The organism is Streptomyces sp. ISL-1, from assembly GCF_018614585.1.
GTDB lineage: Bacteria > Actinomycetota > Actinomycetes > Streptomycetales > Streptomycetaceae > Streptomyces > Streptomyces maoxianensis.
Genome location: NZ_JAGGOI010000040.1, coordinates 113265 through 169458, shown reverse-complemented (window position 1 = coordinate 169458; position 56194 = coordinate 113265). Strand labels below are relative to the sequence as shown.

Genomic DNA, 56194 nt, shown 5'->3' with positions numbered 1-56194 from the left:
ATGTATGCCAGCTGGTCGAGCATTTCATTGCGCGTGGTGGAGTACCTGTCCTCGTCCGGCAGGACCATGGTGTAACCGAGCGCCCGGCCACGGGACAGGATCGTGATCTTGTGGACCGGGTCGGAGTTCGGCGAGGCCGCCGCGACCAGGGCGTGACCGCCCTCGTGATACGCGGTGATCTTCTTTTCCTTCTCCGACATGATCCGGGTCCGCTTCTGCGGGCCCGCCACGACGCGGTCGATCGCCTCGTCCAGGGAGTGGTTGTCGACCAGCTTCTTGTTGCTGCGCGCCGTCAGGAGCGCCGCTTCGTTCAGCACGTTCGACAGGTCCGCGCCGGTGAAGCCGGGCGTACGCCGGGCGACAGCGCCCAGGTCGACGTCCGGGGCGACCGGCTTGCCCTTCTGGTGGACCTTGAGGATCTCCAGTCGGCCCTGCATGTCCGGGCGGTCGACGGCGATCTGCCGGTCGAACCGGCCCGGGCGCAGCAGCGCCGGGTCGAGGATGTCCGGCCGGTTGGTGGCGGCGATCAGGATGACGCCGCCCTTCACGTCGAAGCCGTCCATCTCGACGAGCAGCTGGTTCAGCGTCTGCTCACGCTCGTCGTGGCCGCCGCCGAGACCCGCACCGCGGTGCCGGCCGACAGCGTCGATCTCGTCGACGAAGACGATCGCCGGGGCGTTCGCCTTGGCCTGCTCGAAGAGGTCGCGCACTCGGGAGGCACCGACGCCGACGAACATCTCGACGAAGTCGGAGCCGGAGATCGAGTAGAACGGGACGCCCGCCTCGCCCGCGACGGCGCGTGCGAGCAACGTCTTGCCCGTACCGGGCGGGCCGTACAGCAGCACACCCTTCGGAATCTTGGCGCCGACCGCCTGGAACTTGGCCGGCTCCTGCAGGAACTCCTTGATCTCATGGAGTTCCTCGACAGCCTCGTCGGCCCCCGCCACATCGGAGAAGGTCGTCTTCGGAGTGTCCTTGGTGATCAGCTTGGCCTTGGACTTCCCGAAGTTCATGACTCGGGAGCCGCCGCCCTGCATCTGGTTCATCAGGAAGAGGAAGACCACCACGATCAGAACGAAGGGCAGCAGCGAGAGCAGCACCGAAAGGAACGGGCTCTGCTTCGACGGCGAGACGGTGTAACCCTTCTCGATGTCGCCGGCCTCGTACTTCGTCTGCAGCTTCTCGGCCAGATCGGCACCCTGGGCGCCGATGTAGCTGGCCTGAATCTTGTCGCTGCCCTTGACCTTCTGGCCGTCCCTCAGATCAACCTTGATGATCTGTTCGTCGCCTGTGGTCAGTTTGACCTGGTCGACCTGGTTCTTGTCGATCGCCTGGACGACCTCGCCGGTGTCCACCGTCTTGTAGCCGCCGGACGAGCCGACGACCTGCATCAACACGACCACGGCGAGGACGGCCAGCACAATCCACATGACCGGCCCACGGAAGTATCGCTTCACGTCCATCCATACGGAGCGAATTCGCCCCGTCCCTCCTGCCCGTAGGTAAATGCTGCTGTGAGAAAAGACTGTTCTTCGGACGGTACCCCAGCATTGTCACCGGCGACCGCCTTCCCTTGCTCCAACGGCGGGGAGGAGGCCAGGGTTCCCGTGCCTGTGCGGGGCTTCAGCCGCCGTAAACGTGTGGTGCGAGCGTGCCGACGAACGGCAGATTGCGGTACTTCTCGGCGTAATCCAGGCCATAACCGACGACGAACTCATTCGGAATGTCGAAGCCGATCCACTTCACATCGATCGCGACCTTCGCGGCATCCGGCTTACGCAGCAGGGTGCAGACCTCGAGGGACGCCGGCTCGCGCGAGCCGAGGTTCGACAGCAGCCAGGAGAGCGTGAGGCCGGAGTCGATGATGTCCTCGACGATCAGGACGTGCTTGCCCTTGATGTCGGTGTCCAGGTCCTTGAGGATCCGGACCACGCCCGACGACTGGGTGCCCGCGCCGTAGGACGACACCGCCATCCAGTCCATGGTGACGGGAGTGGCCAGCGAACGCGCCAGGTCGGCCATCACCATCACGGCGCCCTTGAGGACACCGACAAGGAGCAGGTCCTTGCCCGCGTACTCCGCGTCGATCTTCGCGGCCAGTTCGCCCAGCTTCGCGTCGATCTCTTCCTTGGTGATGAGCACCGACTGGAGGTCGGTGCCCATGTCCTTCTCGTTCACCCGGGCCACTTTCGTCGTGCTGCGTCAGCCTTGCCGAATGACCAGTCTGCCACCCTGCCGTCGCGCCTCGACGCGGCCGGGCAGATTGATGGCTCCCTGGCCGCGCCAGCTCGTGATAAGACGGTCGACTTCCTCGACGTGCCGGGCGAAGAGTGAACCGGCGGGCGCACCGGCCTCGATGATGGCCCGGCGCAGCACCCGGCGGCGCACGGCGGGCGGCAGCGCGTACAGCTTCACGCACTGAAGCTGACCCGCGTCGTCCCGTACGGCGGCGTCCGCGTCGGCGGCCCAGGTGTCCAGGGCGTCGGCATCGTCGCGGGAGAGCTGCGCGGTACGGGCCAGCGCCTCGACGACGCCTTTGCCGAGCGCCTTCTCCAGGGCGGGCAGGCCTTCGTGGCGCAGCCGGGAGCGGGTGTAGGCCGGGTCGGCGTTGTGCGGGTCGTCCCAGACGGGCAGCGACTGGACCATACAGGCCTTGCGGGCGGTCTGCCGGTCGAGCTGGAGGAAGGGGCGGCGGTAGCGGCCGGACGCCCCGGAGATGGCCGCCATGCCGGACAGCGAGCGGATGCCGGAGCCGCGGGCGAGGCCCAGCAGGACGGTTTCAGCTTGGTCGTCGCGGGTGTGGCCGAGCAGCACGGCCGCGGCGCCGTAGCGCTCCGCGGCGTCGTCGAGGGCGGCGTAGCGGGCGTCACGGGCCGCAGCCTCGGGTCCGCCGCCGCGACCGACCCGCACGGCGATGGCTTCGACGGGGTCGAGCTGCAGCGCGGTGAGCCGGGCGGCGACCTCGGCGGCGCGAAGGTCGGAGCCGTCCTGAAGGCCGTGGTCGACGGTGATGCCGCCGGCCCGGACGGAGAGTTTGCGGGCTTCGAAAGCGAGGGCGGAGGCGAGGGCCATCGAGTCGGCGCCGCCGGAGCACGCCACGAGGACGAGCGGCTGCTCGCCTGCGGAGACGGGGTTCGCGGGACTCGTCGCGGTCGCGGAGGACGCGGAGGACGCCGAGCGCGAGGGGGACGCGGAGTAGGCGGAGTACGAAGAGGTCGCGTGCGTCACGGAGCGCGCGACGCGGTCGGAGTGTTCGGTGAGTACGTCGTGGAGTACGCGGCGGACCGCCAGGCGTATCGCCGCGACCGCAGGATGGGGACCCATGTCTGGTGCCCTTCGTGAAAAGTTGGGGGGTGCCTCGGTCGGAGTCGGAGGGGAGATCAGTCACTCAGAGTGCGTCGATGGTGACAGAACCGAGCCGATACCCGAGCATTGCACGCCTACCCATTGCCTACGGTCCCTCGGATGGGTGATTACGGGGGCGTTCTTCTGCCGTCGGACGCCGCCCGCTCACGACTCTGCTTTACGGTGCACTCTCGCGACCCAGTCCGCCGGTTTGGCGATCTCCGCCTTAGTGGGGAGGGTGTTCGGAGAGGTCCAGACCCGGTTGAATCCATCCATACCGACCTCCTCGACGACGGAACGCACGAAGCGCTCGCCGTCGCGGTACTGACGCAGCTTGGCGTCGAGCCCGAGCAGCTTGCGCAGCGCCTGGTCGAGACGGCTCGCGCCACGTGCCCTGCGCTGCTGGAACTTCTCCCGGATCTCGGCGACGGAGGGCACGACATCGGGCCCGACGCCGTCCATCACAAAGTCCGCGTGGCCCTCGAGCAGCGACATGACTGCGGTCAGCCGGCTGAGGATCTCGCGCTGGGCGGGGGTCTGCACCAGCTCGACGATGGACCGGCCGCTCTCGTCCTCCTCGCCCTCGGGGCGCGCGCCGGACAGCGACTGGGCGGCCTCCCTGAAGCGCTCCAGGACGGTCATCGGGTCGACCTCGGTCTCGGCGAGAAATGACTGGATCTCGCCCTCGAGGTGGTCGCGCAGCCACGGCACGCCGGTGAACTGCGTGCGGTGGGTCTCCTCATGGAGGCAGACCCAGAGCCTGAAGTCGTGCGGGTCGACTTCGAGTTCGCGCTCCACGTGCACGATGTTCGGGGCGACGAGCAGCAGCCGCCCCCCGCCGCTCTCGCCGGCCGGCAGCTCACGGGTGGGCGGCGCGAAGGTCTCGTACTGCCCGAGGACCCGCGAGGCCAGGAACGACAGCAGCATCCCCAGCTCCACGCCGGTGACCTTGCCGCCGACCGCGCCGAGCACCGCGCCGCCGGGGCCGCCGGGGCGGCGTTCCTGCATCTTGTCCAGCAGCGGCTTGAGCAGCTCGCGGAAGCCCGCGACGTTCGCCTTGACCCACCCGGCCCGGTCCACGACGAGGACGGGAGTGTCCTGTGGTTCGTGGCCTTCAGGGATCAGCCGGGTGAAGCCCCGCACATGTTCCTCGGACGCCTTGGCATGCCGTCGCAGCTCGGCGACGACGGCGCGCGCCTCGTCCCTGCTCACGTCGGGCCCGGGCCGCACAAATCGGGTCGCGGTCGCCACAGCGAGATTCCAGTCGACCATCTCGGCACCACCGATGCTCGTCATGCGTCAACCGTACGTTGTCGGCTCGTGCGTCGGTGAGTCGTTGGAACCGGACGCCGCGCCGGGAATGTCAGGACGCCAGCGCGGCGGCCAGCCGGTCCAGGGCGGGCTGGGCGCCCTCCCTGGAGGGGGTGTTCCCGGCCAGGAAAGCGAAGGCGAGGAGACGGCCGTCCGGGGCCACCACCGTGCCTGCCAGGGTGTTCACACCGGTCAGCGTGCCGGTCTTGGCTCGCACCAGTCCGGTGCCCGGCGAGGTCTCGGTGTAGCGGGCCTGAAGGGTCCCGCTGAAGCCCGCGACCGGGAGGCCGGTGAGGACCGGGCGCAGCTCGGGGTGGGCGGGGTCGGCGGCGCGGGCCAGCAGCGCGGTCAGCAGGCCGGCGGAGAGTCTGTCCTCGCGGCTGAGTCCGCTGCCGTCGGCGAAGCGGGCGCCCGTCAACGGGAGCTTCAACCCGGTCAGTTGCCTGGTGACGGCGCGCTCCGCGCCCGCGAAGCTCGCCTCCTCGCCGGTCGCCAGGGCGGTCTGGCGGGCGAGGGCCTCGGCGATGTCGTTGTCACTGTCCGTCAGGGCCCGCTCGACCAGGGCGGACAGGGGTGCGGAGAGCACCTTGGCGACGGGCTTGGCTCCGGCGGCGGGCCGGCCGGGGGCGGGCGCGCCCGCGCTGTTGATACCCCGCTCGTCCAGCAGCCGCCCGAAGGCGCGGGCGGCGTCGCCCGCCGGGTCGCCGCTGCGGTCCGCGGCGCCGGTGGTCCGCTCGTCGAGCCGCCCTTCGCCGACCATCAGCGCGCTGACGGGGGCGATGTTCCTGTTGGGGCCTATGGGGTGCAGCCCGGGGCCCTTGTAGAGCGAGGTGTCGTACGCCAGGCGAACCGTTGTCACCCCACGCTCGCGCAGGGCGCGCGCCGTACGGTCGGCGAGGGTGCGCAGACCGGCGGTTTCGAGGGTCGCGTCGCCGCCGCCGACCAGCGTGAGCTCCTGTCCGTCCTTGGACGCGACGACCGTGGTGGGGATGCGGTGGTCCGGACCGAGCGCCGACAGGGCCGCCGTCGAGGTGGCGATCTTGGTGGTGGACGCCGGTGTCATCGGGTCCGCGGCCCCCTTCCCATACAGCTGCTTCCCGGTCGCGACATCGATCACCGAGGCAGTGCGGGCCGTGCCGAGTCCGGGGTCGCCGAGCAGCGGGGCGAGCACCCTGGCGAGGTCGGCCGGGGTGGTCTGCCCGGCCGCCGCCTTGGTCGTGGGGGCGCCCAGGGAGGCGAGCACGCCGGGCGCACTCGGCGCGGGCGCCGGGCGCTTCGGCCCGGGGTCCTCGTGATGTGCGCCACCTGCGATGCTCCGGGCAGCCGCCCACTCCCTCTCGGCCTTACGCTGACCGGTGTCCCACGGACCGGCCGCGGCCACAGCCCCGGCGGCGAGGGCGAGGCCGGCCACGGCGGCGCCCGCGGTGAGCTGCCACGTCCTGACCTCTGGCACCTCGCACCAGCCCCTTTCGCGATCACGCATCTGCGTGAGGGACACTTAACCACCAGACGTATGTGTTGATCATGGAGGAGCCACCCGTGGAGTTCGACGTAACCATCGAGATCCCGAAGGGTTCGCGGAACAAGTACGAGGTGGACCACGAGACCGGTCGGATCCGCCTGGACCGTCGACTCTTCACCTCGACCAGCTACCCGGCCGACTACGGCTTCGTCGAGAACACCCTTGGCGAGGACGGGGACCCGCTGGACGCGCTGGTCATCCTCGACGAGCCGACGTTCCCCGGTTGCCTGATCAAGTGTCGCGCCATCGGCATGTTCCGGATGACGGACGAGGCGGGCGGCGACGACAAGCTGCTCTGCGTGCCGGCCTCCGACCCGCGGGTGGAGCACCTGCGGGACATCCACCACGTGTCGGAGTTCGACCGTCTGGAGATCCAGCACTTCTTCGAGGTCTACAAGGACCTGGAGCCCGGCAAGTCGGTCGAGGGCGCGAACTGGGTCGGCCGCACCGAGGCGGAAGCGGAGATCGAGGCGTCCTACAAGCGTCTGGAGTCGCAGGGCGGCGCGCACTGACCCCGCGCTGAGCTGCTCGTACTGGCGGCGCACCCCCATCGGGTGCGCCGCCTGTCGTGTGTCCTGGGCCGCTGCCGGACGGCCGGGGTGCGAGTGGTCGCATGGGCATGCCCATACTGATCTGACACGACGACACGATTGGGAGCGAGGGCAGCACGTGGTGGCGGAACCCGAGGGTCCGGAAGACCGGAAGCCTCAGTCCGACGAGGCGCGCAGCGCCTTCACCCCACCGTCCGGGGTGGGGCAGCCGGAGGCGTCCGAGGAGGACCATCCGTCATCGGAGTTCGCGGTTCCGGCCGGGCTCGCCCCCGAAGCGCCCGCCGAGCAGGAAGGTTCGGCGTTCGCACCGCCCAGCACCTACAGCGCCCGGAAGTCGCCGCCCGCCTTCACCCCCGCGCACGGCATGCCGATGGTCCGGCTGACCAAGCACGCGCCCTGGCAGGACCGGATGCGGGCGATGCTGCGCATCCCGGTCAGCGAGCGGCCTCTGTCGGAGCCCGCGCAGCGGCAGGACGAGGCCGGTCCCGCCGTGCCGCGTGTGCTGGACCTGACGCTGCGTATCGGCGAGCTGCTGCTCGCGGGCGGCGAGGGCGCGGAGGACGTCGAGGCGGCCATGTTCGCCATCTCGGTTTCGTACGGCCTCGACCGCTGCGAGCCGACCGTCACCTTCACCCTGCTGTCGATCACCTATCAGCCGTCGCTGGTCGACGACCCGGTTACGGCGAACCGGACGGTACGGCGCCGGGGCACCGACTACACCCGGCTGGCCGCCGTCTACCGCCTCGTCCACGACATCAGCTCCGAGGACGTCGATGTCTCGTTGGAGGAGGCCTACCGGCGCCTCGCCGAGATCCGCCGTAACCGCCACCCCTACCCCGGCTGGGCGCTCACCGCGGCCAGCGGCCTGCTCGCGGGCGCGGCGTCCGTGCTGGTCGGCGGTGGAGTGCTGGTGTTCCTGGCGGCGGCGATCAGCGCGATGCTCGGCGACCGGCTGGCCTGGCTGTGCGCCGGCCGCGGGCTGCCGGAGTTCTACCAGTTCGTCGCGGCGGCCATGCCGTCAGCCGCCATGGGCGTCGCGCTGACGCTGTCGCCGCTGGACACGCGCGCCTCCGCGGTGATCACCGGTGGCCTGTTCGCGCTGATCCCGGGGCGGGCCCTGGTCGCCGGCGTTCAGGACGGTCTGACCGGCTTCTACATCACCGCTGCCGCCCGCCTGCTCGAAGTCGGCTATCTCGTCGTCGGCATCGTCATCGGCGTACTGAGCGTGCTCTATATGGGCATCGCGCTGGGCGCGAGCCTCAACCCCGAGACGGCCATCCACAGCACCGAGCGGCCGATCGTCCAGACGCTGGCGGCCATCGCGCTGTCGCTGTGCTTCGCCATACTGCTGCAGCAGGAGCGCAACACCGTGCTGCTGGTGACGCTCAATGGCGGGGTGGCCTGGGTGGTGTACGGCGCGCTCGCGGACACCGCCGGAATCCACCCGGTCGCGGCCACGGCCGCGGCGGCCGGTCTGGTGGGCCTGTTCGGGCAGCTGCTCTCGCGCTACCGCTTCGCCTCCGCGCTGCCGTACGTCACCGCGGCCATCGGGCCACTGCTGCCCGGTAGCGCGACGTACTTCGGACTGCTGGAGATCGCCAGGAACGACCTGAACGCGGGGCTCGCCTCACTGTCCAAGGCCGCCGCCCTGGCGCTGGCCATCGCGATCGGGGTGAATCTGGGAGGCGAGATCTCCCGGCTGTTCCTGCGGGTGCCGGCGGGCGAGGGGCGGGCCGAACGCCGCGCGGCCAAGCGGACGCGCGGCTTCTAGCCCTCGTACGCACGGATCCAGGTACGTACGGATCCAGCCCTTTCGCGTACGTACGGATCCAGCGCATCCGCGTACCTACGGCTCCAGCGCCCGGCGTGGCGGCGGATTCAGCGCTTGGCGTGGCGGCCGCGCTGCCCCGGCGGCATCTCGTCGGCCGGTCCCGCCGCGGCGGCTTCCTTCTTGCCACGGGAGCGGGCCCGCAGATATTCGATCGCGATCGGCACCACCGATATCAGCACGATGAGGATCAGGATCGCTTCGACGTTCTTGTGGACGAACTCGACCTTGCCGAGGGCGGCGCCGAGCAGGGTGACGCCGGCGCCCCACAGCGTGCCGCCGATGATGTTGAAGGTGACGAACGAGCGGTAGTTCATCCCGCTCACACCGGCGATGATCGGCGTGAACGTACGCACGATGGGCACGAAACGGGCGAGCACCAGCGACTTGGGGCCGTACTTCTCGAAGAACTCGTGCGCCTTCTCGACGTTCTCCTGCTTGAAGAGCCTGGAGTCGGGGCGCTTGAAGAGCGACGGGCCGACCTTGCGGCCGAAGAGATAGCCGACCTGGTCGCCGATGACGGCGGCGAGGACGACCAAGGCGCACACGCCCCACAGCGGGAAGTCCAGCGCCCCGGTGGTCACCAGCAGGCCGGTGGTGAACAGCAGGGAGTCACCCGGCAGGAAGAAGCCGATGAGCAGGCCGGATTCGGCGAAGACGATGACCAGGACCCCGATCAGACCGAAGGTCGAGATCAGATAGTCCGGGTCCAGCCAGCTCGGTCCGAGCGCAAGGGTAGTCACGAGGTCCGGGCTCCTGAGTCGATAGTCGGTCGATCGTCGATTCGGCCGTCGATCGGCGTGGTCGGCAACCCAAAGCTATCAACGCATCGCCACCGCTCCGCGTTCCACCGGCCCGCCCGGGATGCACTGTGCTCGGACTGGGACAAAGCTGTGCGCACAAACCTCAGAGAGCTTTATGGGAGCCGTACGGAAGGTGGACGCAGATGGGCATCGAGGATTTCGGCGGCGGACAGGGCCCGCAGTCCGACGTACTGGTCGTCACCACGAACGACGTTCCCGGATTTCAGGTGCAGGAGGTCATCGGAGAGGTCTTCGGGCTCACCGTGCGCTCACGGCATCTGGGCAGCCAGATCGGCGCGGGCCTCAAGTCGATGATCGGCGGCGAGCTGAAGGGGCTGACCAAGACCCTGGTCCAGACCCGCAACCAGGCGATGGAGCGCCTGGTCGAGCAGGCGCGCTCGCGCGGAGCCAACGCCGTGCTGATGTTCCGCTTCGACGTGTCGGAGGCTGCGGACGTGGGCACGGAGGTCTGCGCGTACGGCACGGCGGTGGTCGTGGCCCGGAGCTAGTCGCACAGCGACCGCTCCGGGCACCTGCAGCAGCTGCAGCACCGCGGCTCCCGCAGCCCCCGCAGCCCCCGGCAACGGTGGCTCCGGGCCAGGACGCGATCAGCTGCGCCGCGCCGCGTTCGCGAGGATCGCGGCACGCAGATAGCCGGCCAGACCGGGCCTGATCTGCTCGAACGTCGAGCTGAAGCGCTCGTCCGCGACGTACATCTCGGCGAGCCCGGTGTGGATCTTGTACGTGCAGTCGTAGAAGTTCCGGCTGATCTGCTCCCGGTGCTGCTCGGCCAGGTCCATCGCCGACTCCGAGTCCGGGGCGACCGCGGCCTCCATGAGGGCGGCGAAGGCATTGGTGTTCCCGGCACCCTCGGCCTTGATCCGCAGCCAGTCCTCCTTGGTGTAGGTGGCGACCCGGCGCTGCGACTCCCGGTACGGCTCCGAGTCGCCCCAGCGCCGGCGCGACTCCTCCTCGTACCGCTCCGGGTCGCACTCCCCGAAAACCTCGAACTTTTCCTCGGGCGTGAGGTTGATGCCCATCTTCCGTGCCTCCATGGCGTGTTCGACGGCCTCGGCCATCTTCTGCAGCTTCTCGATCCGGACCGTCAGCAGTTCGTGCTGCCTGCGCAGGTGCGCCTGCGGGTCCGCGTCCGGGTCGTCGAGAAGTGCCGCGACCTCGTCGAGCGGAAAGCCGAGCTCCCGGTAGAACAGGATCTGCTGCAGCCGGTCGAGGTCGGCGTCGTCGTAACGCCGGTGGCCCGCGTGACTGCGGCCGCCCGGCGAGAGCAGCCCGATCTCGTCGTAGTGGTGCAGCGTGCGCACCGTCACAGAGGCGAATGACGCGACCTCTCCCACGGAGTAGCTCATCGCTTTCCGCTCCTTCGTTTCTCGTTACGCGACTCAGCCTGCTGCCTCACGTTGCGTGAGGTGCAAGCCCGTACGAGCCTGAGAGCTGAACGCTTACACCACGGGCGAGGGAAGGCGGCGGACGATGCCACTCCACAAGGGCGCGGGCGGCGGTGCCCGCGAGGAGGAGCGGGAAGCGCGCATGCTCTCCCTCAATCCTTTCTACGGCCCGGCCGACCCGGTCAGCGGAATGACCTCGGCCCCGCCCACCCACCGGCTCCCCGACGGCCCGCTGCCGCCCTCGACGGCGTACGGCCTGGTCCATGACGAGCTCATGCTCGACGGCAACTCCCGGCTCAACCTCGCCACCTTCGTCACCACCTGGATGGAGCCACAGGCGGGGGTACTGATGGCGGAATGCCGGGACAAGAACATGATCGACAAGGACGAGTACCCTCGCACCGCCGAGCTGGAGCGGCGCTGTGTGGCCATGCTCGCCGACCTGTGGAACGTCCCGGACCCGGCCGCCGCGGTCGGCTGCTCGACCACCGGCTCCAGCGAGGCCTGCATGCTCGCCGGCCTGGCGCTCAAGCGCCGCTGGACACTGCGCAACGCCGACCGCTATCCCGCGACCGCCCGCCCGAATCTCGTGATGGGTATCAACGTCCAGGTCTGCTGGGACAAGTTCTGCACGTTCTGGGAGGTCGAGCCGCGGCTCGTGCCCATGGAGGGCGACCGCTTCCATCTCGATCCGCAGGCGGCGGCCGATCTCTGCGACGAGAACACCATCGGCGTAGTGGCCGTGCTCGGCTCGACCTTCGACGGGTCCTACGAGCCGGTCGCCGAGATCTGCGCCGCCCTGGACGACCTCCAGGAGCGCACCGGCCTGGACATCCCCGTCCATGTCGACGGGGCGTCCGGCGCGATGGTCGCTCCCTTCGTCGACGAGGACCTCGTCTGGGACTTCCGGCTGCCGCGGGTCTCCTCGATCAACACCTCCGGGCACAAGTACGGCCTGGTCTATCCGGGTGTCGGCTGGGCGCTGTGGCGCTCGGCCGCCGAGCTGCCCGAGGAACTGATTTTCCGGGTCAACTATCTGGGCGGCGACATGCCGACCTTCGCCCTGAACTTCTCGCGCCCCGGCGCCCAGGTCGTCGCGCAGTACTACACCTTTGTGCGGCTGGGCCGGGAGGGCTACCGGGCCGTCCAGCAGGCCTCCCGGGACGTCGCCCGCCGGCTCGCCAACCGGTTCGAGGCCCTCGACGACTTCCAACTCCTCACCCGCGGCGACGAGTTGCCCGTGTTCGCCGTCACCACCGGGCCCGGCGTGGAGAACTTCGACGTCTTCGACGTCTCCCGGCGGCTGCGCGAGCACGGCTGGCTGGTGCCCGCGTACACCTTCCCGGCCAACCGAGAGGATCTCTCCGTACTGCGCGTGGTCTGCCGCAATGGCTTCTCGTCAGATCTCGCGGAGCTGTTGATGGAGGATCTGGACCGGCTGCTGCCCGAACTGCGCCGCCAGCCCTACCCGTTGAGCAAGGACACGGCGGCGGCGACCGCCTTCCACCATTGACGGCCGCCTGTCCGAGCAGCCCGATCCGCCGTCGCACCTCGGCCGCCTCGGTCCGTACGTCGTGGCCCGCCACCCGCACCACGCCCTCGTCGTGCCGCAGCAGCGTCGTCATGATGCGTACGGCGGTGGTCTTGCCCGCGCCGTTGGGCCCGAGCACGCCGTGCACCGTGCCGCGGGCCACCGTCAGATCCAGTCCGTCCAGAGCCCGTTTCTCCCCGTACCGCTTCCGCGCGCCCTCGACGACGATCGCGTCCGTCATGCATCCCCTCCAGCACCTCAAGCACCCGCAAAGCATGTAGTCAAACTTGACTACGGCCTCGAAGGTAGACCCAGATTCACGATTGGTCAAACTTGATTAGCCCTGATCTCCCTCATGCGGCGCTCCCGTCGCATAGGGGTTCTCCTCGCCCTCGGCGAGCACCCCCACAAAGGGATCGCCCTCCCCCGAGAAGGTGTACGCCCCCTCCTCGATCCGCCGGATCAGGCCCCGCGTCCACTCGGCTCCGAAGTCCGCGGAGCCGACCCACAGGTTCATGATCTCGCCGATGTGCCCGAGCGACTGGGGGCCGTCCTCGGGGGTGTAGTACTCCGTCACCGCGGCCCGCCACTCCTCCAGGCCACGCACCCGCTCCTTCAGCAGCGCCACGGCCTCGTCCCGCTTCAGCTCGACGATGAAGCCGACCCCCGCCGAGAGCACGTCCATCTTCTGGTCATAGACCGTCAGGGACTCCCGCAACAGCCGGAAGAACTCCTCGGTGCCCTTCCCTGTCATCTCGTACTCGGTGCGCGGCGGACCGCCTGCCGTCGACGGCGCGATCTCATGGGCGTGCAGCAGGCCTTGCTTCGCCATCTGCTTCAGCGCGTGGTAGATCGAGCCGGGCTTGGCGTTGGACCACTCGTGGGCGCCCCAGTATTCGAGGTCGTTGCGGACCTGATAGCCGTGCGCCCGCCCGTGCTGGCGCACCGCCCCGAGCACCAGAAGCCGGATCGCTGACATCCCGTACCCTCCTATTCAACTTTGACTAGGGTACGCGCAACACCCCTGCCCGTAGGCCATCGGGAAGGTCGGTCGCCTGGCCGCCTCCTGCTCAGGGGACCCACTTGTACTGGCCTCCACCGACCCATCTCACCTGAGCGGGATCGTCGAAATCGATATGGGTCAGCCCCGCCCGGCGCGCCAGCATGATCAAATCCAGCATGTCGTGGGCGGTCCCGGCCACCTCCCCCTTGATCTCCACCACGCGGAACGGCGGGTCATCCGCCACCACGGGGAAAACGACCACGGGAGTGGGGTGGAACGCCTCTTCGGCATCGTTGGTCATGCTTACAGCGTGTGGCAGCTACGCGGCGCGCACACGTCGAGTGGCCCCGCGGAGGCTATCGGCCCCAGTCCCGGCCGCTCTCCATGGCCACCAGTTCGAACGCGCTCTTGCCGTCCAGCGACTCGCGGATGATGTCCGCGTGGCCCGCGTGCCGGCCGACCTCCTCCACCAGATGCAGCAGCATCCAGCGCATCGAGACCGCGCCGTCCTTGGGGAACCAGGGCGCGTCGGGCAGCGGGAAGGTGTCATCCAGGCTCGGCACCGAGTGGATGAACTCGTCGGTCTCCCTGGCCACCGAGTCCCAGAAGGCCAGCATCCCCGGGATCGTCTCGTCACCGACAAGCCGGAAGCTGTCGCCCCAGGTCTCCTCGTTGCGCGCCTTCTCTCCCCCAGAGCTGTCTCCGGGAGGTGCCCCCTGCTTCTGCTGCGCCATCCGCAGCCAGTTCAGCTCCGTCTTCGCGACATGCTTGATCAGCCCGGACAATGAGAGCTCGCTGGCGCTCGGGCGGCTCGCCGCCTGCTCCCCGGTCAGTCCGAGAACCGAGCGGCGGATCGCGCCGCGCTGCGCCTCAACGAAGGACAGGAGCGCGCCGCGCTCGTCACCGGGGGCCGCTGCGGGAACGTGAGTGACCATGATGTCCGCCCTTCCGAGCCTGGCTGTGCCGTCCTGACAACAACCAAGCTACGGACCCTTGCGGTCAGTCTCTGTCCGCAAGGGTCCTGCGTCGCGGAGATCCCGGGCGCGGCGATCCCGGGCGCCGAGATCCCGAGCGCGGAGATCCCGAGCGCGGCGATCCGAGGTCACCGAGAGCTCAGAAGGGGAACTGCGAGCGGCCGTGCTGCACCGAGATCCACTTCTGCGTGGTGAACGCCTCGATCATCGACTCGCCGTTCAGCCGCCCGCTGCCGGAGTGCTTCTCGCCGCCGAAGGGGACGATCGGCTCGTCGTGGACGGTGCTGTCGTTGATGTGGATCATCCCGGTGTTGATCCGCTTGGCGATCCGTACACCTCGCTCGATGTCACCGGTGTGCACCGCGCCGCTGAGCCCGTACGGGGTGTCATTGGCGATCCTGACCGCCTCGTCCTCCCCGTCGAACGGCACGATCAGCGCCACGGGGCCGAAGATCTCCTGCTGCAGGACCGGCGAGTCGGCCTCGAGTCCGGTCAGCACCGACGGGCCCACCAGATTGCCCTCGGACGTCCCGTGCAGCAGCGCGATCGCGCCGGCCTCGACGGTCTGGTCGACCAGTGCCGTGACCGCGTCGGCCTGCGAGGAGTTGATGAGCGGGCCGATGTGGGTCTGCGGGTCCGCCGGGTCGCCGACCTTCAGGGTCTTGACCTTGGCGACGAACTTCTCGGTGAACTCCTTCTCCACGCTCCGGTCGACCAGGACGCGGTTGGCGGCCATGCAGACCTGGCCCTGGTGCACGTAACGGCTGAAGACCGCCGCGTCCACCGCGTAGTCGATGTCCGCGTCGTCCAGCACGATCAGCGCGCTGTTGCCGCCCAGTTCGAGGATGGCGCGCTTGAAGTTGGCCGCGCAGACGGTGGCGACATGCTTGCCCACGCTGTCGGAGCCGGTGAAGGAGATCGCCTTGGGCACCGGGTGCTCCAGCAGCGCGTCGCCGATCTCGGCTATGTCGGTGATGACGACGTTCAGCAGTCCGGCCGGCAGGCCCGCGTCCTCGAAGACCTTGGCCACCAGGGATCCGCCGCAGATCGGGGTGTTCTGGTGCGGCTTGAGGACCACCGCGTTCCCCAGTGCCAGAGCCGGCGCCACCGACTTGATCGACAGCAGGAAGGGGAAGTTGAAGGGGCTGATGACGCCCACGACGCCGACCGGCAGGCGGTAGACGCGGTTCTCCTTGCCGTCGACCGGCGAGGGGAGGATCCGGCCCTCGGGCCGCAGGGCGAGCTGCACCGCTTCGCGCAGGAACTCCTTGGCGAGGTGCAGCTCGAAGGCCGCCTTGAGATGCGTCCCGCCCAGCTCGGCGATGATCGTCTCGGTGATCTCCTGCTCGCGGTCCTCGATGATCCGCAGGGCGCGCTCGAAGACCAGCCGGCGGGCATAGGGATTGGTCGCGCCCCAGGCTTCCTGCGCGCGCTCCGCGGCGCGGTAGGCCTGGTCCACCTCCGCGGCGGTGGCGACCGGGATCGAGGCCAGCTTCTCCCCGTCGTACGGGTTGAAATCGATGATGTCCCAGGAGCCGCTGCCCGGCCTCCACTCGCCATCGATGTACTGGTGGGCCAGCTCGGTGAAGAAGGACATGTGATCCGATTCCTTACTGCAGAAGCAGATGCCTGATGTCACGTCATCGTACTTGTGTTTCAGATGAGTTGGAGGAGCCCACGGAGGAGATCCCGGCTCTCGGCCGGATCCGGACTGTCCTGCTGGAGACGCTCCATCACTCGTTCGTACTGAGCGACCTCCTCGCGCTTGTCCAGATAGAGGGCGCTGGTGAGCTGCTCCAGATAGACGACGTCGGAGAGGTCGGACTCGGGAAAGCGCAGCATGGTGAAGGAGCCGCTCTCGCCCGCGTGCCCGCCGAAGCTGAAGGGCATCACCTGCAGGATGATGTTCGACTGCTCGGAGATGTCGATCAGATGCCTCAACTGCCCCTGCATCACGGCCCGGTCGCCGTACGGGCGGCGCAGGGCCGCCTCGTCGATGATCGCGTGGAAGCGGGGCGCACGCTCGGAGACGAGGACCTTCTGGCGCTCCAGGCGGAGCGCGACCCGGCGGTCGATCTCGGCGCGCGGGGCGTCGGGGATGCCGCGGGTGACGACTGCGTGCGCGTACGACTCGGTCTGCAGCAGACCGTGCACGAACTGCACTTCGTAGATGCGGATGAGCGAGGCGGCGCCCTCCAGGCCGACATATGTCTGGAACCAGCCAGGCAGCACGTCGCCGAAGCTGTGCCACCACCCGGCGACATTGGCCTCCTTGGCGAGGCCGAGGAGGGATCCGCGCTCGGATTCGTCGGCGACTCCGTAGAGCGTCAGCAGATCCTCGACGTCCCTCGCCTTGAAGCTCACCCGTCCCAACTCCATGCGGCTGATCTTGGATTCGGATGCGCGGATGGAATATCCGGCCGCCTCGCGGGTGATGCCGCGCGACTCGCGCAGCCGCCTCAGCTGGGAGCCCAACAGGATGCGCCGCACCACGGAACCGGAAGACTCGCTTGCGGTCACGACTCCAACCCTCCCCATCGCTAGGTCTCGCTACGTCGATGTGTGTGTCGTTGCTTGTCGATGTGCGTCGTTGCCTGTCTCGCGGAGCGCCCCCGAACCCCGAGACCGGGATTCTGCCACCAAAAGCTTCAGCCCGTACTCATTCGATTACGGAAATGAGACAGCTTCGGGAAGAGGGGTGAAACAGATCAGCGGAAGAAATGAGCAAGAACCGGCACCGGGGTGGACAGTTCGGGCAGCTGCACGTGCATCTGCCCTTGCATCTGCCCTGAGCATTGGCAACCATGGTCCTCGCGCACCTGCGTGCTCGTTCGTGTTGTAGCGTCACAGCCGCGATTCCTGGGAGTGCCTCGCATGGGACCGAATGGATCGACCATGCTCGAGCCGTTACGGCAGGGGCTTCCCCCCATCGATCCCGCGGCGGTCTCCAGCTCGGCCTCGTGCGCCCTGCCCGCCCGCTACGAAGCGGTGCGCGGGGCACGGCAGTTCACCAAGTCGACGCTCGGGCAGTGGGATCTGAGCGACCGTTTCGACGATGTCGCGCTGGTCGTCTCCGAACTTGTCACCAACGCACTGCGGCACGCGCTGCCCGCCGACACCCCGCGGGAGACCCGCCAGTCCCAGGATCCGCCAGTGCGCCTGCATTTGATGCGCTGGACCAGCCGGCTGGTGTGCGCGGTGCGCGATCCCAGTCACGACAGTCCAGGGGCGTCCGGCGACAGCGAGGACGCCTCTTTTCCGGACCCGAGCGGGGGCGCCGAGTCGGGCCGCGGCCTGTTCCTGGTGGACTCCTTCAGCGACAGCTGGGGCTGGCACCCGCTGGCCGGGTCGCTGCAGGGCAAGGTCGTCTGGGCGCTGTTCCGGCTGGGCTAGACCTCGCCCGGGCCGAGCGGCCCCCGCGGCGCCTCGCTCGCGAAGCCACCCAGCCACGCCCCCGGACCACCGCGGCCACGGACTCGCACGACTAGACCAGGTGATCGAACTCCCCGTCCTTGATGCCGAGCAGCAGCGCTTCTATCTCTGCGGGCGTATAGACCAGGGCGGGGCCGTCGGGGTGCCGTGAATTGCGCATCGCCACGTCTCCGCCGGGCAGCTTGGCGAACTCGACGCATGACCCTTGGGAGTTGCTGTGTCTGCTCTTCTGCCAGACGACCCCTTGAAGCTCCGTGGCCGCCATGCCGTTGTACGCGTGGTGCACGAGAACGCTCCCGGGGTACAAGGTGCAGGTCAACTGTCCCGGATCATAGCCGTGTTCCATATGCCAATGCATGAGCGGCTGCACGGGCAGATGCACGTGCACGCCGGGTGTTGCCTTGGTTACAGCTCCTCCAGCGTCTCGCGCAGGGCCTGCAGGACCTGCGACCGCCAGCCGCCGCCCATCAGCTTGTGCGCCATGACCTGAGCCGGGTCGTCCGGGTCGAATCCCTCGTGTACAAGGAAGAGACGTGTCCCGCGCCCTTCCGGCTCCAAGGTCCAGGTGATCGTCCAGTCGGCGGGGTTCCGGGCGCCCATGGCGTCGGTCCAGCGGACCCGCTCGGTTTCGTACGCCAGGACCTCGGCCCGGACGGTGCCGGAGAAGTTGGTGTTGGGCCGTGTACCGGTGGCCCACTTCGAGGCGGAAGTCACCCGGCATCAGCCACTCGGCGATGAGCTCGGGCTCGGTCAGCGCGCGCCAGACTTTGGCGGGCGGATGGGCCAGGAACTGGTCGACGCGGATGGTGGTGAGGTCTTCGTCACGCTCGCCACCGCGCCGGCCGTCACGTTCGTACGGGGAGGTCATGGCTCATCGTCGGGCATACGGTCGAGCAGCTCGCCGAGCCCCTTGAGCCTGTCGCGCCAGAATCGCTCGTAGGGATGGAGCCAGTCCTGCACCTCCGCGAGCGGGGCGGCCTCCAGACGGTAGATCCGCTGTCGCCCCGCGCGCTCCTCGGAGACCAGACCGGCCTCCCGGAGCACCTTGAGATGCTCCGAGAGGCTCGGGCGGCGCATGTCGAAGTGGTCGGCGATGGCCTGGACCGGCTGTGGACCGGTGTCGCGCAGCAGCCGCAGCACCTCGCGGCGGGTGGCGTTCGCGAGCGCGGCGAAGAGCCGGTCCTCACTCGCTTCGCGCGCACCGGTGGCACTCATGGCGGATCTACACGCCTTCCTTCTCCGTCAGCAGCATCAGACCGTTGCCGTCGAGGTCCCGGAAGGCGGCCATCCGACCCCAGGGGAGGTCGCTCGGCCCGTCCACGGTCACCCCGGCCGCGGCGAGCTTCGCACAGTCGGCGTCGACATCGGTCGTGACCAACATGATCCCCTGCGCGGAGCCGGGAGTGAACCCGCCCATGCCGGGACCCGAGAGCGTGAAGACGGTCTGTGCCCCCTCCGGCGCGACCTGGAGCCAGCGGCCGGGCGGCATCTCCCGGTCGGCGGTGACCTCGAAGCCGAGGACGCCGTTGTAGAAGGCCTTGGCCCGGTCCTGGTCGGTGACGGGCAGCGTGACGAATGAGGCGTGGGTGATGTTCATGCGAACAAGATAGGTAGGAGATTCCCTACGGGTCAAGCGTAGGGAATCTCCTACTCATCACTTGCCGGAGGAGTACGGCAGCAGCGCCATCTCTCGGGCGTTCTTGATCGCACGAGCCAGCAGACGCTGCTGCTGGGCGCTCACCCGGGTCACCCGGCGGCTGCGGATCTTGCCGCGGTCCGAGACGAACTTCCGCAGCAGGTCCGTGTCCTTGTAGTCGATGTACGAGACCTTCGCCCGGCCCAGCGGGTTGGGGCGGGACTTGACCGGCTTGCGCGGGTCGGTGCGGCGGGGGGACATCAGACCTCCAGGAGGGAGTCGAAGGCGGGCGGCAGCCGCTTCCAGGCCTCGCGGCCCGCGGCGTACTCGGCATCGGTCAACAGGCAGGATTCGAGGAGCTGTTCCAGGCCGTCGCGGTCCAGGCCCGGCGAGGTGAAGACCAGGTGCTGGCAGCAGTCCCCGTGCTCGGGGTGCCAGTCCAGCGCGGCCGCGGCCCGGCGCACCGGCGCAACCAGGTCCCAGGCGGCGTCCGGCAGCGAGGCGAGCCAGGGGCCCGCGTTCTCCACACAGAGCGCGCCGCCCGCCGCGTCCCAGGCCAGCAGGGTGTCCGGGCGGTCGGCCAGCCAGAAGCGGCCTCGGCTGCGGGCCGCTGCGCAGGTCAGGTCCTCCAGCGCCTGATAGAGCCGCTCCGGGTGGAAGGGGCGGCTGCGGTGCCAGACGTACGTACCGACCCCGCAGTCGTCCGCCTCCTGTGGCAGCAGGGCACAGGCCGGGTGCTGGGCGGCCGCGGCGGCCTCCACGTCGAAGCCGGCCAGCGCCGCGGCGGCCAAGTCGGCTCCGCCGACGGCCACTTGGCGGGCGGTGGGGTGCAGCTGGGCGAGCAGCGCGCGGTCCTCGTCGGAAGCACCCTGAGGTCCTTCGCTGTCGACGACGGCGAGCACCGGCGCGTACTCCAGCTGGCGCGCCCAGGTGTCGGCGACCGTACGCTGGTCGCTGGTGGCGGCCGCGAGCCCCGCGTCGATCAGATCGTCGCTGTTGGCGAGGTAGGGCAGCAGCAGGGCCGCGTCGACGGCGGTCATCACCGAGGTGACGGTGAGGCGTTCGCCGCCGTGCGCCGCGACGACCTCGGCCATCGCCTTCGGCTCGACGGAGTCCCACAGCTCGACGATCGCGAGCCGGGTGGTGCCGCCGTCCGCGAGCCGTTCCAGTTCGGGCACCAGGTCCTCGCGCAGCGCACAGCAGGCGCAGTCGTTGACCAGCGGCGTCTCGCCGGTGCTCTGCACGCCGTGCGCGTCGCGGACGCTGCGTACGACCGTCCCCCGCGCGGCGGTCGACAGGTCATGGTGGAGCGCGACGCTGCCGGGCACCGTGGCCAGCAGCCGCTCCACGGCGGCTTTGCGGGCGTCGGAGTGCAGCCCGGCGACGAGCGCGACAGGGAGCCTCACGCTCGTCCTCCGTACCGCCGCTCGAAGCGCTCCACCCGCCCGGCCGTGTCGAGCACCCGCGCGGTCCCCGTATAGAAGGGGTGGCTCGCGGAGGAGATCTCGACGTCGATGACGGGATAGGTGTTGCCGTCCTCCCACTCGACCGTCTTCTCGCTGGTCGCGGTTGAGCGGGTGAGGATGGCGAAATCGGCGACCTTGTCGCGGAAGACGACGGGGCCGTACGGGGGATGGATACCGGGCTTCATCGCGCTGCTCAGCGCTCCTCTCGGAATTCGACGTGCTTGCCGACCATCGGGTCGTACTTGCGCAGCGTCATGCGGTCGGGGTTGTTACGGCGGTTCTTGCGGGTCACGTAGGTGTAGCCGGTGCCTGCGGTGGAGCGGAGCTTGATGATCGGGCGGAGTTCGTTGCGGGCCATGGGGTTAGTATATGGAAATGGTTTCCATTACCAAATGGGTTCCCGTCGACGAGAGGTGAATCACCTGTGTCCGCCCACTGCCAGCTGACCGGCGCCCAGCCGGGCTTCGGCAACAACATCTCCCACTCACACCGGCGCACGTCGCGCCGCTTCGACCCCAACATCCAGCGCAAGCGCTACTGGCTGCCGAGCGAGGGCCGCAATGTCCGGCTCACGCTGAGCGCCCGCGCGATCAAAGCCGTCGACACGATCGGGATCGAGGCCGCCGTGGCCCGCATCCGCGCCCGCGGGGTGAAGGTCTGATGGCAAAGAAGAGCAAGATCGCCCGCAATGAGCGGCGCAAGGAAGTCGTCGAGCGATACGCCGAGCGGCGTGCGGAGCTGAAGGAGATCATCCGCCGCGGGGACACGAGCGCGGACGAACGGGCCGCCGCGCAGGCAGAACTGCGTCGCCAGCCGCGGGACGCGAGCGCGACGCGGGTGCGCAACCGGGACAGCGTGGACGGCCGGCCGCGCGGGCATCTGCGGAAGTTCGGCCTTTCGCGGGTGCGGCTGCGTGAGCAGGCACACGCCGGATTCCTCCCGGGAGTTCGCAAGTCCTCCTGGTAGCTTGGCGCGGTCTTGAAACCGGCCTTGAAACCGACAACGGGGGACCGACAAGTGCACAAGCGGGTACGTACTTCAGTCGCCGCGGCGGCTCTCGTCGCAGCTCTGGCGCTGACCGGCTGCGGCAGCGACGAAAGCGACGACGCGGGAAAGGACGCCAAGGCGCCTGCCGCGCCCACTGATGCGGGTGGCGGCGGCGCGGGCAGCGGGAACATGGAGGGCGCCTGGTCCGGCAAGACCGACGGCAAGTCCGTCGACCTCGCCGTCACCGGGACCAAGGCCGTGCTCATCGCCGACGGGCATGCCTGCACCGGCGAGGTGGCGGAGATGGGCAAGCCGATGCTGTCGCTGAAGTGCGCGGACGGGAACACCGACCGCACGATGGGCACGATCGAGTCCAACGACGGCAAGACCCTCGTCATCTCCTGGGACGCGGGCGCCAAGGACACGCTCACCAAGTCCGCGACGGGCAAGCTGCCGGAGGGCCTGCCGACCGGTATGCCGACGGGCATCCCGACTCCCTGACGTACGGCGTCGGTTACGGGCCTCGGACCCTCACGGGTCCGAGGCCCGTCGTCGTTGAGGTCGTTGTTGACGTCGTTGTTGATGTCGTTGTTGAGGTCGTTGTTGAGGCGCGGGGACGTGAGCGGGCCGGCCTCCGCAGTCGGCGGTTTCACCCTCAACTACAACTTTGCGCTTTCTTGGTGTGGCTGCAGGGGCTGTTGGGACAGCCTCACAGGCAGGCGGTGACCGCCGACGTGGCATCGCGAGGCCTCAAGTCCCGTACCGCGTCGTTACGTTCACCGACTCCCCACTGCACAACGCGAAAGGCACCAGGATGAAGATGAACAGCGCCATGCGGCACGGCGGCCGGTTACTGGCCATGACGGTGGCGGCATGCGGAATCGCGGCGGCGACCACCCTGCCCGCGGCCGCCGAAGAGCAGCCGACCCGGGAGCAGCTCATGGCCGACTGCGGCTCGGGCGAGGGCAAGTGCACCTTCAACTCCCCCAAGCTCGGCGACGCGTACCTCGGCGAGTTCCGACAGGTCTCCGACTCCCTCTTCAACTGCAGTACCTCGGACGCCACTCAGTCCATGACCTGGAATGACACCGTGGGCTCGACCGACTCGGTCGGCGTCTCGGTCACGGCGGGCGGCAAGATCGCGGGCATCGTGGACCTGAGTGTGACGGCGAGCTACAGCCACAGCTGGTCGAGCACCCACTCGGAGAGCAGCTCCCTGAACATGACGGTGAAGCCGGGTGAAGTGGGCTGGATATCCCGCGCCCAGGTGATGCAGCAGGTCTCCGGCACCTGGCAGACCCACTACGACAGCCCCAAGTGGGACCACTACTACTGGTTCTTCGAGGACACCATCACCGGCCCGGCCAAGAACGGCACGGACGGCACGAGCAACGCGGTGGTCGTCAAGAGCCGCAAGATAACGGCTCAGGAGAAGAAGTCCTGCGCCGCCGACGCCCACACCGGCAGGGCGTTCGTCCAGCAGCGCTGATCCACGGGTCCCTGCCCGGCCTCCGGGTGGGGCAGGGGCCCTCTCAGGGCGTGATGCGCGGGTGAGTCTTCGACACCTGTGCGCTGTCCGCCGCCGCCGTGCCGTGGGTCCAGCCCGCCTCGTCCGTCACGCCGCGGACCCGCGTGGTGGTCGTCTGCGGGAACATCTCCTCCGCGCGGTCCGTGACCGCCACATCCCGCGATGCCAGCACCGGCAGCAGGTCCGCGGTCACCACTTCTTCCGCCACCGCCGCGAGCCGTTCGCCGAGCCGGTGGGCGTACGCCATCAGGAACGACTGCCGGAAGGTCTTCGTACGCTTGCGGCCGCCGGCACGCTGGACCGCCTCCGCGCGGGTCATCGCCGCCGTCCCCTGCACCAGCAGCGAGGTGTACAGCAGCTCGACGCCATCCAGATCGGCCTCGAAGCCGACGACCGTCGAGAAGCCGAAGGCGCTGTTCCACACCGCGCGGCAGCGGTTCGCGGAGGCGACCGCGTCGAGAAGGATCGCCTTCGCCGTCTCGTACGGGGCATCCACGCCGATTCTGCAGGCCGCGGGGGCGTCGGGACGGTGTGTCCGGGCGGCGAGCAGGGCCTCGTCGACGCTGTAGCGGGCCATCAGCTCCTGGGCCTTTGCGGTGAGCGCCTCCGCCTCCTCGGGATAGCCGGTCGCTTCGGCCTTGGCGAGCAGGGCGCGGATGCGGGTCAGCATGCGCGGCTCGTGCGCGGAGGGCTCCGCGGTGAACGGTGCGCCGGGGACGGGCCCCACCGGTTCGATCGAGGGCAGCCGGACCAGCAGCCGGTAGAGCTCCAGCACGGCGCCGGCGTACGAGAAGCGGTCCGCGGTGTGAGGGGCCTGCTTCAGCTCGTCGAGCTGGGCCCGCCAGCGTGGGGCGAGATGTGCGTAGCGCCCGCTCTCCCCCGCGATCAGCCCGGCGACCAGCCGCTCATGCGCCTCACCGAGGTCACGCCGGATGATCCGTACGACATCGGCGGGCTGCCAGCCCCGCTCCCAGGCCCGGCGTACGAACTCCTCGCCGCGCAGCCTCAGTTCCGCGTCGGCGGACGGATCGGCGGCCAGCAGGGAGGCGCCGGTGTCGAGCCCTTCGTGGCCATCTGCGTACAGCGCAGCCGCGAACGCCTTCTCGACCGTACCGACTGTGCTCACGCCTCCGATGATCCCATGGGCCGGGGCAGGCTCCGAGGACGCCGCCGGCGGCCGGACTTTCAGCCCGTCCGGCGATTGAGGACGAACCGGCCGCCGGACGGCCCGGGCTAGCTGTCGCCGCCCTCGTCGATCAGACGGCGCACCTCGCGGTCGATCAGCCCCAGGCGCGCCTCCGCCACCAGCGGCACCGCCCGCCGCTGCCGACGCGCCTCATGAGCGTCGATGTCCACGGTGACGAGCCCCGGCTCCCACTTGGGAGCCTGGGCGACCACCGCCCCACGCGGGTCGACCACCCGTGATCCACCCCAGAACGACGCCCCGTTCTCGCTCCCCACCCGGTTCACGAAGACGACCCAGCACTGCATCATCCGAGCCGTGTAGGCGAGCAGACTGTCCCAGTACAGGCCCGTGTCCATCGCCTCCGGATCGAGGCTCGCGGCGCTGTTCGCCGTTACGAACAGGACCTCGGCCCCGTCCTGCACGGCGAGCCACGGCAGCACCGGCTGCCAGGCGTCGTTGCAGATCAGCGTGGCCGCGCGACCGGCACCGCGCGGCAGGTCGTACGCCCGCAGCAACTGGCCGGGGCTGACGTGCTTGCGCTCCTCCCAGGCCAGATAGTTGGGCAAATACAACTTCCGATGGGTGTGCACGAGTTCACCGCCGCTGTAGTACGCGCAGGCGTTGAACGCCCGCATCGCGGTGTGCTCGTGGAATCCGGCCATCACGTCCGCGCCGTACGTCCCCAGCTTCAGCAGCCGCGGATCGCGTGCCTCCACCGAGGTGTCGCGCGTCAGCGCGCCCAGGTGATAGCCGTGCAGACTCAGCTCGGGGAAGACGACGAGGTCGGAGCCCTGGGCGACGGCCTGCTCTATCTGCTCACGGGCCGTCTTGAGATTCGCATCCACATCGCCCAGTACGCAGTCGGTCTGGGCCAGTGCCACTCGCATGCAACGAGCCTCGCAGCGCCGCGGCGATCGGGCACCTCGGGCGGCCCGTACGGAGGCGGACCCGCCGGCGAGCACGCTCCGCGCCGCCCGGCACCGAGCACGCTCCGGGCCGTCAGGCGCCGCGCACGCTCTTCTTCGCCAGCTCGTACGCCGGGAGCATCCCCTCGTGCTCCTCGTTGTCCAGTCCGCCGAGATGCACGACGACCACGCCCTTGGGGGTGGTGAAGGCGAAAGCCCGCTCCTTCTTGGGCGCATCCAGGAACTCGTTGGTGTTGAGGTAGGTCACCTCGGTGGCGGCGTACTCGCCCGCCTTGGTCCCGGCGTACGCCACCTTGTCCCGGTCCTTTGCCTCCTCCGCGACGAACGCTTCGAGAGCCTTGCGTGGATCGTCACCGCTGCGGCCACCGGTCCATATGCGCAGGAAGCCGATGTTTCCGGTGGGCTTGGCGTCGATCTCGCAGACGAGGGTCACGGGACCCTGCCGGGTCAGCCCGAACTCGGTGTCGTCCTTGACGGCCTGCGGCTTCCATCCCGCCGCGAGGTCGAACGAGACGGGCAGTGCGCACGGCGAACCCGCGCCCCCGACCGTGCCCCCCTTGGCCGCGGCCGGCGTCCCGGTCTTCGCGGCGCTCTTCGCCCCGTCCTTGGCCTGGCTCTTCGCGGCACCCGTCGGCCGGTCCGGCTCCGGGTCCGACGAACAGCCGCTCAGCACCCCCATCACGAGCACCGCCGGGACCAGCCCCGCGCCCACGCCGCGTCTGAGACCTCGACCTCGTACCACGATTCCCCACCCCTGCCTCAGCTCGAACAAACTTGCTCGATCCTAGAGAGGCCGACGGAGGTGGAAGGACGTGGGACCGGTGGTCACCGAGGTCGCCCGCTACGGAGTGACCACAAGCTTTCCCCCTGCATGACCCGTCTCGCTCAGCGCCTGTGCCTTGGCCGCCTCCGCCAGCGGGAAGACCCCCACGACCGGGATCCGGAGCCTGCCGTCCGCCGCCAGCCCTACATGCTCGGCGAGGGCGATCTCCGGGTTCTCGACCATGCCCGCCGAGAACGTCACTCCGTGCGCGGCCGCCTCCGGATCCGCGATCGTGATGATCCGGTCGGTCGTGCCGCCGCGCAGCTCGATCGAGTCCGGCAGCGCGCCCTTGCCCGCCGTGTCGAAAACCGCGTCCACACCCTCGGGTGCGACGTCGCGAACCCTGGCGACCAGCCCTTCGCCGTACGCCACCGGAGTCGCGCCCAGCTCGCGCAGGTAGTCGTGGCGGGCCGGGGACGCAGTGCCGATGACCTTGGCACCGGCCGCCACGGCGAGCTGTGTGGCCGCCGTGCCGACCGCGCCCGCGGCCCCGTGCACCAGCAGCGTCTCGCCGGCCCGCACACCGAGCAGGTCGAGCACCCGCTGGGCGGTCTCGGTCGCGACCGGCAGCGCGGCTGCGTCGGCCCAGTCGAGGCCGGCCGGCTTGGGCACGAAGGACTCGGCCAGGGCGTACTGCGCATACGCGCCGGTGGTGGTCCACCCCACGACCTCGTCGCCGACCGCCGCCGTCACGCCCTCGCCGACCTCGTCGACGATCCCGGCGAACTCCACGCCGGGAATCGCGGGCAGCGGGGTCGGGACGACCTCCTGCATCCAGCCGTGACGGATCTTGTAGTCGACCGGGTTGACGCCCGCGGTCTTGACCCTGACGCGCACCTGGCCGTGTCCGGCGTGCGGCTCCTCGGCCTCGGCGAGGTGCAGCACCTCTGGTCCGCCGAACTCTTCGAAAACGATCGCTTCCATGTCTGGCTCCTTCCGCCGGAATCAACCTTCCATCGCCGACGGGCCAGGACCGGCCCGTCTTTCGGACGGTTCGACCTGGCCGAAGGAACAGCCGCTCGCACCGGTCCGAGTCGTACGCTGGCCGCTATGGAACTCACCGGATCCGTGCCCGCCGCGTCCGCCCTGGCCGCCGCCCACGAAGTGATCCGTCAGCCGCTCGGCCAGATCCTGCCGCGGCTGTCCGCGACCCTGGACCGGCTCATTCCGCATCTGGCCGCGGCCGAACTGTCCACGCACTGCGCGCACTCCCCGTTCAAGACGTACGGCGAGGGCTCTCTGGCCGGGCGGATCACCACGGCCGACCTGCACCCGCTGGTCGCCTCGGTGCCGGCCGGGCAGCCCTGGCAGGGCACGGCCAGGATCGGCGGGGACGAGCACCCGGTGCTCGCGGTGGCCAGCGACGCGACGCCGCGCGGGGCGCTGCTGGTGCTCGTACGCAGCGAGAACGTCGCGATCGCCGGGCCGGACACCGCCGTCGTCCAGGCCATGTGGGATCTGGTGACCAGTCACTTCGACCGGCTCGCCACCGAGGCCGTGCCGGGCACGCTGGCCCAGTCGCGGGCCGCCGCCGGGGAGCGCGCGAGGGTGATCGCCGAGCTGACCGAGACGCATGCCACCGCGCTGTCCGGGCTGCTCGGCGTACTGCGCGGCCGGGGCCTCGACGACGCGGCCGCCCGCGCGGCCGCCGTCGACCTTGCCGTCAATGCGCTGGTCGAACTGCGGGCCGAGACGGAGAGGGACCAGGCGGTCGCCGAGGAGCCCGCCGGGCAGGCCTTCGCCCGGCTCGCGGACTCGCTGCGGCCGCTGGTGCGCTACAGCCCGGTCCGTCTCGAGCTGGGCGCGCCCGACTCCGCGCGGCCGCTGGCCGCCGATGTGGCGCACGCGGCGCGCGCGATCGTACGGGCGGTACTGCTGACCGCTCTCGAACAGGACGCGGTGGGCCGGATCCATGTCGGCTGGCACCTCACCAACGGCGAACTGCGCGCGACGGTACGGGACGACGGCCCGGGTGAACTGTCCACCTGCACGTTCGGCCCGAGCCGGGTCGGCGAGCGCCTCGAAGCGCTGGGCGGGCGGCTGGATATCGACGCGGTGCCCGGCTGGGGCACGACGGTCACGGCGACGATCCCGCTGGGGGCACCGGACACCTCGCCCGCCGATCCGCTCCGCTCGCTGGGGGCGCGGGAGCTGGAGGTGCTCAGGCATCTGGCCCGGGGGCACCGCAACCGGGTGATCGCGCAGGAGCTGCACATCAGCGAGTCGACGGTGAAGTTCCATGTCGCGAACATCCTGACCAAGCTGGGGGTCGCCTCTCGGGGCGAGGCGTCGGCGCTCTTCCACTCGGTGGCCTGACACCCATCGCCACGCGGGGCCGTTGTCAGACCCGGCTGCCACACTCGCACCCATGAGCGATCGATGGGCTCTGGCGGCGGCGGAGGGCGACGGGGCGCGGCTCGTCCCCCTCGGCCCCGACGGCCTGCCCACCGGGCCCGTGCGGGCGGAGCCCGATCTGGTCGAGGCCGTCCGGTCCCGGCCGGAGGTCGGCCGGTGGGTCTGGCGCTCCACCGCCGAGATCTATCCTCGCCTGCTGGCGGCCGGGGTGCGCGTCGAGCGGTGTTACGACATCGAGGACGCGGAGCTGCTGCTGCTCGGCCACCAGGGCCGGCTCGGCGAACCTCGGTCGGCGGCAGCCGCCCTGGCCCGGCTGCGGAACGCCCCCGTACCACCCGATCCGCCGCAGCGCGCGGCCGAACCGGGTTCGCAGTCCTCGCTGTTCGAACCGCAGCCCGTGCCCGTACCGCTCGAGGCGCTGCTCGAGGTCTATGCCGACCAGTTGCGAAGACACGAGGCCGCCGAGCACCCCGGACGGATGCGGCTGCTGACGGCCGCCGAGTCGGCGGGGATGCTGGTGGCCGCGGAGATGAACCGGGCGGGGCTGCCGTGGCGGGCGGACGTCCACCGGGACGTCCTGCACGAGCTGCTGGGCGAGCGGTACCCGGGCGGGGGCGAGCCGCGCCGGCTCGCGGAGCTGGCCGAAGAGGTGTCGGCAGCGTTCGGGCGCCGTGTGCGCCCCGATCTGCCCGCGGACGTGGTGAAGGCCTTCGCGCAGGCCGGGATCAAGGTGAGGTCGACGCGCCGCTGGGAGTTGGAGGAGCTCGACCATCCGGCCGTGAAGCCGCTGATCCAGTACAAGAAGCTGTACCGCATCTGGACGGCGCACGGCTGGAGCTGGCTGAAGGACTGGGTGCGCGACGGGCGGTTCCGGCCGGAGTATCTGCCCGGCGGCACGGTGTCCGGCCGCTGGACGACCAATGGGGGCGGGGCACTTCAGATCCCGAAGGTGATCCGGCGCGCGGTGGTCGCGGACGAGGGCTGGCGGCTGGTGGTCGCGGACGCCGACCAGATGGAGCCCCGGGTGCTGGCCGCGATCTCCCGCGACCGCGGCCTGATGGAGATCTCGGGCCACGATGGCGACCTCTACTCCGCGCTGTCCGACCGGGCCTTTTCCGGCGACCGCGACCACGCGAAGCTCGCGCTGCTCGGCGCGATCTACGGCCAGACGTCGGGCGACGGCCTGAAGAACCTGGCCATGCTGCGGCGCAGATTCCCGCTGGCCGTGGCGTACGTGGACGACGCGGCCCGAGCGGGCGAGGAGGGCCGGCTCGTACGCACCTGGCTGGGCCGCACCAGCCCCCGGGCGGTCGGGTCGGGCGACGACGAGGAGGCGGGGATCCCCCAGGAGAGCGAGGAACTCCCCTCGCCGGATACGGAATTCACCCCCGGCTACGCGTCGTCCAACGCGCGGGCGCGGGGCCGTTTCACCCGTAACTTCGTCGTACAGGGCAGCGCGGCGGACTGGGCGCTGCTGATGCTGGCGGCGCTGCGACAGGCCACCGCGGGGATGCGCGCGGAGCTGGTCTTCTTCCAGCACGACGAGGTGATCGTGCACTGCCCGGCCGAGGAGGCCGAGGAGGTGGCGAAGGCGATCCGCGCGGCCGGGGAACTGGCCGGGCGGATCGCCTTCGGTGAGACGCCTGTGCGGTTTCCGTTCACGACGGCGGTGGTTCAGTGCTACGCCGACGCGAAGTGAGTCACCGGGAGGGGAAAGGCCTCTCCATCGCTTTGAGGTAGGCCTCGTCGTTCCACTGGGAGGCCAGGGCGATCTTCTTGAGCAGCGGCACATTGAGCGGTGGGCTGTTGCGCGTCGCGTCGGCGTCCGGGGTCGGCGCGTTGTAGGCGGTGAGAGTCACCTGCTTACCTCCCGGCAGACTGGCCGTGACGATCCAGCGGACCGCACCTTTGCCGCCCGCCTCCACCCGCTCCTGGCGGACATCGAGCAGCGTGTCCCCGGTCTTGTTCGTCCTGCTCTTGTCGAGGCTGACCTCGACGGATCCGGCGCCCAGGCCGTCCTTGTTCAGGGTGAGCCGGGACCAGCACGTGCTGTCGCAGCCCTTGACGTGCGGGTTTCCGGACTTCGCCGACTGACGCAGATGCATCAGTTGACGGACGTATTCGTCGGCCTCGTGCCAGGTCGGCCGGGTGGCTCCGCCGACCGACTCCTCGGGAGCGGCGGGCAGTTCGTCAAGGGCAGGCTGCCACTTCTTGGACGAAACCAGGACCCGCAGCTGCTCAACGGTGAGGGGCGGCGTGTCCCGGGTTGCCCTGCCACCGTCCCGTTCGGGGGTGTTCCACTCGGAGATCTCGACCATGTGTCCCTGCGGGGAGAGATAGGTGGCCGTCCAGAACTTGCGGAACCCTCCACTCTTTCCGTACTCCTCCCGGTAGACGCGCACCTTGGAGCCGTCCGCCGAAGTGGTGACGGTGCAGTGGGGCACGCGGCGGCAACTTGTGTACTGCCGGGTCGAGTAGCCATGAGGGTCGACGCGGTACAGCTCGGCTGTGACGCCTGCCTTGCCCTTGCCGTCGTCGTACACGAACGACGCCGCCGGGCCCAGCTGATCGCCCGTGCCCCGGCCCTTCTCGTCGCTGAACGACCCCGCCGGAAGCAGTCCCTTGAACGTGCTGGTCAGCTCGGTTCCCGAGATCTTCCCCAACGGGTTGACGAAGGCCGGGTCGACCGCCGGCTCGCCTCCCAGCGGATCGGGCACGGGGAACTTCTTCAGCTCGTTCCGCCACTCGTTCGCGTTGAGCCGGTGCAGGTCGTACATGAGGACCGGCACCTTGCGAGTGCCGGTGGCCTGCCGGGGATCGGGGGTGTTCCACACGGTGGCTTCGACGACGAAGCCCTCGGGTGTGATGATCTGGTGCCGCACGGACTTGGTGTCAAGGGTGGTGTACGGAGCTTCGTGGCTCTCGACGTTCAGGCTCCGGGCGCCGTCCGTTTGCGACCGGGCCCGGCACTTCCTGTCGGCCGGTTCACAGCCCTCGGCACCTGCCCGCAGATCGGCCTTGCCCATCCTGAACTCGACCAGCCCCGCGCCCTTCCCGTCGTCATAGACGAACGAGACGTGCGCGTACTCCCCCGGCTTCCGCGGCAGCACTTTCTCCTGGCTGAACGTCCCCGCGGGGGCCAGCTTCTTCCAGATCTCGAAGACCCGTCCGCTGTCCAGCGAGGGGGCTTCCCTCGCGACGTTCGTCTCGCCGCTGCCGTCGCCGAGCAGCCCGCCCGCGTACGCCCCCGAGCCCATCAGGCCCAGTGCCACCACGCTCGCGGTGACCGCGAGTACGCGCCTGCGGCGCACCGTGCGACGGCCGCGCTCCACACCCGTCGTCAGCAGGGTCTGCTGGTCGCTGTCGAAGGTGTTGCCGATTCGGCGCAGCGCCTCGCCGAGTTCGTCCTCGAAAGACATGGGGAACCACCAGTTCTCGGAAAGTCCGGGGAAAGTGCTCGGGGGCCGGTCAGGACCCGGGTCAGGAGTCAGGTCAGCGCGCGACGAACTCGGCGAGGCTGGAGCCCAGGGCGTCGCGCAGTTTGCCAAGTGCCCGCGATGACCTGGTCCGCACGGCAGCCGTACTCGTGTGCATCGCCTCGGCGGTCTCCGCGATGCTGCGGTCCTCCCAGTACCGCAGCACCACCACAGCCCGGTCCTTCGGCGCCAGTTCCCCCAGCGCCTGCAGGAGCGAGATCCTCACCTCCGGTTCGCCGCCCGGCGTCGCGGTCTCGTCGGGCACCTCGGCCAGTGGACGCTCGGTGGCCGAGCGGCGCCGGCGGTGGCTGAGGAAAGCGCGCACCAGCACCGTCTGGGAGTACGCGGCAGGGTTGTCCACCCGCGCCATCCGGCCCCACACCACATACATCCGGCTCAGCGTCTCCTGCACCAGATCCTCGGCGAGATGGGTGTCGCCGCTGGTGAGCAGGCATGCGGAGCGAAAGAGATGGCCTGTGCGGCCGGCTGCGAATTCCATGAATTCGTCCGCGCGGGACTGTCTCATGCCCTCCCCGTTCATCCCCGTTGTCCAACTTGCTTCGTCGCTCGGGGCTTCTTGCCCCTCACCTCATTGACGCGGTGACCCGGGCGGAATGTTTCACAGGGAATTCAGAGGGTGGCGGGCCGGCCCAGCAGCTCCCGCAGCTCGTCCATGAGCGCCACATGCTTGCCGTCGAGCGCCTCCAGCGCGGTCAGCGCCGACTCCCACAGCTCGCGCGCCTCGTCCTCGCCGCCCTCGGCGTGTACGAGCAGTCCGCGCTGGTGGCGCGCGAGAGCCTGCATCTGGGTGTCGGTCCGGGACCCCGCGCGCTCCAGCAGCAGCGCGCATTCGCGGTGGGCGTCCTCGGCGCGGCCCAGTTCGCGCAGGGCGCGGACCCGGCCGATGCGGGCCTGGGACTGGGTGTGCCAGTCGCCGTCGTCGCCGATCAGGGTGAGGCTCTCGTCGAAGTGCCGGGCCGCTTCCGCCGGTTCGCCGAGTGTGAGATGGGCGTAGCCGATGTTGCAGTGGGCGGTGAGCCGCAGGATCTCGCTGTTCAGCTGCACGCCGGCGGCCAAGCTGCGCTCGTGGCACGCGATCGCGGCGCGGGCGTCGGTGTGCTCGTGCAGATTGCCCAGATGACTGAGGATGATGGCCTCGCCGTGCGCGTCGCCGAGCCGGCGGGCGTACGCGATGGCGGACTCCAGCGCCTCGGTCGCCTCCTCGTACCGGCCGAGCCCCTCCAGCAGCATGCCGCGGTTGCCGAGGCTGCGCTGGATACGGCGGTCGTCGCCGAGGGTGCGCCAGATCGCGACGGCGGACTCGTTCAGGGTGAGGGCGCGCTCGGTCCTGCCGCTGAGGAAGTTCATGCCTGCGAGGTCGGTGAGGGCGTGCGCCTCGGCCGCGGTGTCGCCCGACTTGCGGGCCGCGTCCAGGGCCAACTCGCCCAGCACGGCCATCTCCTGGAGCCTCCCGCGCCGCTGGAGGTACGTGAAACCTGCCCGCGCAAGCAGCAGCGCCGTCGCCGACTGGGACGCGTACCGCTCGGTCAGCGCGAGAAAATTGGGCAGCTCCAGATCGCCCCAGGCCAGGGCCTGTTCGGCGGAGCTGAAGGGCGCGGCCTCGCCGATCGGGGCGGGCAGCCGCAGCCCCGCCTCCTGGCCGGGCGGCAGCAGGGCGATGCCGATCTGGCGGGTGGCCTCGGCGTACCAGACGAGGACGCGCTCGGCGGCCTGCTGCCGGTCGTCGCACCCCTCGGCGAGTTCGCGGGCGAAGTCCCGTACGAGGTCGTGCGGCACGAACCGGCCGTACGAGACCTCCTCGAGCAGCGCCACATCGACGAGCCGGTCGAGGGCGGCCGCGGCGCGCCGCTCGTCGGTGTCCATCAGCCGGGCGACGGCGGGCACGCCGTACTCGGGCAGGTCCACCGCGCCGAGCCGGCGTAGCGCGAGAGCGGCGTCCGGGTCGAGGCCGTCGTGCGCGACGGCGAGCGAGCCGCGCACGCTCAGGTCGTCGTAGTCGAGCTGGTCGAGCCGGCCGGCCTGCGCGTCGAGCAGCCCGGCGAGTACGTCGGCGGTGAGCGCACTGCGGGCGGCGAGGCGGGCGGCGACGACGCGCAGGGCGAGGGGCAGTCGGCCGCACCGTTCGACGAGCCGCTCCAGGCCCTCGTCGAAACCGCGACCCGAGACCGCCCGCAGCAGCATCCCGCTGTCCTCGGCGGACAGCGGCGCGAGCGGGAAACGGGCCGCGCCGTCGAGCGCGGTCAGCGGGGAACGGCTGGTGACGACGACCGCGCAGCCGGGACCGGCTGGCAGCAACGGCCGCACCTGCGCGGCGGACGCGGCGTCATCGAGTACCAGGAGGGTGCGGGTCGGCGCGAGGGTGGATCGCAGCAGGGCCGCGGCCGCGTCCTCCTCGCAGGGCACCTGCCGCGGGTCGACGCCGAGGTCGCGCAGCAGCGCGCGGAGGGCGGAGCCGGGGTCGAGAGGGGTCACGCCGGGGGTGGCGCCGCGCAGATTGACGTACAGCTGCCCGTCGGGGAAGTCGTCCCGCAGTGCGTGGGCGACCCGCACGGCGAGGGCGGACTTGCCGACTCCGGCCATCCCGGAGACGACGACGGGGCGGCTGACACCGCCACCGGCGGCGGCGGGGGCGAGGGCGGCTCGCAACTCGGCGAGCAGATCCTCGCGGCCGATGAAGTGGGCGGGCGCGGGCGGCAGTTGGGCGGGGCGGGGCGGGCGAGACTCGGCTTGGGATGCGGGTGGGGGTGGGGTTGCGGCCATGGCTGCGGCCATGGCTGGGGCTGCCGGCGTACGGAGCACCTCCTGGTAGGCCTTCTGCACCGCCGGTCCGGGGTCGACGCCCAGCTCCTCGACGAGCGTGCGGCGCAGCGACTGGTAGGCCGCGAGCGCCTCCGCCTGCCGGCCCGTACGTGCAGGACCAGCATCAACTGCCGGTGAAATGCCTCGCGCAGCGGGAACTCCGCGACGAGCGCGGTGAGTTCGGGCCCGACCCCGTCATAACGGCCCAGCTGCAGCTCGGCGTCGTACCGCCACTCCAGCATCAGCAGCCGTGATTCCCGCAGCCGTTGTACGAGCGCGGGCGCGCCCTGGTCGGGCTCGTACAACCCGGCCAGCGGACTGCCGCGCCACAGCGCGAGCCCGAGTCGGGCGGCCTCGGCGACCGCGGTCCAGTCGCCCCGCGCGTACGCGGTACGGGCGGTGCGCACCTGCCTCTCGAACACCTCGGTGTCCAGCTCGCCCGGCTCGACCCGCAGCAGATACCCCGGCGGGGCGGCCCGCAGCCGATCGTCCTCGGCGAGCAGCCGGCGCAGCCGCGTCACATGATTGTGCAGGGAGGCGTGGGCGGATGCGGGCGGCTCGTCGGCCCATAGAGCCGCCTTGAGTTCGTCCACGGAGACGACGCGATTCGGCCGCAGCAGCAGCGCGACAAGCAGGGCGCGGACTTTGGCGCTGCTCAGGGGGCGCGGCTCGCCGGAGGCATCGTGCACGGCCGGAGGGCCGAGCAGCACGAAACGCATCCGCATCCTCCCGACCAGTCTCAGCCAATCCATCCCATGAACGTTGGCCACATGTTAGCGATCTGTTGGTGACGGCTGTTTGAATCGATGCATCGGATCCGGCCGGCCCGGTGCTCGGCGTGGAAGCCACACTCGGGGGAGTGTCGCCGCGCGGCCGGATCCGCAGTTCCTTGCGCCGGGCCCGGCCCGGCGCTCCCGGGACGTATCAGTGGTATCTCCGCCCGGACGAAGCGGTCGATCCCCGTCCGGGCGGATGTTTCTCCCAGGACCACGGCAGACCGCCCCCGGCCCGCTCCACGTGATCCGTGTGTCACACGTGATGCGTCTGTCAGGGGACTATCCAGTGCCCCCTGCTCATCAGCTCGCGGCCCTGGATCTCGTTGGCCTCGCGCCAGGCCTGGATCCGCTGCGGATGAATCCGGAAGTAGAGATAGGCGCTGGTCAGTTGGCGCGGATCGAAGCCGGTCTTGGCCGCGAAGGCGTCGCCGACCTCGTCCTTCAGCTCGGCAGCTTCCAGTGCGAGCACGGTCCCCTCGACGAGTACGAGATCGCGAGTCGGGCCGATGCCGAGGCGGACCTTTCCGGTGGCCTGCAGATTGCGGCTGGTCGGACTGGAGGACGGCGTGGCCACCAGCAGCGTGACGCCGTCCCACAGGAAGGACAGCGGCACCAGATAGGGCGTCCCGCTCTCCGGATCGGCCGTCGCCACCCAGGCGTCGACGTCCTGCTCGAGCCGAATCAGTGCGTCCTGCTTGCGTTGTTCGGGGGTCCGGGCGGGCGGGGTCATCCGAAGCTGCCTCCTTGGCATCGACGTTGTCGCGGACGGCCGGCGCGGTCACCGCATGCTGCCCCGTTGACCGCGCCGGACGGCCGGCTGAGGTGATTCGTACCCTCAAGCAGGCTGAATGAGGCCGATGACGTTGCCGTCCGGGTCCTTCACCGTGGCGGTCAGCTTGCCGCCGCCGACATCCTTGGGGCCTTCCAACTCCTGCGCCCCGGCGTCGAGGAGCGCCTTCGCGCTGCTCTTGATGTCGTCAACGTGCCAGTAGACGACGGGGCCGGTCATGCCCTTGCTGTGGCCGTGGGGATCGAGCCCGACGTCCTGGCCGGCGGCCCGGAAGCCGACGTAGTACGGCTCGTCCATGCTGGGCTCGACGCCAAGCAGCTCGCTGAACAGGGCTTTCGCGCTCGCGAGGTCATTCACGGGGTAGACGATCGTCTTGATGCCTTCGGTCATGGCGCACTCCTCAGGTGGTGGTCACGCTGCTCGTCACAGGGACGGGGCCGGTCCATCGGTTCGGTCGTCAGTCCGGTGCGTCAGTCCGTTCCGTCAGTCCGTCCCTCTGAGGGATGACACGCGGCGACCCAGGAGTGTGACCGACAGGCGACACACCTTCGCGGCGGGCTGTCGTCTCCGCGGGCCATGCGCGAGCACAGCCCAAGGCAGGAGGTCTGGCGGGCCAGATCCCTCAAACCTCCCAGGGAGCCGTAGGCCTCATGCGTCCTTGTGCTGCTTGAGCTTGCGCCACACCTCGTCCAGGGCCTTGAGGTCCGCCTCGTCGAGGACGTCGGTGAAGACCGGTGCCAGGCACTCACGCCGCGTGGCGTCCGCTTCCTCGAAGCGGCGCCGGCCCCCATCGGTGAGCGCGACCTCGACCGCGCGCGCATCGCGCGTGGACGGCGTACGGGTGACCAGTCCGCGCTCCTGGAGCGCATCGAGCACACGCGAGACCTGGCTGCGGCTGAGCATGGTGCTGTTGCCCAGGGACGAGGCGGAGACCGGTTGGTCCTGGGAGGCCAGCCACAGCATCACCTCGAACCAGGACAACGGCAGATCGTGGGCCTTGGTCAGGGCACGGCCCACGCGCTCGGTGAGCACGGTTCCGGCCCACACGAGACCGTAAAAGGCATGGTCGGGGAGGGGCATCTCCCCCTGCTTGAGCTTGCGAGTCGCCATGGGACAAGCATAGAGGTTGCGTGTGTGCACACACAAAGATAATGTGTGTGCACACGCACTGGATGGCGGACGTCGCCGCCCCAGTCCCTTTCACGAGAGGCACACCATGTCCCGCAAGGTCGTCCTGATCACCGGCACCTCCTCCGGCATCGGTCTCGCCGCCGCCGTCTCCGCGGCCGAGGCGGGCTGGCGCACGATCGCCACGCTGCGCGACCCCGCCCGCGCCGATGCCCTGCGCAAGGCCGCCGAGACTGCCGGCGTCGAGTTGGACATCCGGCAGCTCGACGTCACCGACGCGTCCTCCGTCACCGCCGCCATCGAGGGTGTCGTCGCCGACTACGGCCGGCTCGACGCGGTCGTCAACAACGCGGGCGCCGGCCACGTCGGCACCATCGAGAACGAGACCGTCGAGGATGTACGGCGCGTCATGGAGGTCAACTTCTTCGGCGTCGTCCAGGTCAGCAAGGCCGCCCTGCCACACCTGCGCGCCGCCGGCGGCCGCCTGATCACCGTCACATCCGTCGGAGGCGTCGTCGGCCAGCCCTTCAACGAGGCCTACTGCGCGGCCAAGTTCGCTGTCGAGGGCTTCATGGAGAGCCTCGCGCCGGTGGCCGCCAAGCTCGGAGTGGCCGTCTCCGTCGTCGAGCCGGGCGCCGTGGCCAGCGAGTTCGTCAGCAACCTCGGGATCGACCCGGCAGCCCTGATCGCCGCCGCCGGCCCCTACGCGGCACCCCTCCAGGCGTACGCCACCCGCACCCAGACGATGTTCGCCGACTCCGCGCAAACCCCGGCGCAGGCCGCAGAGTCCGTCCTCGAAGCCCTCACCGCCGAGCAGCCTGCCTTCCGCATCCAGACCTCCGAATGGGCCCGCGCCTTCACCGGCACCAAGCTGGCCGATCTCGACGGCTCGAAGGCCCTCGGGCTGACCGGTGCGTACCTCGACTGACCGCGATCGCGCGTCAGGACACCTTCGGCCGGTGCTGCAGCCGATGGATCACTGAGCGCCCAGCGGCCGCCTCCCATTCCGGACCGCTACGGCAGGCGCACCAGGGGCGGGTGTCCTCCCTCATGCGAGGCCGGACACCCGCCCCTGGCGCACTTTCTGAGCTGTCCTCAGGCCTGCTCGCGAAGGAGGGCTTGGTCGCCCGCTGTGGGTTTGCCGCGGGCCCGTTGCCGGTCCGGCGGCCCGGAGTCGGGCGGCGATGCAGCCACGACGTGGTCACGGAAAAGGAAAAGACCCAGGTCACGGCGAGTGAGTCCTGAGCCTTTCCGGAGCCGCCTTCGGGATTCGAACCCGAGACCTACGCATTACGAGACCATGAGCGGTCATGTTGCGTGGTGCCTCGTCGTGCCACCTGGTGACGTCTTGCCTGATCAGAGCACGCGTAACAGGTTGGTATGTGCTACCCCGTGACGCACCGTCCAAAGGCGTCTGTCCACCGGCTGTCCACCGGTGGGGCAGCCGGAAGAGGTCAGCGATGGCACTGCGTGGCTGGAAGCGTAGCTCCTGACGGGGCCAGACGGGCACATGAGAGTGCTTGTCCGACCTCAACAAAAGCATCTTCGACATCCCCAGGCTGCGCTTCGGTCATGTCACCCAATGTAGAAGCCGCCAGTGACATGGCGATCGGTTCTTCCCTGGCCGCTCACCGGCACCAAGGGTTGGCAGGTCGGCTCAGTTCGGCGAGGGCCCCAATGTTTCCCACAGAGAGGGAGGTTCGCGGTCCTGGCGCGGATGTGTTCCGCCGGGGTTGCCGTCGGGGTGCTGGTTGATCCAGCCCACGCCGCCGAAGTCGAGCCGGTGGCGGGCGCGGGTGACGGCGACGTAGGCGAGCCGGGCTTCAGCGTCATCGATGTCACCGGGCAGCGGGTCACCGTTCTCGTCCGTCTCTTCATGGTGCATCGGCTCAGTGAAGTCCTCACCGATGCGGACAGAGGCCCATTCTCGGCCCTTGGCCTGGGCGGTGGAGACCACGATCTCAGCGCCCTGCTCGACGGAAAGTTTGTCCACCGCGGCGAGGATGACGTCGACGCCGCGTTCGTCGACAAGATCGACCAGGGGCAGCAGGTCACGGCCCGACGGGTCGTATTCGGCGTACTCCTGCAGCTCACCCCAGGAGTCGAAGAGGATCAGCTCGGGGTGGGTGCTGCGCTTGCCGGCCTTGAGGTCGCGGGCGGCTCGGGCGAGGGCCCGCAGGGCCTCGCCCTCGCCGACGAGGGCGACGCGGCGGCCTTCCTCCAGCAAGCGCATGACTTCGAGCATCGCGCCGACATTGGACCGGCACAGGATCGCGTCCGGATTCCTGGACGCGTTCGAGGCGGGCGTTGACCGCCGCGGTGCGGCCGGCGCCCTCTGGCCGTATCGCGCGCTGCACGGTTGGGTCAGCACTGGTGTGCAGTACGGCGAACCCCTGATGACTGCATAACACCTGCATTGCTGCTAAAATAAAGCCATGACCGCGATCACGATCCGGGATGTCCCGGACGACACAGTCAACGCCCTGAAGGTCCGCGCAGCACAGGCGGGCAAGTCGCTCCAGGCATACGCCCTGGAGCTTCTCGCCCGGGAAGCCGTTAAGCCCACCCTCGCGGAGATGGCCACACGCCTGGAGCGTGAAACCCGCACCGAGCTCGATACGACCGACATCCTCGACGCCGTCGAGGACGGGCGGGACCGACGTTGATCGTCATTGACTGCTCCAGCCTTGTGCACTTCCTCCTCGACCACGGCAAGACCGGAACCGCGATCCGTGAGCGGGTGGGTCGCGCCGACACTCTCGCAGCGCCGGGCCTGCTGGACTACGAGATCACCTCGGCCGCCTTCGGGCTGGCCCGCGGCCGGCGAGGGGGCAAGCCCAAGATCACGGAAAAGGAGGCACTGAAGGCGATCACCGACTACCAGGCTCTCGCCCTCGACCTGCACCCCACGCTGATCCTGTGGCAGCGCGTACGCGAGCTGTCGAACAACCTCTCCGTCTACGACGCGCATTACGTGGCCCTCGCCGAGAGCTTCGGTGTTCCGCTGATCACCAGCGACGCCAGGATCGAGCGCAGCGGGGCAGCGCGCTGCACGATCGAGACCTTCGAGGCATCCAGCACCTGACCCCAGCGGCACCCACGTGTAGGGTTTCCGTAGCCCATGAACGGTTTGTGGGGTTCCACAGCTGTCGCACTGGGTCTGGCCTTGGCGCCCGCCGCGCCCCGATCAGGTTCTGGCGTTCCCCCTTGCCGTGAGCCGGGGCGGATCCGTCCGGGTCAGGCCAGTGGGTAGCCCTGGGCGAGCAGGGCTTTGCGGAACGCGGGGAGCTTTTCAGCGGGGACGGCCAACTGCCGCTCACCGGCGAGTGCAGAGGGCGCGCAGGCGGCGGTGAACCGTTCCGGGTTCGGTGGGGACTGGGTGGCCGACCGATTGCGTGGCGGCCGGTCTCATCATCGACGGCGGCCTGTGACCGGGCGCTCGGGCCCGGGACTCGTCTGCTCCTTGGCCTGTGCCACCCCGCGTGCGCCGGGGCTCCAGCGCACGCAGCGGCGCAATCGGCGTCGGCCGGAATCGGCACTGGCGGCGCGATGGCGATCTCGCTGTGTGGGCGGAGCACTCTCGCGTGTACGACAGAATGATGCGCTATGGCGGAAGTGGATGACCCGGGTACGAGCGGTACGACCGCACTGGTCGGTGGCGAAACGGGCCCGGCCGGGCCTTACCAGCCCTTCGCTCACCTCACAACGGAGCACTGCGCGCTCTACCGCCAGGTCATGGGGGTCTTCGTCAAGGCGAAGCAGGAGTTCACGGTCCATCTGCGCCCGGAGGACGTCCACCTCGGCCTGCCTCCCGAGAGCCGCCCGCCGCCGGAGGCCGTGGCTGTGGCACTGGAGCGTCTCGGCCGATGGGGAAACCTGCGGGCCGACCCCGACACCAGCCGGGTCACCGCGCTGGAGGACTTCTACCGCGCCCGCCACATCTACCAGCTGACCCGCGCTGGCGAGGCCGCGGAGGAGGCACTGGCCGCGTACGACGAGGCGCTCGGCCGGCGGGGCGAGCTGCAGGCGGTCGCGCTCGCCGACATCACCGTGCAGTTGCGGGCCCTGCTCGCCCTCACCGAGCGCCCCGCCCCGGACGCCGCAGTGGTGCACCTGGCCCTGCTGGCCCTGGTCGACCGCTTCTCCGGGCTAGCCGACAACGCCCGGGCCTTCATGAGTTCGCTGCTACGCACCGTCGATCTGCATGAGGCCGACGTGGAGGTCTTCCTCGCCTACAAACAGCGGCTGATCGAGTACCTGGAGCGTTTCATCGAAGACCTGGTCACCCGGGGCGCCGAGATCGCCGGGCTCCTGGAGGACCTCGGGCCCGCCCCCGAGGGGCCGATCGGGCCGCTGCTCCGACTGGCTGCCGGACGCGAGGCGGCCGACGCGGCTCCGGACGCCGTCGCCGAGGCGCTGACGGCGGCCGAGCGTCGCTGGTACGGACGCTGGGACGGCCTGCGGGCCTGGTTCCTGAGCGTGCCGGGCCGCAGCTCCCAGGCCAAGCTGTTGCGCTCGGCGGCCCGCCAGGCCGTGCCCCAGCTGCTCGGCGTGGTCCAGGCGCTCAACGAGCGCCGCGCCGGGCGTTCGGACCGCTCGGCGGACTTCCGTGAGCTGGCCCGCTGGTTCGCCGAGGCGCCCGACGACGACAGCCGGCACCGGCTCTGGCGGTCCGCGTTCGGGCTGTACTCCGCACGTCACCTGACCATCGACCAGGCGGCGCTGGCCGAGCGGGAGGCCGAACCTGTGCCGACATCCGCCTCCTGGTATGACGCGCCCGGCGTGCGGATCAGTCCTCAACTGCGGCGCACCGGCTCGTACGAGCGGCGGGGCCGTACACGGGCCGTGCAGGACCGCGCCGAGGCCAAGGCGTATCTGGCCGAGGTGGCCCGCAAGCAGGCCGAGCAGACGGCTGCGGCACGGGCCCGGCTGGCCACCCGGGGGCCGGTACGGCTCAGCGAGCTGGACGAGCTGAACCGGGATGCCTTCCGACTGTTCCTGCTGCTCCTCGGCGACGCCCTGTCGGCATGGCGGCCGGGTTCGGAGTCGGTCATAGCCACCACGAACGACGGGACGATGGAGATCAGACTGACGCGGCTGCCCGGCGCCGCACCCGCCGAGATCCGGACACTCGACGGGGTGCTGCGCGGGCCGGAACACCTGGTCGAGATCATCGACCTGGTCACGGGAAGCAAGCTTGGGGTCGGGACTGAGCCCGGGGCCGGGGACCCTGGAGCCGAGCCCCGGCCCGGACGCGAGCCCGAGTCCGCTGGGAGCAGACGATGAGCCGGGCCGGCCTGGGCGACGCCCTCGCCGCACAGCGGACCGAGGAGGTCCGCCGGGCGGCCCGGGCCCTGTTGCGCCGTCCGCTGCTGGGCGCCGGGAGCGACGAGTTCCGGCTGGTCCGGCAACACGCGGCCGAGCTGCGGACGTGGTTCGAGCGCAACACCGGCTGGACCCTGCTGGTCGACTCCGAGGTGGCCCGGCTGCGCCGCATCCCCAGCGTGGCCACCGACCCGACCCATCCGGCACGGGACCAGCGCACCGGACTGCCGTTCTCCCGACGCCGCTACGTACTGCTCTGCCTGTGCCTGGCCGTACTGGAGCGCGCCGAGCAGCAGATCGCGCTCGGGCGGCTCGCCGAGCAGGCCGTGCTCGCGGCCACGGACCCGTCGCTGGCCGCGGCCGGGGTTGAGTTCGCCCTGGCCGACCGCGAGCAGCGCACCGACCTGGTGGCGGTGGTCCGGCTGCTGCTCGACTGGGGCGTACTGGCCAAGGTCGCGGGCGACGAGGACGCCTTCCTCAAGGCGGCCGGCGACGCGCTCTATGACGTGGACCGCCGGGTGCTGGCCGGGCTGCTGGTGACCAGGCGCGGCCCGAGCACCGTGCGCGCGGGGGGCTTCGATGAACGCCTCGCCGAACTCAACGCCGAGGCGCTGCCCGACAGCGACGAGCTGCGCAACCGCGCGCTGCGGCACACCCTGACCCGCCGCCTGCTCGACGATCCGGTGCTCTACCTGGACGAGCTGTCGCAGGCCGAGGCCGCCTATCTCACCTCGCAGCGCGGCGCGTTGACCCGCCGGATCACCGAACTCACCGGTCTGTCACCCGAGATACGGACCGAGGGTCTGGCGATGGTCGACCCGGACGACGACCTGACCGACCTGCGGATGCCGGAGTCCGGCACCGACGGTCATGTGGCACTGCTGGTGGCCGAGTATCTCGCAGGGAAGGGCGGCACCGTGCCGCTGACCGAGCTGCACCGTCAGGTGGCGGGCTGGGCGCTGGACCACGCCGGATTCTGGCGCCGCAGCGCAACCGTGCCGGGCGCCGAGCCGGAGTTGACGGAACGGGCCGTCGAGCGGCTGGTGGCCCTCCAACTGCTGGAGCGCACGGTGGATACCGATGGCGCCCCGGCCGTGCGGGCCCGTCCGGCGCTCGACCGCTACCGGGTGGGCGAGGCCGTCCTGCTGGAGCCGGGTCAGAGCGCGCCCAGGAAGCACAAGTCCACCGCGAACCGCACGAAGGGCAAGAAGGGCAGCACCCGATGAACACCACTGTCGAGACGCGGCTCCCCGAGCCGGGTCGTACCCGCTGGCAGCCGCTGCGGGTCGGCCTGGTCGACCTGTTCTACTACGACGTGGAGGAGTTCCACTTCCGCGACGGCCGCCTGCTGCTGCGCGGCAACAACGGCACCGGCAAGTCCAAGGTGCTGGCGCTGACCCTCCCCTTCCTGCTGGACGGGGACCTGTCCCCGCACCGGGTCGAGCCGGACGCCGACCCGAAAAAGCGGATGGAGTGGAACCTGCTGCTCGGCGGCGAGCATCCGCATCCCGAGCGGCTCGGCTACACCTGGATCGAGTTCGGCCGCCGGGACGAGAACGGCGCCGCGCACTACACCACCCTGGGCTGCGGACTGAAGGCAGTCAGCGGACGTGGCATCGCCCGGCACTGGTTCTTCGTGACGGACCGCCGGATCGGCCTGGACCCGGCCGAGGGCGGGCTGCGACTGCTGGACTCCACCGGCGCGGCGATCACCCGGGACCGGCTGGCCGAGGCACTGGCCGGACGCGGGATGGTCCACGACTCTGCTCGCGCCTACCGCCGGGCGGTGGACGAGGCGCTCTTCGGCCTCGGGGAACAGCGTTACGCCGCTCTGGTCAACCTCCTGGTGCAGCTGCGCCAGCCGCAACTGTCCAAGCGGCCCAGCGAGAAGGCGCTCTCCCAAGCGCTCACAGAGTCCCTGCCGCCGATGGACCAGGCGGTCATCGCCGACGTCGCGGAGGCGTTCCGCTCCCTGGACGAGGAGAAGGAGCAGCTGGCGGCGATGACCGCCGCCGAAAGCGCGGCCGGCACCTTCCTCGTGCACTACCGCCGATACGCGCAGGTGGCCGCCCGGCGCAAGGCCCGCGCGCCGCGGACCCAGCACTCCCGTTATGAGACGCTGCGCACCGAACTGAACACCGCGGAGCAGGACTTCGACACCGCCGGGACCGCGCTGGCCGAGGCCGAGACCCGGCTGCGGGAACTCGACGAGCGGCGTACCGGACTGCGGGCCAGGGACGAGGCACTACGGGCCGGCCCCGAAATGCGCAGCGCGCGCGAACTGGAACAGGCCGCGGACCTGGCTGAGCGCACCGCTCAGGACGCCGAACAGGCCGAGGCGGACCGAACCCGGGCCGTGGACGAGCAGACCCGGTACGCCACCAGGCTGGGCGCGGCGCGTACGCGTGCCGAGAGCGCGGAGCGCGCACAGGACGCCGCGCTGGAGCGGGCCGCCAAGGGCGCGGCGGCCGCCCGGCTGGAGGGCGAGCACGCCGACCGGGTGGTCCGCACGCTCGCCGCCGAGGAGACTCCCGCGACCGCCCAGCACAATGCCGCCGATGCCACCGAGCGCCGCCTGCGCTCCGTCACCCTGGTCGAGGAGCAGCTGGCCACCGCCGAGGAGTCCGTACGGGCGCTGGACCGGGCCAGGCGGCAACTGGAGGACGCCCACGCCGAGCTGACCCGCCGGGCAGACCTGAGCGCCGAGGCCGAGGAGGTCGCGGCGGCGGAGGGCGGGAGCTATCTGAAGGCGGTCAGGGCGCACTTCGCGGCCTGCACACTGCTGCGCCCGGCCGACGGCGAGGGCGTGCTCGACGAACTCGCCCAGTGGGTCGGCACGCTGGCGGGCGCCGACCCGGCGCGCACGGCAGCACAGGCGGCCGCCTCGGCCGCCGGTTCCGCGCTGGCCGAGCGGCGGGCCGCGCTGGACCTGAACAGGCAGTCGACCCAGGAACGCGTCGAGGGGCTGCGGGCGGAGTCGGCCGACCTGCGGGCCGGCGTCCAGCGCGCCCCGCGTACCCCGCACACCCGGTCCGCCGAAGCTCGGCACAACGTGCCCGGCGCCCCCCTGTGGCGTCTGGTGGAATTCACCACCTCGTCAGGCCTGACGGATCGCCAGCGCGCGGGACTGGAAGCGGCCCTGGAGGCTTCCGGCCTGCTGGACGGCTGGGTCGCCCCGGACGGCACGATGGCGTCCGCCGACACCTGGGACACACTGATCACGGTCGGCGCCGCGACGGCCGGGCCCTCACTGGCGGATGTACTGGACGCGGCGGTGGACCGCTCCGATGCCGCCGCGGCCGCCGTCCCGGACGAGCTGGTACGTACGCTGCTGGCCGGCATCGGCCTGCTCGGCACGGACGAGGAACTCCCCGCCGACGGCAGCTGGATCGCCCCGGACGGCCGGTTCCGGATCGGCGCGCTCACCGGCGCCTGGTCGAAGCCGACCGCGGAGTACCTCGGCGAAGGCGCCCGCGAACAGGCCAGGCGGGCCCGCATCGACTCCATCGACGCCGAACTCGCGACTCTCACAGGTCAGCTGGACGAGTTGGGCGCCCAATGCGAGGCTGTGGAGGCCGAGGTGCGCACGCTCGCGGAGGAGCAGACCCTCCCGGACGACTCCGCCCTGCGCGGCGCCCACGCGTCCGTCGCGGCGGCCCACGTGGAGCACCACCGGGCCGCGGAGCGCCGCACGGCGGCCGAGGCCGGGGCGGCGGGCGCCGCCGCCGCCGCCGATCGTGTGGCCACGGAACTCCACGGCCTCGCCGATGAGTTGGGGTTGCCTCCCACAGTGCAGGGCCTCCGCGAGGTACGCGAGGCGCTGGGCACCTACCGTGAAGTCCTGGCGGCACTGTGGCCGGCCGTATGCGAACACCGTGCCGCCCGCGCCGCGCTGGCGACCGAGGAAGGCGACCACGCCCGCGCCGCCGAACACGCCGCAGAACTGACCGAGCGCTCCCGTACGGCCGCCAGGGAGGCCGTCCGCGCCGGCGAGCGGCACGGCACGCTCCAGGCCACCGTCGGCACCGCCGTCGCCGAGCTGCAACGCTGGCTGGCCGAGGTCGGCACGGCGCTACGCGCCTGCGAAGAGGACGAGCGCGCCACCCGCCGCGAACAGAACGCCGCAACCGGCCGCCAGGCCGCGGCGAACGCCCTGCGTGCTCGGGTGCGCGAGGAGATCGAGGACACCGTACGGACTCGCGCCGACGCCATCGAGGCGCTGCGCCGTTTCACCGCCACCGGCCTGCTCGCCGTGGCCCTTCCCGGCCTGGCCCACTCCGGCGAGTCCTGGGCCCCCGAACCGGCGGTGCGACTCGCACGCGCCGTGGAGCGCGAACTGGAGTCCGTGGACGACTCCGACACCGCCTGGGAGCGCGTGCAACGCCGGGTCACCGAGGAACTCAAGGACCTCTCCGACGCCCTGGCCCGGCACGGCCACACGGCGGCCGCCCGGATGCTGGAGGACGGTCTGGTCGTGGACGTCGTGTTCCAGGGCAGGGAGCGCACCGTACCCGATCTGGTCGCCGCGCTCGGCGCCGAGGTCGCCGACCGGCAGCTGCTGCTGTCCGCCCGCGAGCAGGAGATCCTGGAGAACCACCTGATCACTGAGGTCGCCGGCACCCTCCAGGAACTGGTCGGCGCGGCCGAGCATCATGTACTGGGCATGAACCGGGAGTTGCACGACCGCCCGACCAGCACCGGCATGCTGCTCCGCCTGGTGTGGCGCCCGGCCCGCAACGCCCCGACCGGGCTGGCGACGGCCCGCGACCGGCTGCTGCGCCAGTCCTCGGATGCCTGGACGGCCGCCGACCGTACCGCCCTGGGCGAGTTCCTCCAGGCCCAGATCGACCGCGCCCGCACCGACGACCCGGCCGGCACCTGGCTCGAACACCTCACCACCGCGCTGGACTACCGGTCCTGGCACGAGTTCGGCATCGAACGCCACCAGCACGGCAAGTGGCTGTCCGCCACCGGCCCGGCCTCCGGCGGTGAGCGCGTCCTGTCCGTGTCCCTCCCGCTGTTTGCCGCCGCCTCCTCGCACTACGCCTCGGCCAGCAACGCCCACGCCCCCCGCCTAGTGACGCTGGACGAGGCGTTCGCCGGCGTCGACGACGACTCTCGCGCCAAGTCCCTCGGTCTGCTGGCCGCATTCGACCTGGACGTGGTGATGACCTCCGAACGAGAGTGGGGCTGCTACCCGCAGGTTCCCGGTCTGGCCATCGCCCAGCTCTCCCGGGTCGACGAGATCGCCGCCGTCCTGGTCACCCGCTGGGAATGGGACGGCCACCACCGCACCCAAGCCGACGGCCCCACCGTCGACGTACCGTCCCAGCGGTCTGCCGCCCAGGGAGACCTGTTCGCATGAAGCCGGTGCGGAGAAAGAATCCGGCCCCGCCCGGGAACCCGGGCGTGATCGGATGAGCACCGACCTCCCCCGCCTGCACCGGCTGCTCGGCGGACCGGGCCTCGCCTGGCTCGTCGGCCGGGTTCGCCGGCGCCTGGAATCCGGACAGCCGCTCGACACCACGGTGACCAGGCCCGAAGCTGGCGACGCCGAACGCGCCGCCGTCGGCCGGCTGCTGGGCCGAGCACCCCGCCCCGGCCGCTCGCTGTCAGTCTCGCTGGCCGCGGTGGACCAGGTGCTCCGCGACAGCGGAGCATGCCCGGAGGGCCTCGCCGCCGCCGTCATCGCGCTGACCGGACCGGTCACGCCCCGCCGGGAGACCGCCGACCGACTGACTCTGGCGTGGGAGCGCGCCTTCGCCCCGCTGGCCGACGCCGCAGCTGCCCGACCCGAACTCGCCGACTGGTACGCGACACTCCACGCCACCGGCCTGGTCCGCCGGCTCGCCCGCACCCCCGAGGAGGCGACACCGCTCCTCGCCGCCCTCGCCCGCCTGCTCCCCCACCTTCCCGTCTCCTCCCCACGCTCGCTCAGCGCCTTCGCCGCCGAGCACACCGGTGACGCCCACGCCCTCGACCACGGCCGGCTGGCGACACTCACCCTTGACGCCGTACGAACCCTCACCGGCACCGCCCCCGGCAGCGACACGCAGTCACGCCGCGACGCATGGGCCTCGGTCGGCCTGCTCCTCGACGAACTCTCCTCCCAGGTCCTCGCCCTCAACCTGCCCGGCGACGACCGCACCGCCACCGGCCGCGCTCTGACCGCCCTCGGCTCCTCCGCCCAGCCAGCGGTCCTGACCCTGCGTCAACTCGTCCGCGATCCGCCCCACCTGCCCCTTCCACCGCCGGCCTCCGACCAGGACCACCCCCGCCGCGACGGCACGGTGCACATCTGCGAGAACCCCGCCGTCGTCCTCGCCGCCGCCGACCGCCTCGGCCGGGACTGCGCCCCGCTGATCTGCCTCCAGGGCCAGCCCAGCACCGCCGCCCTGCGTCTGCTCCGGCTCTGCGCCGACCGCGGGTGGACCCTGCGCTACCACGGCGACTTCGACTGGGGCGGCTTCCGCATCGCGGGCCGCCTGCTCGCCCACGTGCCCTGGACCCCATGGCGGTACACCACCGCCGACTACCGCGCGGCCCTCGCCCGACATCCGGCCACCACGCCGCTGACCGGCGCCCCGGCCGACACCCCGTGGGACCCGCCGCTCGCCCAAACCGTCCGCGCAGCGGGACGCCGCATCGAGGAGGAACTGGTCCTGGACCACCTCCTCACCGACCTGGGCGGCCACGACTCGCACGGCGCATGACGTGCGGGGTGCTCGGCGCGGCGCCCCTACCGTCGTCGTGCGGCATACGGGGGCGGCGCTCAGCGGCTGAACCGCCCCGGCTCGAATGGAGACTCAGCTCAGAAAGCACGGGCGCTGTGGTGCAGCCGAAACCCACCACCGTGGTTTGTCCAAAGCCACCTACGCCGACAGACAGCGGGCCGCTGTCGCCAAGGCCAGAGACGGCTCTCATCACGAGGCACTTGGCCGCTGTCTGCACCACTGCTGCACGGCTGTCCACCGCTCGTCCACCGGAGACCGATTCAAGTGGGCCCGCACCAGCCCTCGGAACACGTAAAACCCCAGTTCAGGGGGCTCCGCACCTGAGTCCTGTCACAGAAACGGTATCTCCGACCTACGCATTGATGCACAGACCACCGGCACCCGATTTACGCCCATTCCAAGGTCAGCCAAAAGAAGAAACCCCAGGTCAGAGACCTGACCTGGGGTTTACCATGGAGCCGCCTTCGGGATTCGAACCCGAGACCTACGCATTACGAGGCCACTAGGGATCATGCCGCCTGGTGACGGCTGATGCTGCGTAATGCTGTTGTGCCTGATCAGTACACCTCTGCCCTGCTCGATGCCGGTACTTCGTGCTGCACCGTCCAAAGGCGTCCGGCCACCCGCTGGCCACCCCGGGCCATCTGCGCTACAGCTCAACGCCTACGCACAGTACTTGTCGGACTCCCACAGGGCACTTGGGCGGCCCAAATCCCACACAGCTCGCCGGGCAGGAGCACGCCCACCCCATCGGCGTCCTCGAATACCAGGGACACGTGTCTGCCGGTAGGCGACACTGTCGCTCCAGAAGCCTCGTCGGCGGCGTGAGCGGCGACATGGCCCCAGTCCCGTTCGGGGAACGTTGGGGCCGGCTGATGATGCCATGGCTGCCTTGGGGCAACCACCAGCCGTCAACCTGCTGAGCGATTGGGTCTGCCTCACTCGGCCGGCGCGGCGACGGTGAGTTGGTCTGGTCGACCGTGCGGTGTTCGTCGTGCCACAGAGCGGTGAGCGGTACGTCGAAGGGGAACTCGCCTTTCGTGCCGTCCTCGAACGACACCCCTCGTCCACCTCCCTTTGCCCACCTCCCTGCGACCGGACGGAGAACAAAGCAGCCGATCCCTCGCCGCCCACCTGTCCCGGTAGTACGTCACCACCACACCACGCTGCGCACCGCACCCGCGCTCAAGCAGTCAGGGAGTCGAGCGCGGTCGTCAACAGGCGCCAACCGCCGGTCACCTCGAACGCCCGCTGGAACGTGGCCGGGTGGTCCAGCGAGGGGACGAGGACCGTGGCGAGGTCGTCGCGACTCAGGGAGCCCTCCTCGACCTCGTCGCCGACGGTGATGCGATCGGTGGCGGCGCTGTCGTTCAGCCACGGCGGGCGCACGATCGTCCAGTTGAGGCCCGACTGTTCGAGGTGGTTGTCGGCGGCGAGCTTGGCCCGGCCGGTGGCCCGGAGGTAGCCGGGCAGGGTCGGCGGTGCCCCACATGGACAGCTGGACCCACCGCTTCACACCGGCGGCGACGGCCGCATCCACGGCCGCGACGATTCCGTGATGGTCGATCAGCTCGGCCTGCCGCTGGTTCATGCTGCGGGTGGCCGCCGCGTTCACGACTGCCTCCGAACCGGCGAACGCGTCCATGAAGTGCGGCCCGGGAGCCGCGAGATCGAGGACCGTGGCCTCAAGTCCCTTGCGCAGCAGCCCTCCGCCTGTGCCTTGGTGCGGACGGCGGCGCGGACGGTGTGACCGTGGAACAGCAGTTGTTCGACAACGCGCCGCCCCGTCGATCCGGCGGCGCCGAGCATGGTGATGTTCATCTGGTCTCTCCCAAGAAGCAGGTGGGGTGGGAAACTTTGGTTTCCATGGCTTCTGTGGTGCGGTGTGCGGCCGGCCATCACCGACGCATCAGTACCGGCGCAGGACGAAGCCGTCGCGCGTCTCCTGGCCGCCCCTGCCGAAGAGGATGTTGAGGTTGCTGCTGAGCACGTAGTCGCCCGATGGAGTGATGGCCACCGTGGTCGGCGCGGCCTCCGGGGATGCCTGCTTGCCCACGGTGTAGGAGGTGCGCCAGCCGTCGTCCGAGCGGAGCCGGAACACTCCGTCGATGCCGCTGGAACGGATGGTGTTGGTGGCGGCCCAGAGCGTGCCGTCGGACGCGAGGGCCATGCCGTCCGCGCCCGGCACCTTGTCCTGGAGGGTGACTTCGGTGAACTTCTCGGGGTGATCGATCGGGACACGGAAGATCTGGCCCGTGTCGTAGCGCACGACCAAGAGGTAGCCGCCGGGGTGGTACACGATCCCGTTGAGACCGACATTGGGCAGGTCGTCGGTGATGCCGGCGTCAACGGCCGGGTCGTACAGGAACGTCGACTTCTCTCCGAACGGGGTGACCTTGAAGATGTGTCCGGAGAACGAGTCGGTCACATAGGCGTTGCCGGCCGGGTCGAGCGCGATGTCGTTGGCGAGATGCCAGCCGGGGGCCTCGCCCAGGTCGACGTGCCTCTCCAGGGCCCCGGTCGCCAGGTTGTAGATGGCCAGACCCGCATGCCGGCCCCTGGTCTCGGCCGTGGAACCGACGCTGAGCAGCGCGTTCGGACCGGCGTAGACGTCGTCGTACGTGACCAGGAGACGGTTGCGGGCCGCGTCGACGCGGATGGCACCGGTGGCGATCAGATAGGGGTCGTCGATCAGTGGGTGCGGTACGCCGTCGGCCCGGACCACGGACACCGTGCCGTAGCGGATCGAGCCGATGAGGAACGCCGAACGCGTCGGGTCCCAGGTGACGCCCTCGGGGTGGACGGCGTGGCCGGAGCCCTGGACGAGCGCGGGGAGATTCGTACCGGCGGCAATGCCGATGGGGCGGTCGTCGGCCTGAGCGCTTGCCGCTACGGGAGTCATGAATGTGGCGGCGAGGACGAGAACGCCGGGGACGATCGCGGCGCGCAGGCGCCGTCGGGCTCGGGACATGAGGGACCTTTCGCTGAGTGTTGCGGTGGCATGAGGGAACGGGGCCGTGGGATGCGCGGACCTAGCCCGTGATCTCGCAGATCGGGGCGCCGGAGGTGAGGGTTGAGCCGACCTCGGCTGCCAGGCCCTTGACGGTGCCGGCCTTGTGCGCGTTGAGGGGCTGTTCCATCTTCATCGCTTCGAGTACGACGACGAGGTCGCCCTCCTTGACCTCCTGGCCCTCCTCGACCGCGATCTTCACGATCGTGCCCTGCATCGGCGAGGCGAGGGTGTCGTCGGAGGCCACCGGGCCCGACTTCTTCGCCGCGCGCCGCTTGGGCTTGGCGCCGGCGGCAAGGCCGGTGCGGGCCAGGGACATGCCCAGCGAGGACGGGAGGGAGACCTCCAGGCGCTTGCCGCCGACCTCGACGACGATCGTCTCGCGGTCCGTGTCGTCCTCGGCCTCGGTGTCGGCCGGGGCGGCGAAGGCCGGAATCTCGTTGACGAACTCGGTCTCGATCCACCGGGTGTGGACCGTGAACGGGTCGGCGGAGCCAGTGAGTTCGGGGGCGAAGGCCTGGTCGGTGACCACCGCGCGGTGTAACGGGATGGCGGTGGCCATGCCCTCGACCTGGAACTCCTCCAGGGCGCGGGCGGCCCGCTGGAGGACCGGCTCACGGGTGGCGCCGGTGACGATCGGCTTGGCGAGCAGAGAGTCCCCGGCCGGACCGATCACGCTGCCGGACTCGACACCGGCGTCCAGGCGGACACCGGGACCCGACGACGCGGCGAAGGTGGTGACCGTGCCGGGAGCGGGCAGGAAACCGCGGCCCGGGTCCTCGCCGTTGATCCGGAACTCGAAGGAGCGGCCGCGCAGTTCGGGGTCGCCGTAGCCGAGTTCCTCGCCGTCCGCGATACGGAACATCTCGCGGACCAGGTCGATGCCGGTGACCTCTTCGGTGACCGGGTGCTCGACCTGGAGGCGGGTGTTGACCGCTGTCGGCCAGGCACTGCGTCTCCACGTGCCGCGGCTTGTCCAGGTAGCGCTCGACGAAGCACTCGCCGCGGCCGAAGGCGGCGATGGCCTCGCGCACGGCGGAGTCGTACAGCTCCGGCACCTCTTCGAGGTTGCGGGCGACCTTCAGACCGCGGCCGCCACCGCCGAACGCGGCCTTGATCGCGATCGGCAGCCCGTTCTCCTTGGCGAAGGCGACGACCTCGTCGGCGCCGGAGACCGGGTCGGGCGTGCCGGCGACCAGCGGCGCGCCGGCGCGCTGGGCGATGTGACGGGCGGCGACCTTGTCGCCCAGGTCGCGGATCGCCTGCGGCGGCGGGCCGATCCAGGTCAGACCCGCGTCGATGACGGCCTGGGCGAAGTCGGCGTTCTCGGAGAGGAAGCCGTATCCGGGATGGATTGCGTCGGCCCCCGAATCCTTCGCCGCCTGGAGCACCTTGGCCATGTCGAGATAGCTGGTCGCCGAGGTGTCACTGCCCAGAGCGAACGCCTCATCCGCGGCGCGGACATGCGATTCGTCCCGGTCCGGGTCGGCGTACACGGCCACGCTCGCGATTCCGGCACCCTGGCAGGCCCGGGCAACGCGGACAGCGATTTCGCCACGGTTGGCGATGAGCACCTTACGCACGTTGACTCCTCGGACAAGGACCGAACCATTTCACGATGCGCGTCGGATCTGCGTCCCGAGCATCTGCTTCATTACCCCGTGCGGAAAATTCATGGAATGCGGGCTGCCGGCTCCGTCGCCCAGTATGTTCTGGTGCAGGCGCTGGAGTTCCGGCGAAGGATCGAGGCCGAGTTCTTCCCGCAGTATCGTCCGTAGGCTCTGGTACGAACGCAACGCCTCCCCGCGTCTGCCGCTTCGCTGCAGAGCCGTGATGAGCTGGCCGTGCAGCCATTCGTTGAGCGGGTGGCGGAGCACCAGGCTTTTCAGTTCCGCGGCGATGTGACTGTGAAGTCCCAGCTGCATGTCTGCACCTATGCGCAGTTGCAGAACCCGAATGTAGAGCTCTTCGAGATGCTGTACGTGCTGGGTGAGAATCGACCCCTTTGCGACATCCATGAGCGGATCACCGCGCCAGAATTCCAGTGCTTGCTTGAGCAGATCCGAACCCTCAGCGAACTGTCCCCGACCCAGGGCCGCCTCACCCTGCCTGGCCAGCCATTGAAAACTCTGCGCGTCCACCTGTTCCGACGCAGCCCGCAGGACGTACCCGGTCGACCAGGTGCCTACGAGGTCATGCGCCACGCAATCTCCGATCTCCTGCCGCAGGATCTGCCGCAGGTGATACACGTGCGTTCGCACTGTGGACAGCGCCGTTTTCGGCGGTTCTTTTCCCCACAGTTCATCCACCATTGACCCGTGCGAAACAACGGATCCTGGTTGCAGAATGAGGAGTAGCAGTAGCAGTAGCAGTAGCAGTAGCAGTAGCTGTCGGACTTTCGGACCGCGCGGGGCGGCTATTCGTTCTGACTGCCAGAATATCTCCAGCGACCCAAGGACATTGAACCGAAGCACTACAACCCCCGCATGTGGCGTGCCCTGCAAGTACCTGTCATTGACAGGCTCACACTTCTTTGCATGCGCCGCAAGGAGATGAATCAAAAGTTGATGCCCGATGGAATTTATGAGTGTAAATCATCGACAATCGCCACACACGTCACGATATGACTTCCACGCAAGAGTTCAAGCCAGCCGAATATTCGGTGCCCTTTCGGTAGGAGGTCATCGGTGACGCATATGCCAATACGGTTACCTGCAATGTGGAGCTCGGCGTCGTGGAAAGTCGGCTGCCGAGGGCTGGGCAGGGCACAGAGCGCTTTGTAGACGGCCTCCTTGGTGGAGAAGACTACGGACAGCCTGCTCTCCCGGCGCCGAGCCGCGGCCACCCAGCGGACTTCCCGAGGGGTACAGATGAGTGTGGCGGTGCCCCAGGTAAGTCGGTCCGCGCGTTCCAGATCGATGCCGGTGGCGGCGACGGTCGGATGGGTGCTGGCGATGGACGCCGCGATGTGCCCCGCGCAGTGGCTGATCGATCCCCGTGCTCCTGGCGGGAACAGGGGGCGCCGGTCCTCGCGCAGGACCGGGCCGGTATGCCCGAGCGCGGCCATTGCCCGGGCCGCGGCCCGGCGACCGGCAACGAAGTCGGCCCGCCGGGCGGCAGGGAGCTGCCGGAGCAACTCCTCCTCGGCCTCGTGAAGTTGGACAGGATCCTCGTTCGGACCGAAGCCGTCCAGAGCGACGACCGTGTCGGGGAGCGGGCCGAACCCGGCCTGGCCGGCCGACATCGGCGCGGCAGCGATGCCGGCGTTGACCGCCCCGGTCGTCGTCGACAGACCGGCCGTGCCGAGCGCCGCCCAGCGATTCGCCCGGTGCCAAGTACCGCTTCTGGGCGCCGGGACGGCCGTGCCCCGCTCCGGGTCGGCCGCTCCCTGGCTGCCGAACCGCCCCCCGGCGCCCCCGGCGCCCATTCCTGCTGATGACTGCATGCCGCCCTCGCCCGGCCCGACTCAGACCTTCGCCCCCGCTGCGGACGAAGACCCGTCGCCCAGCTGAACCCCCAGGT

At 70.1% G+C, this 56194-nt stretch carries 52 protein-coding genes and 5 pseudogenes (2 of these 57 only partly in view); 19 read left to right on the top strand and 38 right to left on the bottom strand.

The window, feature by feature from the left end:
- The 5 genes from ftsH to dacB form a co-directional block, all read right to left on the bottom strand.
- On the bottom strand, positions 1-1463 hold the 5' portion of the coding sequence (gene ftsH / locus J7E87_RS28195) for an ATP-dependent zinc metalloprotease FtsH (protein ID WP_215097354.1). The gene continues 559 nt to the left of window position 1, outside the view; 1463 of the gene's 2022 nt are visible here — the first part of the coding sequence; it begins with the start codon at positions 1461-1463; the stop codon falls past the left edge of the window.
- A 160-nt stretch (positions 1464-1623) separates the two neighbouring features.
- Positions 1624-2163, bottom strand: coding sequence for a hypoxanthine phosphoribosyltransferase (gene hpt, locus J7E87_RS28190; protein ID WP_215097386.1), 540 nt, complete (start codon positions 2161-2163; stop codon positions 1624-1626).
- Between the two features lie 39 nt (positions 2164-2202).
- Complete coding sequence (gene tilS / locus J7E87_RS28185; RefSeq protein ID WP_215097353.1) at positions 2203-3324, bottom strand: tRNA lysidine(34) synthetase TilS; 1122 nt, start codon at positions 3322-3324, stop codon at positions 2203-2205.
- A 186-nt stretch (positions 3325-3510) separates the two neighbouring features.
- Entirely contained in the window at positions 3511-4641 is a 1131-nt protein-coding gene (locus J7E87_RS28180) for a zinc-dependent metalloprotease (RefSeq protein WP_215097352.1), read from the bottom strand.
- 67 nt (positions 4642-4708) lie between these two features.
- Entirely contained in the window at positions 4709-6109 is a 1401-nt protein-coding gene (gene dacB / locus J7E87_RS28175; RefSeq protein ID WP_308313101.1) for a D-alanyl-D-alanine carboxypeptidase/D-alanyl-D-alanine-endopeptidase, read from the bottom strand.
- A gap of 86 nt (positions 6110-6195) precedes the next feature.
- Between dacB and J7E87_RS28170 the strand changes: the two genes are divergently transcribed.
- Positions 6196-6690, top strand: coding sequence for an inorganic diphosphatase (locus tag J7E87_RS28170; protein WP_215097351.1), 495 nt, complete (start codon positions 6196-6198; stop codon positions 6688-6690).
- Between the two features lie 157 nt (positions 6691-6847).
- Entirely contained in the window at positions 6848-8500 is a 1653-nt protein-coding gene (locus tag J7E87_RS28165) for a threonine/serine exporter family protein (protein WP_215097350.1), read from the top strand.
- Between the two features lie 107 nt (positions 8501-8607).
- Here J7E87_RS28165 and J7E87_RS28160 read toward each other — a convergent pair whose 3' ends face one another.
- Complete coding sequence (locus J7E87_RS28160) at positions 8608-9300, bottom strand: DedA family protein (RefSeq protein ID WP_215097349.1); 693 nt, start codon at positions 9298-9300, stop codon at positions 8608-8610.
- Between the two features lie 203 nt (positions 9301-9503).
- On the opposite strand from J7E87_RS28160, the gene J7E87_RS28155 reads away from it, so the two are divergent.
- Positions 9504-9869 (top strand): YbjQ family protein, encoded by a 366-nt coding sequence (locus J7E87_RS28155; protein WP_215097348.1) that lies wholly within the window; start codon positions 9504-9506, stop codon positions 9867-9869.
- 99 nt (positions 9870-9968) lie between these two features.
- On the opposite strand, the gene J7E87_RS28150 is transcribed toward J7E87_RS28155, so the two are convergent.
- Complete coding sequence (locus J7E87_RS28150; RefSeq protein ID WP_215097347.1) at positions 9969-10727, bottom strand: MerR family transcriptional regulator; 759 nt, start codon at positions 10725-10727, stop codon at positions 9969-9971.
- 124 nt (positions 10728-10851) lie between these two features.
- Here J7E87_RS28150 and J7E87_RS28145 point away from each other — a divergent pair, with 124 nt between their 5' ends.
- Positions 10852-12279 carry a glutamate decarboxylase gene (locus tag J7E87_RS28145; RefSeq protein ID WP_215097346.1) on the top strand — a complete coding sequence of 476 codons (1428 nt, stop codon included), beginning with the start codon at positions 10852-10854 and terminating at the stop codon, positions 12277-12279.
- On the opposite strand, the pseudogene J7E87_RS28140 reads toward J7E87_RS28145, so the two are convergent.
- From J7E87_RS28140 to J7E87_RS28115, 6 genes and pseudogenes are all read right to left on the bottom strand, one after another.
- Positions 12260-12538 (bottom strand): annotated as a pseudogene (locus J7E87_RS28140) (ATP-binding cassette domain-containing protein); the annotation flags it as partial. The gene J7E87_RS28145 and the pseudogene J7E87_RS28140 sit on opposite strands and share 20 nt — an antisense overlap.
- Before the next feature lie 96 nt (positions 12539-12634).
- The gene (locus J7E87_RS28135; RefSeq protein ID WP_215097345.1) at positions 12635-13276 is read right to left on the bottom strand and encodes a PadR family transcriptional regulator; all 642 of its coding nucleotides are present in this window, start codon (positions 13274-13276) and stop codon (positions 12635-12637) included.
- 91 nt (positions 13277-13367) lie between these two features.
- The gene (locus J7E87_RS28130) at positions 13368-13601 is read right to left on the bottom strand and encodes a hypothetical protein (protein ID WP_215097344.1); all 234 of its coding nucleotides are present in this window, start codon (positions 13599-13601) and stop codon (positions 13368-13370) included.
- Between the two features lie 55 nt (positions 13602-13656).
- Complete coding sequence (locus tag J7E87_RS28125) at positions 13657-14235, bottom strand: DinB family protein (protein ID WP_215097343.1); 579 nt, start codon at positions 14233-14235, stop codon at positions 13657-13659.
- Positions 14236-14413: 178 nt separating this feature from the next.
- Complete coding sequence (locus tag J7E87_RS28120) at positions 14414-15871, bottom strand: aldehyde dehydrogenase family protein (protein ID WP_215097342.1); 1458 nt, start codon at positions 15869-15871, stop codon at positions 14414-14416.
- 59 nt (positions 15872-15930) lie between these two features.
- Positions 15931-16794 (bottom strand): helix-turn-helix transcriptional regulator, encoded by an 864-nt coding sequence (locus tag J7E87_RS28115; protein WP_308313100.1) that lies wholly within the window; start codon positions 16792-16794, stop codon positions 15931-15933.
- Positions 16795-17148: 354 nt separating this feature from the next.
- Between J7E87_RS28115 and J7E87_RS28110 the strand changes: the two genes are divergently transcribed.
- Positions 17149-17667: an ATP-binding protein gene (locus J7E87_RS28110; RefSeq protein WP_215097340.1), complete on the top strand. Its 519-nt coding sequence runs from the start codon at positions 17149-17151 to the stop codon at positions 17665-17667.
- A gap of 91 nt (positions 17668-17758) precedes the next feature.
- Here J7E87_RS28110 and J7E87_RS28105 read toward each other — a convergent pair whose 3' ends face one another.
- The 8 genes and pseudogenes from J7E87_RS28105 to rpmG all read right to left on the bottom strand — a co-directional run bounded on the left by J7E87_RS28105 (position 17759) and on the right by rpmG (position 21166).
- Positions 17759-17992, bottom strand: a complete 234-nt coding sequence (locus J7E87_RS28105) for a DUF397 domain-containing protein (protein ID WP_215097384.1) — start codon at positions 17990-17992, stop codon at positions 17759-17761.
- A 119-nt stretch (positions 17993-18111) separates the two neighbouring features.
- Positions 18112-18574, bottom strand: a pseudogene (locus tag J7E87_RS28100) (SRPBCC domain-containing protein).
- Positions 18571-18921, bottom strand: a complete 351-nt coding sequence (locus tag J7E87_RS28095; RefSeq protein ID WP_215097339.1) for a helix-turn-helix transcriptional regulator — start codon at positions 18919-18921, stop codon at positions 18571-18573. The pseudogene J7E87_RS28100 and the gene J7E87_RS28095 overlap by 4 nt, the downstream one beginning before the upstream one ends.
- A gap of 7 nt (positions 18922-18928) precedes the next feature.
- Positions 18929-19303 (bottom strand): VOC family protein, encoded by a 375-nt coding sequence (locus J7E87_RS28090; protein WP_215097338.1) that lies wholly within the window; start codon positions 19301-19303, stop codon positions 18929-18931.
- A gap of 57 nt (positions 19304-19360) precedes the next feature.
- A complete protein-coding gene (gene rpsR / locus J7E87_RS28085) occupies positions 19361-19603 on the bottom strand; it encodes a 30S ribosomal protein S18 (RefSeq protein ID WP_215097337.1) in 243 nt (80 codons plus the stop codon).
- A complete protein-coding gene (locus J7E87_RS28080) occupies positions 19603-20748 on the bottom strand; it encodes a GTP-binding protein (protein WP_215097336.1) in 1146 nt (381 codons plus the stop codon). Before J7E87_RS28080 ends, rpsR begins: the two co-directional genes overlap by 1 nt.
- Positions 20745-20993 carry a type B 50S ribosomal protein L31 gene (locus J7E87_RS28075; RefSeq protein ID WP_215097335.1) on the bottom strand — a complete coding sequence of 83 codons (249 nt, stop codon included), beginning with the start codon at positions 20991-20993 and terminating at the stop codon, positions 20745-20747. The genes J7E87_RS28080 and J7E87_RS28075 overlap by 4 nt, the downstream gene beginning before the upstream one ends.
- Positions 20994-21001: 8 nt before the next feature.
- Positions 21002-21166, bottom strand: a complete 165-nt coding sequence (gene rpmG / locus J7E87_RS28070) for a 50S ribosomal protein L33 (protein WP_215097334.1) — start codon at positions 21164-21166, stop codon at positions 21002-21004.
- A gap of 66 nt (positions 21167-21232) precedes the next feature.
- Here rpmG and rpmB point away from each other — a divergent pair, with 66 nt between their 5' ends.
- The 4 genes from rpmB (at position 21233) to J7E87_RS28050 (ending at position 23284) form a co-directional block, all read left to right on the top strand.
- A complete protein-coding gene (rpmB, locus tag J7E87_RS28065) occupies positions 21233-21469 on the top strand; it encodes a 50S ribosomal protein L28 (protein WP_215097333.1) in 237 nt (78 codons plus the stop codon).
- Positions 21469-21774, top strand: coding sequence for a 30S ribosomal protein S14 (gene rpsN, locus J7E87_RS28060; protein ID WP_215097332.1), 306 nt, complete (start codon positions 21469-21471; stop codon positions 21772-21774). The genes rpmB and rpsN overlap by 1 nt, the downstream gene beginning before the upstream one ends.
- 51 nt (positions 21775-21825) lie before the next feature.
- Positions 21826-22296, top strand: coding sequence for a hypothetical protein (locus J7E87_RS28055; protein WP_215097331.1), 471 nt, complete (start codon positions 21826-21828; stop codon positions 22294-22296).
- A gap of 319 nt (positions 22297-22615) precedes the next feature.
- Complete coding sequence (locus J7E87_RS28050) at positions 22616-23284, top strand: hypothetical protein (RefSeq protein ID WP_251018100.1); 669 nt, start codon at positions 22616-22618, stop codon at positions 23282-23284.
- Between the two features lie 43 nt (positions 23285-23327).
- On the opposite strand, the gene J7E87_RS28045 is transcribed toward J7E87_RS28050, so the two are convergent.
- The 4 genes from J7E87_RS28045 to J7E87_RS28030 all read right to left on the bottom strand — a co-directional run bounded on the left by J7E87_RS28045 (position 23328) and on the right by J7E87_RS28030 (position 27182).
- Positions 23328-24449, bottom strand: coding sequence for a DUF2786 domain-containing protein (locus J7E87_RS28045; protein ID WP_215097330.1), 1122 nt, complete (start codon positions 24447-24449; stop codon positions 23328-23330).
- A gap of 107 nt (positions 24450-24556) precedes the next feature.
- Positions 24557-25396, bottom strand: a complete 840-nt coding sequence (locus J7E87_RS28040; protein ID WP_215097329.1) for a nitrilase-related carbon-nitrogen hydrolase — start codon at positions 25394-25396, stop codon at positions 24557-24559.
- A gap of 112 nt (positions 25397-25508) precedes the next feature.
- Positions 25509-26147, bottom strand: coding sequence for a lipoprotein (locus tag J7E87_RS28035; RefSeq protein WP_308313099.1), 639 nt, complete (start codon positions 26145-26147; stop codon positions 25509-25511).
- Positions 26148-26276: 129 nt separating this feature from the next.
- Positions 26277-27182, bottom strand: coding sequence for an NADP-dependent oxidoreductase (locus tag J7E87_RS28030; RefSeq protein WP_215097328.1), 906 nt, complete (start codon positions 27180-27182; stop codon positions 26277-26279).
- Positions 27183-27308: 126 nt separating this feature from the next.
- Between J7E87_RS28030 and J7E87_RS35995 the strand changes: the two genes are divergently transcribed.
- Positions 27309-28574, top strand: a complete 1266-nt coding sequence (locus J7E87_RS35995) for a LuxR C-terminal-related transcriptional regulator (protein WP_215097327.1) — start codon at positions 27309-27311, stop codon at positions 28572-28574.
- Between the two features lie 52 nt (positions 28575-28626).
- Positions 28627-30312: a bifunctional 3'-5' exonuclease/DNA polymerase gene (locus tag J7E87_RS28020; RefSeq protein WP_215097326.1), complete on the top strand. Its 1686-nt coding sequence runs from the start codon at positions 28627-28629 to the stop codon at positions 30310-30312.
- Position 30313: 1 nt separating this feature from the next.
- Here the strand turns inward: J7E87_RS28020 and J7E87_RS28015 are convergent, their stop codons facing one another.
- From J7E87_RS28015 to J7E87_RS27990, 6 genes and pseudogenes are all read right to left on the bottom strand, one after another.
- The gene (locus J7E87_RS28015) at positions 30314-32032 is read right to left on the bottom strand and encodes a hypothetical protein (protein ID WP_215097325.1); all 1719 of its coding nucleotides are present in this window, start codon (positions 32030-32032) and stop codon (positions 30314-30316) included.
- Between the two features lie 73 nt (positions 32033-32105).
- A complete protein-coding gene (locus J7E87_RS28010; protein ID WP_215097324.1) occupies positions 32106-32615 on the bottom strand; it encodes a SigE family RNA polymerase sigma factor in 510 nt (169 codons plus the stop codon).
- Between the two features lie 104 nt (positions 32616-32719).
- Positions 32720-35634: pseudogene (locus J7E87_RS28005) on the bottom strand (BTAD domain-containing putative transcriptional regulator).
- 322 nt (positions 35635-35956) lie between these two features.
- Positions 35957-36415, bottom strand: a complete 459-nt coding sequence (locus tag J7E87_RS28000; protein WP_215097323.1) for a pyridoxamine 5'-phosphate oxidase family protein — start codon at positions 36413-36415, stop codon at positions 35957-35959.
- Positions 36416-36520: 105 nt separating this feature from the next.
- Positions 36521-36865 carry a VOC family protein gene (locus J7E87_RS27995; protein WP_215097322.1) on the bottom strand — a complete coding sequence of 115 codons (345 nt, stop codon included), beginning with the start codon at positions 36863-36865 and terminating at the stop codon, positions 36521-36523.
- Positions 36866-37123: 258 nt separating this feature from the next.
- The gene (locus J7E87_RS27990) at positions 37124-37585 is read right to left on the bottom strand and encodes a MarR family winged helix-turn-helix transcriptional regulator (RefSeq protein WP_215097321.1); all 462 of its coding nucleotides are present in this window, start codon (positions 37583-37585) and stop codon (positions 37124-37126) included.
- A 106-nt stretch (positions 37586-37691) separates the two neighbouring features.
- On the opposite strand from J7E87_RS27990, the gene J7E87_RS27985 reads away from it, so the two are divergent.
- Positions 37692-38531 (top strand): SDR family oxidoreductase, encoded by an 840-nt coding sequence (locus tag J7E87_RS27985; RefSeq protein ID WP_215097320.1) that lies wholly within the window; start codon positions 37692-37694, stop codon positions 38529-38531.
- Between the two features lie 729 nt (positions 38532-39260).
- On the opposite strand, the pseudogene J7E87_RS27980 reads toward J7E87_RS27985, so the two are convergent.
- Positions 39261-39884, bottom strand: a pseudogene (locus J7E87_RS27980) (DNA helicase); the annotation flags it as partial.
- Between J7E87_RS27980 and J7E87_RS27975 the strand changes: the two are divergent.
- The 7 genes from J7E87_RS27975 to J7E87_RS27945 all read left to right on the top strand — a co-directional run bounded on the left by J7E87_RS27975 (position 39835) and on the right by J7E87_RS27945 (position 49641).
- Positions 39835-40011, top strand: coding sequence for a hypothetical protein (locus tag J7E87_RS27975; RefSeq protein ID WP_215097390.1), 177 nt, complete (start codon positions 39835-39837; stop codon positions 40009-40011). The pseudogene J7E87_RS27980 and the gene J7E87_RS27975 sit on opposite strands and share 50 nt — an antisense overlap.
- A 27-nt stretch (positions 40012-40038) precedes the next feature.
- Positions 40039-40269, top strand: a complete 231-nt coding sequence (locus J7E87_RS27970) for an antitoxin (protein ID WP_215097318.1) — start codon at positions 40039-40041, stop codon at positions 40267-40269.
- The gene (locus J7E87_RS27965) at positions 40266-40688 is read left to right on the top strand and encodes a type II toxin-antitoxin system VapC family toxin (RefSeq protein WP_215097317.1); all 423 of its coding nucleotides are present in this window, start codon (positions 40266-40268) and stop codon (positions 40686-40688) included. Before J7E87_RS27970 ends, J7E87_RS27965 begins: the two co-directional genes overlap by 4 nt.
- Positions 40689-41209: 521 nt before the next feature.
- Positions 41210-42889: a TIGR02677 family protein gene (locus tag J7E87_RS27960; RefSeq protein ID WP_215097316.1), complete on the top strand. Its 1680-nt coding sequence runs from the start codon at positions 41210-41212 to the stop codon at positions 42887-42889.
- Positions 42886-44154 (top strand): TIGR02678 family protein, encoded by a 1269-nt coding sequence (locus J7E87_RS27955; RefSeq protein ID WP_215097315.1) that lies wholly within the window; start codon positions 42886-42888, stop codon positions 44152-44154. The genes J7E87_RS27960 and J7E87_RS27955 overlap by 4 nt, the downstream gene beginning before the upstream one ends.
- Positions 44151-48293, top strand: coding sequence for a TIGR02680 family protein (locus tag J7E87_RS27950; protein ID WP_215097314.1), 4143 nt, complete (start codon positions 44151-44153; stop codon positions 48291-48293). The genes J7E87_RS27955 and J7E87_RS27950 overlap by 4 nt, the downstream gene beginning before the upstream one ends.
- Before the next feature lie 52 nt (positions 48294-48345).
- The gene (locus J7E87_RS27945; protein WP_215097313.1) at positions 48346-49641 is read left to right on the top strand and encodes a TIGR02679 family protein; all 1296 of its coding nucleotides are present in this window, start codon (positions 48346-48348) and stop codon (positions 49639-49641) included.
- 1206 nt (positions 49642-50847) lie between these two features.
- On the opposite strand, the gene J7E87_RS27940 is transcribed toward J7E87_RS27945, so the two are convergent.
- The 6 genes and pseudogenes from J7E87_RS27940 to J7E87_RS27915 all read right to left on the bottom strand — a co-directional run.
- Positions 50848-51135, bottom strand: coding sequence for an NAD(P)H-binding protein (locus tag J7E87_RS27940; RefSeq protein WP_215097381.1), 288 nt, complete (start codon positions 51133-51135; stop codon positions 50848-50850).
- Between the two features lie 436 nt (positions 51136-51571).
- Positions 51572-52633, bottom strand: coding sequence for an SMP-30/gluconolactonase/LRE family protein (locus J7E87_RS27935; protein WP_215097312.1), 1062 nt, complete (start codon positions 52631-52633; stop codon positions 51572-51574).
- 61 nt (positions 52634-52694) lie between these two features.
- Positions 52695-54255, bottom strand: a pseudogene (locus J7E87_RS27930) (biotin carboxylase N-terminal domain-containing protein).
- A gap of 30 nt (positions 54256-54285) precedes the next feature.
- Positions 54286-54984: an AfsR/SARP family transcriptional regulator gene (locus J7E87_RS27925; RefSeq protein WP_251018099.1), complete on the bottom strand. Its 699-nt coding sequence runs from the start codon at positions 54982-54984 to the stop codon at positions 54286-54288.
- Between the two features lie 269 nt (positions 54985-55253).
- Entirely contained in the window at positions 55254-56117 is an 864-nt protein-coding gene (locus J7E87_RS27920) for a 4'-phosphopantetheinyl transferase superfamily protein (RefSeq protein ID WP_215097310.1), read from the bottom strand.
- Between the two features lie 21 nt (positions 56118-56138).
- Positions 56139-56194, bottom strand: the 3' portion of a protein-coding gene (locus J7E87_RS27915) for an MFS transporter (RefSeq protein ID WP_215097309.1). It continues 1537 nt past the right edge of the window; only the last 56 of its 1593 coding nucleotides appear in the window; its start codon lies beyond the right edge, outside the window; the stop codon is at positions 56139-56141.

Excerpts from the sequence above, each read along its gene's own strand:
- rpsN (WP_215097332.1), top strand. The coding sequence starts at position 21,469 with ATGGCAAAGAAGAGCAAGATCGCCCGCAATGAGCGGCGCAAGGAAGTC.
- J7E87_RS28075 (WP_215097335.1), bottom strand. The coding sequence starts at position 20,993 with ATGAAGCCCGGTATCCATCCCCCGTACGGCCCCGTCGTCTTCCGCGAC.
- hpt (WP_215097386.1), bottom strand. The coding sequence starts at position 2,163 with ATGGGCACCGACCTCCAGTCGGTGCTCATCACCAAGGAAGAGATCGAC.
- J7E87_RS28180 (WP_215097352.1), bottom strand. The coding sequence starts at position 4,641 with ATGACGAGCATCGGTGGTGCCGAGATGGTCGACTGGAATCTCGCTGTG.
- J7E87_RS28095 (WP_215097339.1), bottom strand. The coding sequence starts at position 18,921 with ATGAGTGCCACCGGTGCGCGCGAAGCGAGTGAGGACCGGCTCTTCGCC.
- J7E87_RS28130 (WP_215097344.1), bottom strand. The coding sequence starts at position 13,601 with ATGACCAACGATGCCGAAGAGGCGTTCCACCCCACTCCCGTGGTCGTT.
- J7E87_RS27985 (WP_215097320.1), top strand. The coding sequence starts at position 37,692 with ATGTCCCGCAAGGTCGTCCTGATCACCGGCACCTCCTCCGGCATCGGT.
- J7E87_RS35995 (WP_215097327.1), top strand. The coding sequence starts at position 27,309 with ATGGAACTCACCGGATCCGTGCCCGCCGCGTCCGCCCTGGCCGCCGCC.
- J7E87_RS27955 (WP_215097315.1), top strand. The coding sequence starts at position 42,886 with ATGAGCCGGGCCGGCCTGGGCGACGCCCTCGCCGCACAGCGGACCGAG.
- J7E87_RS28040 (WP_215097329.1), bottom strand. The coding sequence starts at position 25,396 with ATGCGAGTGGCACTGGCCCAGACCGACTGCGTACTGGGCGATGTGGAT.
- J7E87_RS27970 (WP_215097318.1), top strand. The coding sequence starts at position 40,039 with ATGACCGCGATCACGATCCGGGATGTCCCGGACGACACAGTCAACGCC.
- J7E87_RS27945 (WP_215097313.1), top strand. The coding sequence starts at position 48,346 with ATGAGCACCGACCTCCCCCGCCTGCACCGGCTGCTCGGCGGACCGGGC.
- J7E87_RS28120 (WP_215097342.1), bottom strand. The coding sequence starts at position 15,871 with ATGTCCTTCTTCACCGAGCTGGCCCACCAGTACATCGATGGCGAGTGG.
- J7E87_RS28150 (WP_215097347.1), bottom strand. The coding sequence starts at position 10,727 with ATGAGCTACTCCGTGGGAGAGGTCGCGTCATTCGCCTCTGTGACGGTG.
- J7E87_RS27920 (WP_215097310.1), bottom strand. The coding sequence starts at position 56,117 with ATGCAGTCATCAGCAGGAATGGGCGCCGGGGGCGCCGGGGGGCGGTTC.
- J7E87_RS27995 (WP_215097322.1), bottom strand. The coding sequence starts at position 36,865 with ATGACCGAAGGCATCAAGACGATCGTCTACCCCGTGAATGACCTCGCG.
- rpmG (WP_215097334.1), bottom strand. The coding sequence starts at position 21,166 with ATGGCCCGCAACGAACTCCGCCCGATCATCAAGCTCCGCTCCACCGCA.
- J7E87_RS27925 (WP_251018099.1), bottom strand. The coding sequence starts at position 54,984 with ATGGTGGATGAACTGTGGGGAAAAGAACCGCCGAAAACGGCGCTGTCC.
- J7E87_RS28015 (WP_215097325.1), bottom strand. The coding sequence starts at position 32,032 with ATGTCTTTCGAGGACGAACTCGGCGAGGCGCTGCGCCGAATCGGCAAC.
- J7E87_RS27990 (WP_215097321.1), bottom strand. The coding sequence starts at position 37,585 with ATGGCGACTCGCAAGCTCAAGCAGGGGGAGATGCCCCTCCCCGACCAT.
- J7E87_RS28110 (WP_215097340.1), top strand. The coding sequence starts at position 17,149 with ATGGGACCGAATGGATCGACCATGCTCGAGCCGTTACGGCAGGGGCTT.
- J7E87_RS28145 (WP_215097346.1), top strand. The coding sequence starts at position 10,852 with ATGCCACTCCACAAGGGCGCGGGCGGCGGTGCCCGCGAGGAGGAGCGG.
- J7E87_RS27975 (WP_215097390.1), top strand. The coding sequence starts at position 39,835 with ATGACTTCGAGCATCGCGCCGACATTGGACCGGCACAGGATCGCGTCC.
- J7E87_RS27960 (WP_215097316.1), top strand. The coding sequence starts at position 41,210 with ATGGCGGAAGTGGATGACCCGGGTACGAGCGGTACGACCGCACTGGTC.
- J7E87_RS28020 (WP_215097326.1), top strand. The coding sequence starts at position 28,627 with ATGAGCGATCGATGGGCTCTGGCGGCGGCGGAGGGCGACGGGGCGCGG.
- J7E87_RS28155 (WP_215097348.1), top strand. The coding sequence starts at position 9,504 with ATGGGCATCGAGGATTTCGGCGGCGGACAGGGCCCGCAGTCCGACGTA.
- J7E87_RS27950 (WP_215097314.1), top strand. The coding sequence starts at position 44,151 with ATGAACACCACTGTCGAGACGCGGCTCCCCGAGCCGGGTCGTACCCGC.
- rpsR (WP_215097337.1), bottom strand. The coding sequence starts at position 19,603 with ATGTCCCCCCGCCGCACCGACCCGCGCAAGCCGGTCAAGTCCCGCCCC.
- J7E87_RS27935 (WP_215097312.1), bottom strand. The coding sequence starts at position 52,633 with ATGTCCCGAGCCCGACGGCGCCTGCGCGCCGCGATCGTCCCCGGCGTT.
- J7E87_RS28135 (WP_215097345.1), bottom strand. The coding sequence starts at position 13,276 with ATGTCAGCGATCCGGCTTCTGGTGCTCGGGGCGGTGCGCCAGCACGGG.
- J7E87_RS28125 (WP_215097343.1), bottom strand. The coding sequence starts at position 14,235 with ATGGTCACTCACGTTCCCGCAGCGGCCCCCGGTGACGAGCGCGGCGCG.
- J7E87_RS28030 (WP_215097328.1), bottom strand. The coding sequence starts at position 27,182 with ATGGAAGCGATCGTTTTCGAAGAGTTCGGCGGACCAGAGGTGCTGCAC.
- J7E87_RS28010 (WP_215097324.1), bottom strand. The coding sequence starts at position 32,615 with ATGAGACAGTCCCGCGCGGACGAATTCATGGAATTCGCAGCCGGCCGC.
- J7E87_RS28090 (WP_215097338.1), bottom strand. The coding sequence starts at position 19,303 with ATGAACATCACCCACGCCTCATTCGTCACGCTGCCCGTCACCGACCAG.
- J7E87_RS28050 (WP_251018100.1), top strand. The coding sequence starts at position 22,616 with ATGAACAGCGCCATGCGGCACGGCGGCCGGTTACTGGCCATGACGGTG.
- J7E87_RS28000 (WP_215097323.1), bottom strand. The coding sequence starts at position 36,415 with ATGACCCCGCCCGCCCGGACCCCCGAACAACGCAAGCAGGACGCACTG.
- tilS (WP_215097353.1), bottom strand. The coding sequence starts at position 3,324 with ATGGGTCCCCATCCTGCGGTCGCGGCGATACGCCTGGCGGTCCGCCGC.